The 57671-nt window shown below is 61.6% G+C and carries 46 protein-coding genes (1 of these 46 running past the window's edge); 24 read left to right on the top strand and 22 right to left on the bottom strand.

Annotation, left to right across the window (positions count from 1 at the left end; all coding sequences use genetic code 11):
• Positions 1–814, bottom strand: partial view of a metalloprotease PmbA gene (pmbA, locus tag QIW53_RS23480; protein ID WP_371051959.1) — the 5' portion only. It extends 533 nt beyond the left edge of the window; 814 of the gene's 1347 nt are visible here — the first part of the coding sequence; it begins with the start codon at positions 812–814; its stop codon lies off the left edge, out of view.
• 108 nt (positions 815–922) lie between these two features.
• Between pmbA and yjgA the strand changes: the two genes are divergently transcribed.
• Positions 923–1447, top strand: a complete 525-nt coding sequence (gene yjgA / locus QIW53_RS23475) for a ribosome biogenesis factor YjgA (RefSeq protein WP_192309650.1) — start codon at positions 923–925, stop codon at positions 1445–1447.
• Between the two features lie 44 nt (positions 1448–1491).
• Here yjgA and tldD read toward each other — a convergent pair whose 3' ends face one another.
• The 8 genes from tldD to mreB form a co-directional block, all read right to left on the bottom strand.
• Positions 1492–2934 (bottom strand): metalloprotease TldD, encoded by a 1443-nt coding sequence (gene tldD / locus QIW53_RS23470; RefSeq protein ID WP_371051958.1) that lies wholly within the window; start codon positions 2932–2934, stop codon positions 1492–1494.
• Positions 2935–2952: 18 nt separating this feature from the next.
• A complete protein-coding gene (locus QIW53_RS23465) occupies positions 2953–3801 on the bottom strand; it encodes a carbon-nitrogen hydrolase family protein (protein WP_371051957.1) in 849 nt (282 codons plus the stop codon).
• 131 nt (positions 3802–3932) lie between these two features.
• Entirely contained in the window at positions 3933–7736 is a 3804-nt protein-coding gene (locus QIW53_RS23460) for a YhdP family protein (RefSeq protein WP_371051956.1), read from the bottom strand.
• A gap of 75 nt (positions 7737–7811) precedes the next feature.
• The gene (gene rng, locus QIW53_RS23455) at positions 7812–9269 is read right to left on the bottom strand and encodes a ribonuclease G (RefSeq protein ID WP_371051955.1); all 1458 of its coding nucleotides are present in this window, start codon (positions 9267–9269) and stop codon (positions 7812–7814) included.
• 57 nt (positions 9270–9326) lie between these two features.
• A complete protein-coding gene (locus tag QIW53_RS23450) occupies positions 9327–9923 on the bottom strand; it encodes a Maf family protein (RefSeq protein ID WP_371051954.1) in 597 nt (198 codons plus the stop codon).
• 59 nt (positions 9924–9982) lie between these two features.
• Entirely contained in the window at positions 9983–10474 is a 492-nt protein-coding gene (gene mreD, locus QIW53_RS23445; RefSeq protein ID WP_371051953.1) for a rod shape-determining protein MreD, read from the bottom strand.
• A complete protein-coding gene (gene mreC / locus QIW53_RS23440) occupies positions 10474–11562 on the bottom strand; it encodes a rod shape-determining protein MreC (RefSeq protein ID WP_371051985.1) in 1089 nt (362 codons plus the stop codon). The genes mreD and mreC overlap by 1 nt, the downstream gene beginning before the upstream one ends.
• A gap of 140 nt (positions 11563–11702) precedes the next feature.
• Positions 11703–12740 (bottom strand): rod shape-determining protein MreB, encoded by a 1038-nt coding sequence (mreB, locus tag QIW53_RS23435; RefSeq protein ID WP_002555108.1) that lies wholly within the window; start codon positions 12738–12740, stop codon positions 11703–11705.
• 211 nt (positions 12741–12951) lie between these two features.
• Between mreB and gatC the strand changes: the two genes are divergently transcribed.
• The 6 genes from gatC (at position 12952) to QIW53_RS23405 (ending at position 18188) form a co-directional block, all read left to right on the top strand.
• Positions 12952–13239, top strand: coding sequence for an Asp-tRNA(Asn)/Glu-tRNA(Gln) amidotransferase subunit GatC (gene gatC, locus QIW53_RS23430; RefSeq protein ID WP_371051952.1), 288 nt, complete (start codon positions 12952–12954; stop codon positions 13237–13239).
• A 16-nt stretch (positions 13240–13255) separates the two neighbouring features.
• The gene (gene gatA / locus QIW53_RS23425; RefSeq protein ID WP_371051951.1) at positions 13256–14707 is read left to right on the top strand and encodes an Asp-tRNA(Asn)/Glu-tRNA(Gln) amidotransferase subunit GatA; all 1452 of its coding nucleotides are present in this window, start codon (positions 13256–13258) and stop codon (positions 14705–14707) included.
• Positions 14708–14717: 10 nt separating this feature from the next.
• Positions 14718–16163, top strand: coding sequence for an Asp-tRNA(Asn)/Glu-tRNA(Gln) amidotransferase subunit GatB (gene gatB, locus QIW53_RS23420; RefSeq protein ID WP_371051950.1), 1446 nt, complete (start codon positions 14718–14720; stop codon positions 16161–16163).
• Between the two features lie 161 nt (positions 16164–16324).
• Positions 16325–16699 carry a septal ring lytic transglycosylase RlpA family protein gene (locus tag QIW53_RS23415; protein ID WP_371051949.1) on the top strand — a complete coding sequence of 125 codons (375 nt, stop codon included), beginning with the start codon at positions 16325–16327 and terminating at the stop codon, positions 16697–16699.
• 50 nt (positions 16700–16749) lie between these two features.
• Positions 16750–17811: a calcium/sodium antiporter gene (locus QIW53_RS23410; RefSeq protein ID WP_371051948.1), complete on the top strand. Its 1062-nt coding sequence runs from the start codon at positions 16750–16752 to the stop codon at positions 17809–17811.
• Positions 17808–18188, top strand: coding sequence for a carboxymuconolactone decarboxylase family protein (locus tag QIW53_RS23405; protein ID WP_371051947.1), 381 nt, complete (start codon positions 17808–17810; stop codon positions 18186–18188). The genes QIW53_RS23410 and QIW53_RS23405 overlap by 4 nt, the downstream gene beginning before the upstream one ends.
• Positions 18189–18275: 87 nt before the next feature.
• Here QIW53_RS23405 and QIW53_RS23400 read toward each other — a convergent pair whose 3' ends face one another.
• The 5 genes from QIW53_RS23400 to kdgD form a co-directional block, all read right to left on the bottom strand.
• Positions 18276–19217: an AEC family transporter gene (locus QIW53_RS23400; RefSeq protein WP_371051946.1), complete on the bottom strand. Its 942-nt coding sequence runs from the start codon at positions 19215–19217 to the stop codon at positions 18276–18278.
• Between the two features lie 173 nt (positions 19218–19390).
• Complete coding sequence (garD, locus tag QIW53_RS23395) at positions 19391–20944, bottom strand: galactarate dehydratase (protein WP_371051945.1); 1554 nt, start codon at positions 20942–20944, stop codon at positions 19391–19393.
• An 11-nt stretch (positions 20945–20955) separates the two neighbouring features.
• A complete protein-coding gene (locus QIW53_RS23390) occupies positions 20956–22314 on the bottom strand; it encodes an MFS transporter (RefSeq protein WP_192309625.1) in 1359 nt (452 codons plus the stop codon).
• A gap of 156 nt (positions 22315–22470) precedes the next feature.
• Positions 22471–23916 carry an aldehyde dehydrogenase family protein gene (locus QIW53_RS23385; protein WP_371051944.1) on the bottom strand — a complete coding sequence of 482 codons (1446 nt, stop codon included), beginning with the start codon at positions 23914–23916 and terminating at the stop codon, positions 22471–22473.
• A gap of 61 nt (positions 23917–23977) precedes the next feature.
• Positions 23978–24889: a 5-dehydro-4-deoxyglucarate dehydratase gene (gene kdgD / locus QIW53_RS23380; RefSeq protein ID WP_371051943.1), complete on the bottom strand. Its 912-nt coding sequence runs from the start codon at positions 24887–24889 to the stop codon at positions 23978–23980.
• 328 nt (positions 24890–25217) lie between these two features.
• On the opposite strand from kdgD, the gene QIW53_RS23375 reads away from it, so the two are divergent.
• A complete protein-coding gene (locus QIW53_RS23375; protein ID WP_371051942.1) occupies positions 25218–25595 on the top strand; it encodes a hypothetical protein in 378 nt (125 codons plus the stop codon).
• Positions 25596–25648: 53 nt separating this feature from the next.
• Here the strand turns inward: QIW53_RS23375 and QIW53_RS23370 are convergent, their stop codons facing one another.
• The 4 genes from QIW53_RS23370 to QIW53_RS23355 all read right to left on the bottom strand — a co-directional run bounded on the left by QIW53_RS23370 (position 25649) and on the right by QIW53_RS23355 (position 30138).
• Complete coding sequence (locus QIW53_RS23370) at positions 25649–26398, bottom strand: FadR/GntR family transcriptional regulator (protein ID WP_371051941.1); 750 nt, start codon at positions 26396–26398, stop codon at positions 25649–25651.
• An 88-nt stretch (positions 26399–26486) separates the two neighbouring features.
• Positions 26487–28214: an ABC transporter ATP-binding protein/permease gene (locus QIW53_RS23365; RefSeq protein ID WP_371051940.1), complete on the bottom strand. Its 1728-nt coding sequence runs from the start codon at positions 28212–28214 to the stop codon at positions 26487–26489.
• 108 nt (positions 28215–28322) lie between these two features.
• On the bottom strand, positions 28323–28883 hold the full coding sequence (locus QIW53_RS23360; RefSeq protein WP_008067292.1) for a response regulator transcription factor: 561 nt from the start codon (positions 28881–28883) through the stop codon (positions 28323–28325).
• The gene (locus QIW53_RS23355; protein ID WP_192309612.1) at positions 28876–30138 is read right to left on the bottom strand and encodes an ATP-binding protein; all 1263 of its coding nucleotides are present in this window, start codon (positions 30136–30138) and stop codon (positions 28876–28878) included. The genes QIW53_RS23360 and QIW53_RS23355 overlap by 8 nt, the downstream gene beginning before the upstream one ends.
• 253 nt (positions 30139–30391) lie before the next feature.
• On the opposite strand from QIW53_RS23355, the gene QIW53_RS23350 reads away from it, so the two are divergent.
• From QIW53_RS23350 to QIW53_RS23310, 9 genes are all read left to right on the top strand, one after another.
• Positions 30392–31108 (top strand): SIMPL domain-containing protein, encoded by a 717-nt coding sequence (locus QIW53_RS23350; protein ID WP_371051939.1) that lies wholly within the window; start codon positions 30392–30394, stop codon positions 31106–31108.
• Positions 31109–31667: 559 nt separating this feature from the next.
• Positions 31668–33293: an ABC transporter substrate-binding protein gene (locus QIW53_RS23345; protein WP_371051938.1), complete on the top strand. Its 1626-nt coding sequence runs from the start codon at positions 31668–31670 to the stop codon at positions 33291–33293.
• A gap of 302 nt (positions 33294–33595) precedes the next feature.
• Positions 33596–35197, top strand: a complete 1602-nt coding sequence (locus QIW53_RS23340; protein WP_371051937.1) for an ABC transporter substrate-binding protein — start codon at positions 33596–33598, stop codon at positions 35195–35197.
• A 175-nt stretch (positions 35198–35372) separates the two neighbouring features.
• Complete coding sequence (locus QIW53_RS23335; protein ID WP_371051936.1) at positions 35373–36806, top strand: OprD family porin; 1434 nt, start codon at positions 35373–35375, stop codon at positions 36804–36806.
• 80 nt (positions 36807–36886) lie between these two features.
• Positions 36887–38482 carry an ABC transporter substrate-binding protein gene (locus QIW53_RS23330; RefSeq protein ID WP_371051935.1) on the top strand — a complete coding sequence of 532 codons (1596 nt, stop codon included), beginning with the start codon at positions 36887–36889 and terminating at the stop codon, positions 38480–38482.
• A 74-nt stretch (positions 38483–38556) separates the two neighbouring features.
• Positions 38557–39567 carry an ABC transporter permease subunit gene (locus QIW53_RS23325; RefSeq protein ID WP_371051934.1) on the top strand — a complete coding sequence of 337 codons (1011 nt, stop codon included), beginning with the start codon at positions 38557–38559 and terminating at the stop codon, positions 39565–39567.
• Between the two features lie 11 nt (positions 39568–39578).
• A complete protein-coding gene (locus QIW53_RS23320; RefSeq protein WP_371051933.1) occupies positions 39579–40502 on the top strand; it encodes an ABC transporter permease subunit in 924 nt (307 codons plus the stop codon).
• A gap of 10 nt (positions 40503–40512) precedes the next feature.
• Positions 40513–41481: an ABC transporter ATP-binding protein gene (locus QIW53_RS23315; protein WP_371051932.1), complete on the top strand. Its 969-nt coding sequence runs from the start codon at positions 40513–40515 to the stop codon at positions 41479–41481.
• Positions 41481–42449 carry a peptide ABC transporter ATP-binding protein gene (locus QIW53_RS23310; protein WP_371051931.1) on the top strand — a complete coding sequence of 323 codons (969 nt, stop codon included), beginning with the start codon at positions 41481–41483 and terminating at the stop codon, positions 42447–42449. The genes QIW53_RS23315 and QIW53_RS23310 overlap by 1 nt, the downstream gene beginning before the upstream one ends.
• 133 nt (positions 42450–42582) lie before the next feature.
• On the opposite strand, the gene QIW53_RS23305 is transcribed toward QIW53_RS23310, so the two are convergent.
• Together QIW53_RS23305 and QIW53_RS23300 are read right to left on the bottom strand one after the other, a co-directional pair.
• Entirely contained in the window at positions 42583–42837 is a 255-nt protein-coding gene (locus tag QIW53_RS23305; RefSeq protein WP_371051930.1) for a hypothetical protein, read from the bottom strand.
• Between the two features lie 461 nt (positions 42838–43298).
• Positions 43299–44882 (bottom strand): peptide chain release factor 3, encoded by a 1584-nt coding sequence (locus QIW53_RS23300; RefSeq protein ID WP_371051929.1) that lies wholly within the window; start codon positions 44880–44882, stop codon positions 43299–43301.
• A 442-nt stretch (positions 44883–45324) separates the two neighbouring features.
• Here QIW53_RS23300 and QIW53_RS23295 point away from each other — a divergent pair, with 442 nt between their 5' ends.
• From QIW53_RS23295 to QIW53_RS23275, 5 genes are all read left to right on the top strand, one after another.
• Positions 45325–46041 (top strand): ABC transporter permease, encoded by a 717-nt coding sequence (locus tag QIW53_RS23295; RefSeq protein ID WP_371051928.1) that lies wholly within the window; start codon positions 45325–45327, stop codon positions 46039–46041.
• A 20-nt stretch (positions 46042–46061) separates the two neighbouring features.
• A complete protein-coding gene (locus QIW53_RS23290) occupies positions 46062–46955 on the top strand; it encodes a glycine betaine ABC transporter substrate-binding protein (RefSeq protein WP_371051927.1) in 894 nt (297 codons plus the stop codon).
• Between the two features lie 13 nt (positions 46956–46968).
• Positions 46969–47622: an ABC transporter permease gene (locus tag QIW53_RS23285; protein WP_371051926.1), complete on the top strand. Its 654-nt coding sequence runs from the start codon at positions 46969–46971 to the stop codon at positions 47620–47622.
• Positions 47619–48776, top strand: a complete 1158-nt coding sequence (locus QIW53_RS23280; RefSeq protein ID WP_371051925.1) for an osmoprotectant ABC transporter ATP-binding protein OsmV — start codon at positions 47619–47621, stop codon at positions 48774–48776. Before QIW53_RS23285 ends, QIW53_RS23280 begins: the two co-directional genes overlap by 4 nt.
• Before the next feature lie 612 nt (positions 48777–49388).
• Positions 49389–50552, top strand: coding sequence for a type III PLP-dependent enzyme (locus QIW53_RS23275; protein WP_371051924.1), 1164 nt, complete (start codon positions 49389–49391; stop codon positions 50550–50552).
• Positions 50553–50720: 168 nt separating this feature from the next.
• Here the strand turns inward: QIW53_RS23275 and QIW53_RS23270 are convergent, their stop codons facing one another.
• Complete coding sequence (locus QIW53_RS23270; protein ID WP_371051923.1) at positions 50721–51488, bottom strand: tetratricopeptide repeat protein; 768 nt, start codon at positions 51486–51488, stop codon at positions 50721–50723.
• Positions 51485–52165, bottom strand: a complete 681-nt coding sequence (locus QIW53_RS23265) for a Fe2+-dependent dioxygenase (RefSeq protein ID WP_371051922.1) — start codon at positions 52163–52165, stop codon at positions 51485–51487. Before QIW53_RS23265 ends, QIW53_RS23270 begins: the two co-directional genes overlap by 4 nt.
• A gap of 206 nt (positions 52166–52371) precedes the next feature.
• Here QIW53_RS23265 and QIW53_RS23260 point away from each other — a divergent pair, with 206 nt between their 5' ends.
• Positions 52372–54672: a TonB-dependent receptor gene (locus QIW53_RS23260; RefSeq protein WP_371051921.1), complete on the top strand. Its 2301-nt coding sequence runs from the start codon at positions 52372–52374 to the stop codon at positions 54670–54672.
• A gap of 266 nt (positions 54673–54938) precedes the next feature.
• Entirely contained in the window at positions 54939–57464 is a 2526-nt protein-coding gene (locus tag QIW53_RS23255) for a PepSY domain-containing protein (protein WP_371051920.1), read from the top strand.
• Positions 57465–57671: the final 207 nt, after the last annotated feature.

The raw sequence follows: 57671 nt of genomic DNA, 5'->3' as shown, positions 1-57671 counted from the left end.
AGGATTTACGGTACAGGCTGCCGCCGGAAATCGCCGACAGGAAGCTGCCGAACAAACCACCGGCCAGCTCTGCGGAAAACAGCACCGGCACTTCGCACGTCGGCACGGGGCGCGCGCCCAGGCGGCTCGCCGCCCGCTGCGCCGCCCGCTGACCGATGCTCACCGGATCGGCGAGCAGATGGCCCAGACGGTTGACGTCATACCAGTAATCGCGCTGCATCTGGCCGTCGGCCTCGGCGATCATCACGCAACTGAGGCTGTGACGGGTCGAGGCATAACCGCCGATGAACCCGTGGCTGTTGCCATACACGCGGCAGCCCTGATGAGTGCTCAACGTGGTGCCATCCGCGTTCTTGATCCGGGCATCGGCATCGAAGGCGGCGGCTTCGCAGACCAGGGCCTTTTCGATGGCCTGTTCGGGGGTGATGTCCCACTCGTGGAACAGGTCGAAATCCTGCAGATCCCTGGCCATCAGTGCGGCATCGGCCAGGCCCGAGGCTTCGTCTTCCGAGGTGTGCCTGGCAATGGCCAGTGCGGCGGCAACGGTTTCGCGAATGGCGTCCGAGCCACTGGCCGAGGTGCTGGCCGAGCCTTTGCGCTGCCCCACGTACAAGGTGATGCCAAACCCCTGGTCGCGGTTGAATTCGACCGTTTCGACTTCGCGCTGGCGCACCGAGGTCGACAGGCCCTGTTCAAGCGATACCGCCACTTCACAGGCACTGGCGCCCTGGCGTCTGGCTTCAGCGATGATCTGCTCGACCTGTTCCTGCAGTGCCGGCAACGCTTGTGGGCCGACGCTTTCAACTGCACTCATGCTGTTCTCCACTCAAATTCTGCTTTCGGTAAAGGCCTTCGAGCGACCGGGCCGGACAAGCGGCCCCCGACTGGTTATCATGGCGGCGTTTTCTTGCGGACGGCCACCATGGTTGATTCTTACGACGACTCCCTCGATACGGGAGAAAAAAGCAAATCCCAGGTCAAACGCGAGCTGCATGCTCTGGTTGATCTCGGCGAGCGCCTCACGACGCTCAAGCCTGACCTGCTGGCAAAACTGCCCCTGACCGACGCCTTGCGCCGGGCCTTGGCCGATGCGCCCAAGCACGTTGCGCACATCGCGCGTAAACGGCACCTGCAGTTCATCGGCAAACTGATGCGCGATCAGGACACTGACGCCATTCTGGTTCTGCTCGATCAACTCGATGCCTCCACGCGCCAGTACAACGAACGCTTCCATAACCTTGAACGCTGGCGCGATCGCCTGATTGCCGGTGACGATGCCGTTCTGGAAAAATTCGTCAGCGAATATCCGGACGCCGATCGCCAGCAATTGCGCTCCCTGATCCGTCAGGCCCAGCACGAGGTTGCGCAAAACAAGCCTCCTGCTTCCAGCCGTAAAATCTTCAAGTACATCCGCGAGCTGGACGAGACGCAACGCGGCCTGCGTTGAGTGTCCAGGCGAGTGAGTCGCCAAACGACTCACTCGCCGCTCCCTTATGCGCCCGTGCCACCCACGGTAATCGCATCTATCTTCAGCGTTGGCTGGCCGACACCCACCGGCACCGACTGCCCATCCTTGCCACAGGTGCCCACGCCGCTGTCCAGCGACAGGTCATTGCCAACCATCGACACCTTGCTCATGGCTTCCGGACCGTTGCCGATCAAGGTTGCACCCTTGACCGGCGCAGTAATCTTGCCATCCTCGATCAGGTAGGCCTCGCTGGTGGAGAACACGAACTTGCCGCTGGTGATGTCCACCTGACCGCCGCCGAGGTTGGCGCAGTAGATACCGCGTTTCACCGAAGCGATGATTTCCGCCGGATCGCTTTCGCCCGCCAGCATGTAGGTGTTGGTCATGCGCGGCATTGGCAGGTGCGCGTAGGACTCACGACGACCGTTGCCGGTACGGGCCACGCCCATCAGGCGGGCATTGAGCTTGTCCTGCATGTAGCCTTTGAGCACGCCGTTTTCGATCAGCGTGGTGCACTCGGTCGGCGTGCCTTCGTCATCGACACTCAGCGATCCGCGACGCCCGGCCAGCGTACCGTCGTCGACGATGGTGCAGAGCTTGGAGGCCACGCTCTCGCCCATGCGACCGCTGTAGGCCGAGCTGCCCTTGCGGTTGAAGTCACCTTCCAGGCCATGGCCGACCGCTTCGTGCAGCAGCACGCCGGACCAGCCCGAGCCCAGCACCACCGGCAAGGTACCGGCCGGTGCCGGGATGGCTTCAAGGTTGACCAGCGCCTGACGCAGCGCTTCGCGGGCATAGCCCATGGCGCGGTCTTCGGCGAGGAAATAGCGGTAGTCGGTACGCCCGCCACCGCCATGACCACCTCGCTCACGACGGCCGTTCTGCTCGACGATCACGCTGACATTGAAGCGCACCAGCGGCCGTACATCCGCTGCCAGGCTGCCATCGGTGGCCGCCACCAGGATGCGCTCCCAGACACCGGCCATGCTCACGGTCACTTGCTGGATGCGCGGGTCGAGGGCGCGGGTCGCGACGTCGATGCGCTTGAGCAATTCGACTTTCTCGGCGCGGGTCAGCACTTCCAGCGGATTGTCCGGGGCGTAGAGCTGAGCGACATCCTGGGCGGTGAACGCCTGCACCGTGCCACTCTGTCCGGCACGGGAGATGGAGCGCGCTGCACGAGCCGCCGCGCCCAGGGCTTCCAGGGTGATGGCGTTGCTGTAGGCAAATCCGGTTTTTTCACCCGATTGTGCACGCACGCCAACGCCCTGATCGAGATTGAAACTGCCTTCCTTGACGATCCCGTCTTCCAGCGCCCACGACTCGGAAATCTGGCCCTGGAAATACAGGTCGGCAGCATCGATGCCCGGGCCGGCCAGGTCGCCGAGCACCGCTTGCAGATTCTCGAGAGTGACGCCACCGGGCGCCAGCAGATGTTCACTGACTGAGGACAACAACTCGCTCATATGCTTTACGCCTTAAATTCATCGTTCTGAGGCAGGTCGCCGGGCGCCCTGCGAGAAAAAGCGCCGGTGACTGGACACCGGCATCCGCGCCCGGATGGACGCCTGTTCGCTGCTATCACGTTCGGCCAGCAGCACGGCCTCGCCTTGATCTTGTTGGGCCAGTATCCGCCCCCAGGGGTCGACAATCGCGGCATGGCCCCAGGTTTCCCGGGGGCCCGGATGCGTTCCACCCTGGGCGGCCGCGAGCACATAACACTGCTTCTCGATGGCCCGTGCGCGAATCAGTACCTCCCAATGCGCGGCGCCGGTGACGGCGGTAAAGGCCGAGGGCGCGGTGATCAGTTCCGCACCGGCGGCACGCAATTCGCTGTACAGCTCGGGGAAGCGCAAGTCGTAACACACGGTCAGCCCCACTCGGCCCACCGGCGTGTCGGCTACCACTACTCCACTTCCGAAAGCATAGTCATCGGATTCACGATAGCGCCCACGGCTGTCAGCCACATCCACGTCGAACAGGTGCAGCTTGTCGTAGCGCGCCACCGTTTCACCCTGGTCGTTGACCAGCAACGAACAGGCGTGAGACTTGGCCATCGGCTGATCCACCGGCGGCAACGGCAACGTGCCGGCCACTGTCCATAACTTGAGGTCACGGGCGGTCTGTTTCAACCATGGCAGGATCGGCCCCTCACCCAGCGCCTCGGCGCGACCGATGTCGGCAATGTCACGACGGCCCATGGCGGCGAAGTTTTCCGGCAGCACCGCCAGCTTCGCCCCCTGGGCGGCAGCCTGTTCGAGCAGGCGCCGGGCCTGGGCCAGATTGGCCAGCACATCGCTCTGGCTGACCATTTGAATCACCGCGATCGTCATGCTTTACCGCCTTGGTGTAGGAGCGAGCATGCTCGCGATGGGGGTTCGGACGCTGCGGGACATCAGGCAGCCCGCGTTATCGTTGACCTCCATCGCGAGCATGCTCGCTCCTACAGGGATGTCAATGCGCATCAGAACGGTTTGTCGAAGGTGATTTTCGGATCCTTGTAGGGACCCTTGACGGTGTATTTTACGCTGGCGAAACGCGACACGCGGTCACCGATCAGCTTGTCGATCAGGAACAGGGCGCCCCCGACGGCTGGCGCGCCAACGATCAGCGCGGCGATCGGCAGGTTGTTGGTCACCGGCAAGGTCACCAGCAGTTTCGCGTCCAGTTGCTCGTTGACCAGATCCAGCGTGCCATCGAGCTCGATGTTGCTCGACGGGCCGGTCATCACGATCGGTTTGCTGGTGACGTAGATGCCGTTCGTCGCGGTCAGCAGGCCCTTGACCCGATCGTAGCTCAGGCCCTTGCCGAACAGGTCGGAAAAATCCAGGCGCAGGCGACGGCCAATGGAGTTGAAGTTGAGCAGGCCAAATACCCGCAGAGCCTGGGCGCTGCCCTCCACTTCAACGAACTGCCCCTTGTTCAGCGAGGCATCGAGCGTGCCGGAGAAGCGCTTGGTGGCCAGCCACGCCGGTGAGCCGGGCCAGCGACCGTCGACATCCATGTGGAATTCTTCACTGGTGACACTCGGCGCAAAGCCCCAGCCCTTCAGCACATCCGCGAGGTTCTTGCCGCTGGCCCGACCCTTGAACCAGCTGGCTGAGGCGCCGGGAGGCCCTTCCCAGCCGCCATCGCCCTGCAGTAGAAGACCCTTCAGGCCCATGTCCAAAGTGTTGAGCGCGATGCCCTTGCCGGTCGGGCGCACTTTGAGCGACCAGCCACCGACCAGGTCCTGGCCCTGGAACAACTGGTTGATGGTGATATCCAGCGCCGGGATCCGGGTCGGATCGACACTGGCCAACGGGTCCGGTGAGTTTTCATCGACCAGGACCGTCGGGTCCGGTGCCGGCAACCGCACATACTGCAGATTGACCGCGATCGGCGCCGCTTTTGCGTCCGGAATGCCCACGGTGCCCTTGACTTGCTGGCTGTCGAGTTGCAGCGCCCAGGCGTTCGGCTTGCGGTTCACCTGCACCGAGGCCTGGTCCAGCGTGGTGCCGAATCCGCTGAGCTTGCCGATCTTGAAATCGGCACTGCTGAGCAACTGTTTGGCGCTGCCGCCCGGGTCCTGCCCGGCGTATTTGTCCACCAGGTCTTTCCACGGCCCGATGTCCAGTTCGGACAGCGCGCCGCGCACCCGCAGGCCCTTGGCGCCGGGCAGCACCGCGTCGCCGTTCCCCAGGAACAATTCGCCACGCCCCTCGGCAAAATTCGCCGGTGGCGCTTCGAAGGTGAAGCTCGCCAGCTCGCCATATTTGACCCAGTAGCGACGATCCTGCCCCTGCAGGGTCATGCGGAACATCGTGTCGCGCCCGACATCGCTCGCCATGCCGAACGGCGCAGGCAGGTCGACCGCCACGCCCTTGAGGCTTGAATTGATCAGCAACTGACTGTCGTCGCCCCCCAGGTTCAGTTGCAGTTGATACGGGATCAACCCTGACACCGGCAACGGCTGCGTCACCTTCAGCCAGTCGGTGAGTTTCTTGACCTCGACCTGTCCCGAAGCACTGACCCGGGTCTTGATCCGGCCCGGGCTGCCGTCGGCGAAAATCTGCGCAGTGACCGGCTTGTCGAAGGCCCGGGCGGCGATGTTCTGCCCGCTCAACCCCTTGTCACTGTCGAAGCGGAAATCACCCTTGAGCTGCGTCAGTTCGAGCTCCGGATCGGCGAGCTTCAGGCGTGCCTTGGCGGTCTTGAAGTCGACCAGAATCTTCGGCTGCTCGCCTTTGGCCAGCGGGATATCCAGCTTCAGCTTGCCCTGCAGATCCCCTTCGCCCTGCCATCCGGCGAAGGTGTCGGCGGTGCCGATCGGCGCCTCCTGAAGGATTTTCAAGCCGTCGCCCAGCCCCCCGGCGAAGCCGCCATCGAGCAACAGATGGACAGACTTCCCGGCAGGCGCATGCGGGATGTTGACGTAGATGTCGCTGACCTGGGTGTCGAGCAACTGGCCCTTGCTCGCCAGAATCCGGACACCACTGTCTTCGATGAACACATCGCCACTGACTTTGCTGACGTGCGGCCAGCCCGGCTGGAACGCCAGTTCGGCATCATGGACCTTGAAGAACAGGCTGATGCTGCGGTCGGCGTCGGCGGCGCCATGGTTCAGCGAGCCCTGGTACTGGAAGAACCCCTGATCGACCGCACCTTTGAGAATCGCGGTGCGCAGCCATTCGTCGAGTTCCGGGCTGAGCACTTCCGGCAGGTACTTGGCGGTGTATTTGCCGTCGCCGTCCACCAGGCCGACCCGCAGGTCCATGTAGTCTTCCTGGGTGTGGTCGAAATGCAGGCGAATGAGGAAGTCGCCGGCAATCTTGCCCTCCTCGCCCAGCACCTTCAGGTAGGGCGCGATCAGGGTGAAGCCTTCCTTGTCGAGCTTCCAGGTCAGGCGGGCATTGGCCTGGATGTACTGCCATGGCTTGGCGAAGATCGGGTCCAGGTGCAGCATGAAATCCTTGCTGTCCATTCGCAGCTCGCCATGGCCGAGGTCACCGCTGATGCTGCCGCTGACATTCCGCGCGGCCGGCGCACCGTGGTAGGCGTCGAAGCCCACCTGGTCGAGGTTGGCGGCAAAGCTGAGCTTGGTGTCATCGGTGGCCCCGGGCCGAAAATCGACCAGCACATTGCGCAGGCCGCCGGTGACCTTGAGCCGTTCGACCGCGGTGGCGAACCCCTCGGGGAGCGGCGCGAGGGCATTGAGCAAGGGCGTCAGCGGTGTCAGGTCGAGGCGGTCGGCCTGCAGATGCCAGAGCTCTTCGCTCTTGTCGGTCGCCAGGCTCTGGCGCAATTGCAGGCGTGACTCCCAGCGGGTTTCGCCCAGGTTCATGGCCAGGGAATCCAGGGTCACCAGGAGGCCTTCGCTGCCCCGCTGGAAGTAGCCGTTGAGCGCGAGGTTGCTGATCTGGACGGGTTTGCGCTCGGCATAGGCGCCCCTGAGTTGCGGCGCGTTCAAACGGACCGCGCCACTTTGCAACGCGCCCTTGCCCCAGTTGAACCAAAGCTCGCCACCGGCCTTGATCCGGGAAAAATTCCATTGTTGGGTGACACGCTTGGGCAGCCATTTCGACCAGTCGCTTTGCGGCAGGCTCAGATAGCCGTCCGCTTCGCCATCGCGCCACTGGCTGGCGCGAATTCGAGTGCGCAGGCTCATGGCCACCGGCTGGCCATCGGGCAGGTTCAGCCGCACATCGAGGCGCTGGCGGTAGGCACCGGTCTTGAGGTTCAGGCCCACATAGGTCAAGGTCAGCGGCGGCTGGTCCAGCGGCTGCAATGTCACCTGACTGTCCAGGACCGACAGTTGCTGGACCATCTGCATGCGATTGAGCAGTTGTTCCGGATCCAGTGGCTGGTCGTCCTGCACCGGCAGGCCTTGCAGCGCCCAATGTCCGTCCTCGCCTTCCTTGAGGCTGATCTTCAGGCCATTGAGTTCCAGATGGGCAATGCGCACTTCGCGCGCCAGCAGACTGGCCCAGATATCCGGCACTACGCGCACCTGATCCAGATGCAAGGCGTTGGCCCCCTCGCCCACCATCACGTCGCGAGCGAACAGGATCGGCGCGAAGCCGTGCCAACTGCCTTCCAGCGACCCGATGTTCAGCGGCATGCCCAGCGCTTCGCTGCCCCTGGCTTCGACCTCGGCCTGGTATTCGGCCACCAGCGGCGTCAGTTCGCGCCCCAGGCTGACGTACAGCGCCATCAGCACCAAAGCCAACGCGCACAGGCCCAGACCCCAGCGGGTCAATGCGGCCATTACGCGTGTGAGACGCTCCATGTCAGTTGGCTCCCATGGCAAAAAAACTGCAACAAGCTGAGGCCAGCCGTTCTAGTGAGGATGAAACACAGGAGTTCAGAGCAGCACCACGTCGTATTGTTCCTGGGAATACATGGTTTCCACCTGGAACCGGATGGTGCGCCCGATAAAACCTTCCAGCTCGGCAACGTTGCCCGACTCCTCATCCAGCAAGCGGTCGACGACTTTCTGGTTGGCCAATACACGATAGCCCTCCGCCTGATAAGCGCGAGCTTCGCGAAGAATCTCGCGGAAGATTTCGTAGCACACGGTTTCCGGAGTCTTGAGCTTGCCGCGCCCCTGGCAACTGTTGCAGGGCTCGCACAGCACCTGCTCGAGGCTTTCGCGGGTGCGCTTGCGCGTCATCTGCACCAGGCCCAGCTCGGTGATGCCGATGATGTTGGTCTTGGCGTGATCGCGCTCCAGTTGCTTCTCCAGCGTGCGCAGCACTTGGCGCTGGTGTTCTTCGTCTTCCATGTCGATGAAGTCGATGATGATGATTCCGCCCAGGTTGCGCAGGCGCAACTGGCGGGCGATGGCGGTCGCGGCTTCGAGGTTGGTCTTGAAGATGGTTTCCTCAAGGTTGCGATGGCCGACGAACGCCCCGGTGTTGACGTCGATGGTGCTCATGGCTTCCGCCGGGTCCACCACCAGGTAACCGCCGGATTTCAACGGGACCTTACGCTCCAGGGCTTTCTGGATTTCGTCTTCGACGCCGTAGAGGTCGAAGATCGGCCGTTCGCCCGGGTAATGCTCCAGGCGATCGGCGATTTCCGGCATCAGTTCAGCGACGAACTGCGTGGTTTTCTGGAAGGTTTCCCGGGAGTCAATCCGGATTTTCTCGATCTTCGGGCTCACCAGGTCGCGCAGGGTCCGCAGGGCCAGGCCGAGGTCTTCGTAGATCACGCTGGGCGCGCCGATGGTCTTGATCTGTTCGCTGATCTGATCCCACAGCCTGCGCAGGTAGCGGATGTCCATGAGGATCTCATCGGCGCCGGCGCCCTCGGCGGCCGTTCGCAGGATGAAGCCACCGGTTTCCTTGATCCCTTCCTTGGCCACGCAATCGGAAACCACCTGCTTGAGGCGTTCGCGCTCGGCTTCGTCTTCGATCTTCAGGGAAATGCCGACATGCGCGGTGCGCGGCATGTACACCAGGTAGCGCGAGGGAATCGACAGCTGGGTCGTCAGGCGCGCGCCCTTGGAACCGATCGGGTCCTTGGTGACTTGCACCACCAGGCTCTGGCCTTCATGGACCAGTGCACTGATGCTTTCGACGGCCGGACCTTCGCGCAGGGAAATTTCCGAGGCGTGAATGAAGGCCGCACGGTCCAGGCCAATGTCGACGAACGCCGCCTGCATGCCCGGCAATACCCGCACCACCTTGCCTTTGTAGATGTTGCCGACGATCCCGCGCTTTTGTGTGCGTTCGACGTGGACCTCTTGCAGAACACCGTTTTCAACCACCGCCACGCGCGATTCCATCGGCGTGATGTTGATCAGGATCTCTTCACTCATGGCAGGGTCTCGTTCAGGCGTGTTCACGATAATGGCCGCATCTTGTCATTACGGCGCTCAGAGCGCGTTAAGGGTTTGCCAACAGGGTATGTCGAAACGGCCCAGCAACTCTGCGGTTTCGCACAGCGGCAAGCCAACCACTGCCGAGTAACTGCCGCTCAGGCCGGCGACGAACACCGCGCCCAGCCCCTGGATACCATAACCACCGGCCTTGTCCCGAGGCTCGCCGCTCGCCCAATAGGCGGCGGCTTGCGCACGATCGACAGGCCGGAAACGCACCAGGCTGCGCACCACCCGCGACTCGCAACGCTCGCCGTCCAACACGGCGATGGCGGTCAGGACTTCGTGTTCGCGACCGGCCAACATCATAAGCATGGCGCACGCATCGACTTCGTCCACCGGTTTGCCGAGAATTTTGCCGTCGAGCACCACGGCGGTATCGGCCCCCAGCACGCAGAAGGCGCTGTCGGCGACCACAGCACGGCGGCCAGCCTGCGCCTTGCCCCGCGCAAGACGCTCGACATAGGCCGACGGCGATTCATGATTCAAGGGCGTTTCATCGATGTCCGCGCTGATCGCGGTGAACGGCACGCCAATCTGCGCGAGCAGTTCACGCCGACGCGGCGAGCCAGAGGCGAGGTACAACTGTTTCATCAAGACATCTCCCTGTTTAGTGCCCCGTGTCACCAAGTGCGGGCCAATGCCTGAGCGAATCAGCTGATTTTGTAGCGTCGACGCAACCCGCGCAAACCGAAGCTGATCCAGGGCCAGAGCAACGCGCTGACCAAGGCCGGCAGGACCAGCGCCAGTGTCGGCTGGCGGTTGCCGGTCAAGGCGCTGAGCCACAGCTGAACCAGCTGCGCGAGGCCGAAGATCACCAGGATCACCAGGCTTTGCTGCCACATCGGGAACATCCGCAGCCGCTGTTGCAACGACAGCACCAGGAACGTGATGAGTGTCAGGATCAGCGCGTTCTGACCCAGCAGTGTGCCGTAGAGCACGTCTTCAGCCAGTCCCAGGCACCAGGCCGTGACCATGCCGACCTTATGCGGCATGGCCAGGGCCCAGAATGCCAGCAGCAGGGCGAGCCACAAGGGCCGCAGGATTTCCATGAACTGCGGCAGTGGCGAAACACTGAGCAACAGGCCGATGGCGAAGGTCATCCAGACCATCCAGCCGTTTCGGGAGGCGGTTGCACCGGGCATTATTCTCTTCCCCCTGTGGTGGCCGGCGCGGAGACAGGCGGTTTGGCGGCCGGTTTCACGGCAGCAGGTGGCTTGGCGGCAGGTTTGGCGGGCGTTGCGGCCGCCGCAGGAGCCGGTGCGGACGGCATCACTGGCGCTGCGGGCGTCGCTTGAGCCTCAGGTACGGCAGCAGGCCTGGCAATGCTGGGCGGAATCATCGGGCCGCCACCGTGCTGGTCCAGCGCTTCCTGGGCCTGCGCGGCGTCGTTGGCGCGTTCTTCGGCGGTGCGGCTGTCGCTGAACACCAGCAGCAGGTAACGGCTGCGGTTCAGGGCGGCCGTGGGCACGGCGCGGACAATGGCGAATGGCTGGCCGGAATCGTGAATCACTTCCTTGACCGTGGCCACCGGGTAGCCCGCCGGGAATCGCTGGCCCAGACCCGAACTGACCAACAGGTCGCCTTCCTTGATGTCGGCGGTGTCGGCCACGTGACGCAGTTCCAGGCGCTCCGGGTTGCCGGTGCCGCTGGCAATCGCCCGCAGGCCGTTGCGGTTCACCTGAACAGGAATGCTGTGGGTGGTATCGGTCAGCAGCAACACGCGGGAGGTGTAGGGCATCAACTCGACCACCTGCCCCATCAGGCCACGGGCATCGAGCACCGGCTGACCGAGGACCACACCGTCGCGCTCACCCTTGTTGATGATGATGCGATGGGTAAAGGGGTTGGGGTCCATGCCGATCAATTCGGCCACTTCGACCTTCTCGTTGACCAGCGCGGAGGAGTTGAGCAACTCGCGCAGCCGCACGTTCTGCTCGGTGAGGGCCGCCAGCTTCTGCATGCGCCCCTGCAACAGCAGGTTTTCGGTCTTGAGTTTTTCGTTTTCGGCGACCAGCTCGGTACGGCTGCCAAACTGACTGGCCACACCTTGCCATAGCCGCTGCGGCAGGTCGGTGATCCAGTAGGACTGCATCAGCACCAACGACATTTGGCTACGCACTGGCTTGAGCAGCGAGAAGCGGGCGTCGACCACCATCAGCGCGACCGATAGCACGGCCAGCACCAACAAGCGCACGCCCAGTGAAGGCCCTTTGGTGAAAAGCGGTTTAATAAGCCGCTCCTCCCAGGCAAATGTTCCGTTTATTCATACGCCAGACCGGCCTGGATACAGATTGACAGAAGATAAACGCCAACAGGCGGCACTGCAAAGTGCCGCCTGCGCGCGCAACAGCATAGAGGCAATCCGGCGACTTATTCGCTGGAAAGCAGGTCCATGGTGTGTTTATCCATCATTTCCAATGCACGGCCACCGCCGCGAGCAACGCAGGTCAGCGGATCTTCGGCAACGATCACCGGCAGACCGGTTTCCTGGGCCAGCAACTTGTCGAGGTCGCGCAACAGGGCGCCACCACCGGTCAGCACCAGGCCACGCTCGGCGATGTCGGAAGCCAGTTCCGGAGGCGATTGCTCCAGTGCACTTTTGACTGCCTGAACGATGGTCGCCAGGGACTCCTGCAGCGCCTCGAGCACTTCATTGGAGTTCAGGGTGAACGCGCGTGGAACGCCTTCGGCCAGGTTACGGCCACGGACGTCGACTTCACGCACTTCGCCGCCCGGGTAAGCGGTACCGATTTCCTGCTTGATGCGCTCGGCGGTGGACTCGCCGATCAGGCTGCCGTAGTTGCGACGCACGTAGGTGATGATCGCTTCGTCGAAGCGGTCGCCGCCGACCCGTACGGATTCGGCGTACACCACACCGTTCAGGGAAATCAGTGCAATTTCAGTGGTACCGCCGCCGATATCGACGACCATCGAACCACGTGCTTCCTCAACCGGCAGGCCGGCACCGATCGCAGCGGCCATTGGCTCTTCGATCAGGAACACTTCACGTGCACCGGCACCGAGGGCCGATTCACGGATGGCGCGGCGCTCAACCTGGGTGGATTTGCACGGAACGCAGATCAGCACACGCGGGCTGGGCTGCAGGAAGCTGTTCTCGTGAACCTTGTTGATGAAATATTGCAGCATCTTTTCGCAGACGCTGAAGTCGGCGATGACGCCGTCCTTCATCGGACGAATGGCCGCGATATTGCCCGGCGTACGGCCAAGCATGCGTTTGGCTTCGGTGCCGACAGCAACGACACTTTTCTGGTTACCGTGTGTCCGAATAGCCACAACCGATGGCTCATTCAGGACGATACCGCGCTCGCGCACGTAAATAAGGGTGTTGGCAGTGCCCAGGTCAATGGAAAGATCGCTGGAAAACATGCCACGCAGTTTCTTGAACATGGGAAAGGGACCCTAGGCAACGCGTGGGTAAAAAAGTGCGGCAAACTCTAACAACGACAGGGATTTTGGGCAAGGCGCCAATATGTTAAATTGGCCGCTTTTCTGTGCACCAAGCCCCGCAATCGCGGCCTTATTGACCGTAGAAGTGCGATAGTGTTCCGACAATCTAACACACGGACGCCTTCCGTCCTGTTTTCCACTGGAGATTCCCATGGCGCTTGAACGCTCCGACGTGGAAAAAATCGCTCATCTGGCCTGCCTTGGCCTGAATGAAGACGATCTTCCACCTATTACCTCGGCCCTGAACAGCATTCTGGGTCTGGTCGACGAAATGCAGGCGGTCAATACCGACGGTATCGAGCCCCTAGCCCACCCATTGGAAGCCAGCCAGCGCCTGCGTGCAGACGTCGTGACCGAATCCAATCATCGCGAGGCCTATCAGTCCATCGCACCAGCGGTCGAAAACGGCCTGTACCTGGTTCCGAAAGTCATCGACTAAAGGGAAAGAGCCTGCAATGCATCAAATGACTCTGGCCGAGATCGCCCGCGGCCTCGCCGAAAAAAAGTTTTCTTCCGAAGAGCTGACCAAGACCCTGCTGGCGCGCATCACCCAGCTCGACCCACAGCTCAACAGTTTCATCAGCCTCACCGAAGAGCTCGCGCTGCAGCAGGCCAAAGCCGCTGACGCCCGCCGGGCCAATGGTGAGAGCGGCGCCCTGCTCGGCGCGCCGATCGCCCACAAGGACCTGTTCTGCACCCAGGGCATTCGCACCAGCTGCGGCTCAAAGATGCTCGACAACTTCAAGGCGCCGTACGACGCCACCGTGGTCGCCAAACTGGCTGCTGCCGGTGCGGTGACACTGGGCAAGACCAACATGGACGAATTCGCCATGGGTTCGGCCAACGAGTCGAGCTACTACGGCGCGGTGAAAAACCCGTGGAACCTGGAACACGTTCCGGGCGGCTCGTCCGGCGGTTCGGCGGCAGCCGTTGCCGCGCGCCTGCTGCCGGCAGCCACCGGCACCGACACCGGCGGCTCGATTCGCCAGCCTGCTGCGCTGACCAACCTCACCGGCTTGAAACCGACCTACGGTCGCGTCTCGCGCTGGGGCATGATCGCCTACGCCTCCAGTCTCGACCAGGGTGGCCCTCTGGCGCGCACGGCCGAAGACTGCGCCCTGCTGCTGCAAGGCATGGCCGGCTTCGACCCGAACGACTCCACCAGCATCGACGAGCCCGTGCCTGACTACAGCGCCGGCCTCAACGGTTCGCTGCAGGGCCTGCGCATCGGCGTTCCGAAGGAATATTTCGGCGCCGGTCTCGACCCGCGCATCGCCGAGCTGATCCACAACAGCGTCAAGGAACTTGAAAAGCTGGGTGCGGTGATCAAGGAAATCAGCCTGCCGAACATGCAGCACGCGATTCCGGCGTACTACGTGATCGCCCCGGCGGAAGCCTCCTCCAACCTGTCGCGTTTCGATGGCGTGCGTTTCGGCTACCGCTGCGAAGACCCGAAAAACCTGATCGACCTGTACAAGCGTTCCCGTGGCGAAGGTTTCGGCCCGGAAGTGCAGCGCCGGATCATGGTCGGTGCCTACGCGCTGTCGGCCGGCTACTACGACGCCTACTACCTGAAGGCGCAGAAGATCCGTCGCCTGATCAAGAACGACTTCATGACCGCCTTCAACGAGGTCGACATCATCCTCGGCCCCACCACGCCGAACCCGGCCTGGAAGCTGGGCGCCAAGAACAGCGACCCGGTCGCGGCGTACCTGGAAGACGTCTACACCATCACCGCCAACCTCGCGGGCCTGCCGGGCCTGTCGATGCCGGCCGGTTTTGTCGACGGTCTGCCGGTCGGCGTGCAACTGCTCGCCCCGTATTTCCAGGAAAGCCGCCTGCTCAACGTTGCCCATCAGTATCAGCTGAACACCGACTGGCACACCCGCACCCCAACCGGCTTCTGAGGAGACACACATGCAATGGGAAGTCGTGATCGGGCTGGAGATTCACACCCAGCTCACCACCCGGTCGAAAATCTTTTCCGGCAGTTCCACCACCTTTGGTTCCGAGCCCAACACCCAGGCCAGCCTGGTTGACCTGGGCATGCCCGGTGTACTGCCGGTGCTGAACCAGGAAGCGGTGCGCATGGCGGTGATGTTCGGCCTGGCGATTGACGCCGAAATCGGCCAGCACAACGTGTTCGCCCGGAAAAACTATTTCTACCCGGATCTGCCCAAGGGCTACCAGATCAGCCAGATGGAGTTGCCGATCGTCGGCAAGGGCCACCTGGACATCGCCCTGGAAGACGGCACGGTCAAACGCGTCGGCATCACCCGCGCGCACCTCGAAGAAGACGCCGGCAAAAGCCTGCACGAAGAGTTCAACGGCGCCAGCGGCATCGACCTGAACCGTGCCGGCACGCCGCTGCTGGAAATCGTCTCCGAGCCGGACATGCGCAGCGCCAAGGAAGCCGTGGCCTACGTCAAGGCGATCCACGCGCTGGTGCGCTACCTGGGCATCTGCGACGGCAACATGGCCGAAGGTTCGCTGCGTTGCGACTGCAACGTGTCGATCCGTCCGAAAGGCCAGGTCGAGTTCGGCACCCGCTGCGAGATCAAGAACGTCAACTCGTTCCGCTTCATCGAGAAGGCGATCAACAGCGAAATCCAGCGTCAGATCGAACTGATCGAAGACGGTGGCAAGGTCATCCAGCAGACCCGCCTGTACGACCCGAACAAGGACGAAACCCGTCCGATGCGCAGCAAGGAAGAAGCCAACGACTACCGTTACTTCCCCGATCCGGACCTGCTGCCGGTGGTCATCGAAAACGCCTACCTCGACGAGGTGCGCGGCACCTTGCCGGAACTGCCACCGCAGAAGCGCGAGCGCTTCCAGGAACAGTTCGGCCTGTCGGTCTATGACGCCAGCGTCCTGGCCACCAGCCGCGAGCAAGCCGATTACTTCGAGCAGGTCGCCCGCATCAGCGGCGATGCGAAGCTGGCAGCGAACTGGGTGATGGTGGAGCTGGGCAGCCTGTTGAACAAGCAGGGCCTGGACATCGACCAGTCACCGGTCTCGGCCGAGCAACTGGGTGGCATGCTGCTGCGCATCAAGGACAACACCATCTCCGGCAAGATCGCCAAGGTGGTGTTCGAGGCCATGGCTGGCGGCGAAGGCAGCGCGGACGAGATCATCGACAAGCGCGGCCTCAAGCAAGTGACCGACAGTGGCGCGATTTCGGCGGTACTGGACGAGATGCTCGCAGCCAATGCCGAGCAGGTCGAGCAATACCGCGCGGCAGACGAAGCCAAACGCGGCAAGATGTTCGGCTTCTTCGTCGGCCAGGCCATGAAAGCCTCCAAAGGCAAGGCCAACCCGCAACAGGTCAACGAACTGCTGAAAAGCAAGCTCGAAGGCTGATGAGCATGGAGCCAGTCCGCAAGCCTGGCTCCGTCCCTTGTAGGAGCAGCCGGTCGACGTTCGATTGCTCGCGATTGCGGTCTGACATTCACCCTCTCGGTGCCTGGAACGGCGCAATCGCGAGCAAGCCCGCTCCCACAGTAGTTTTTGGAACCCCATGAATGAAGCGTCTGCTCGCAAGCTTCGCCCTGCTCTCCCTCCTCGCCGGTTGCGCCAGCACCGACACCGTCGATCCACACGGCTATGACCAGACCGGTGTTGCCTCCTATTACGGCGCCAGACACCAGGGCAAGCGCACCGCCAGCGGCGAGCGCTTCGACAAGAATTCCCTGACCGCCGCCCACCGCCAGTTGCCCTTCGGCACGCGGGTGAAGGTCACCAACCTGAAGAACAACCAGTCCTGCATCGTACGCATCAATGATCGCGGGCCGCACACCCGTGGTCGCCTGATCGACCTGTCACACGAGGCCGCCGAGCAACTGGGCATGATCCGCAGCGGCACCGCGCGGGTTCGCGTGCAAGCGCTCGACGACTGACCAGGGGAGCCGCGACCATTTTCGGACTAGCCGATCTCCCCCTGCTCAGCGTGCTCGAATTGCTGAGCGGCCTGGTCCTGCTGATCGCCGGTGCAGAACTGATGGTGCGCGCCGCCGTGCGCGTGGCCGCACGCCTGCACGTCCGCCCGTTGATCATCGGCCTGACCATCGTCGCCCTCGGCAGCAGTGCGCCGCAAATGGCCGTCAGCCTGCAAGCCACCCTCGCGCAGAACGTCGACATCGCCGTCAGCAGCGTGATCGGCAGCAGTATCTTCAACATCCTCGTCACCCTCGGCCTGTCGGCACTGATCATCCCGCTGCGGGTTTCACGGCAGTTGGTGCGTCTGGACATCCCGCTGATGATCGGCGCCAGCCTGCTGGTGTTCGTGCTGGCGTGGAATGAAGAACTGACCCGTATCGATGGCGTGGTGCTCCTGACGGCGCTGGCGTTGTACCTGGGGTTGCTGCTGCGCCAGTCACGGCATTCGGCGCGCCCGCAACCCCATCCCCACGAAGGGCCGCAAGTGCGATGGCTGAGCAGCCTGCTGATGATCGCCGCCGGGCTCGCCATGCTGGTGTATGCCGGGCACCTGCTGTTGGGAGCCGCCGTGACGGTAGCCACCGACCTCGGGCTGTCGGAACGGATCATCGGCCTTACCATAGTCGCGGTCAGCACTTCCCTGCCGGAACTGGCGACCTCATTGATTGCCGCACTGCGTGGCCAACGTGACATTGCCGTGGGCAACGTGATCGGCAGCAACCTGTTCAATCTGTTGGGCGTGCTGGGCGTCACGGCGCTGATTGCGCCATCGCCGCTGTCGGTCTCACCCAACGCCCTGGATTTCGACTTGCCGGTGATGCTGGGCGTCGCCTTGTTGTGCCTGCCGATGTTCTATACCGGTTACCGGGTGACCCGTGCCGAGGGCTTGCTGTTTCTGGGTCTGTACCTGGCGTATGGCCTGCACGTGGTGTCGTTCACCACCGGCATGCCCCTGGCGGGCAAGCTTGAACATTTGATGCTGTTTTTCGTCCTGCCGGCGCTGGTGGCGTTTCTGCTGTTCACGTCGCTGCGCGCCTGGCGCCGCCAACATCACAAGAGGGAAGGGCCATGACCGACCAAAAAAAACCCGGCGTTGAAGTGCGCCGTCAGGTAATGGGCGATGCGTTTGTCGACCGAGCACTGGGCAACGCCACCGAGTTCACCCAGCCGCTGCAGGACTTCGTCAATGAACACGCCTGGGGCAGCGTGTGGAACCGCGACGGCCTGCCGCTCAAGACCCGCAGCCTGATCACCCTCGCCGCCCTGACCGCACTCAAGTGCCCGCAGGAATTGAAAGGCCACGTGCGCGGCGCGCTGAACAACGGTTGTACCGTGGAAGAGATTCGCGAGGCGCTGCTGCACTGCGCGGTGTATGCAGGCGTGCCGGCGGCGATCGATGCGTTTCGGGCGGCGCAGGAAGTGATCGATACCTATCAGAAGCCTGACTGATCCGCTGACCCTGCGGTGATTGATCCACCGCTATCGCGAGCAGGCTCGCTCCCACAGGGGCCCTGAAAAGCTCTGAAATTGCCGGACCTAGATCCACCCGCCCCACTGCAACAGGAAGATCCCGATGTTGGTGGTCACCGCCGCCATCAGGGTGGTGATCACGATGATGGCGGCCGCCAGTTCATGATTGCCGTTGGCCTGACGGGCCATGACGAAACTGGCGGCAGCGGTCGGGCTGCCGAAGTACAGGAACAGAATCCCCAGTTCCGCCCCGCGAAAGCCCCAGAGCCACGCGCCCAGTGTGGCCAGCACCGGCAACCCGACCATCTTCACCAGGCTCGAACTCAAGGCCATCGAGCCACTTTTGCGCATGGCCGCCAGTGACAGCGTGCCGCCAATGCAGATCAAGGCCAGGGGCAAGGTGGTTTGCGCCAGGTATTGGCCCGACATTTCCAGCCAGCCCGGCAAACCGATCTTGAAGTAGGCAAAAGGCGCTGCCGCCAACACGCTGATGATCAGCGGATTGTTCATCACGCTCTTGCAGATGCTCCACGGATCGGACTTGATCACCGGGCTGTAGACCGCCAGCACGATGGTCGACAAGGTGTTGTAGAACAGGATCACCAGGGCCGCGAGGATGGCGCCCAGGGAAATCCCGTAGTCGCCGTACATGCTGGCCGCCAGCGCGAGACCAATGACGCCGTTGTTCCCGCGAAAGGCGCCCTGGGTGTAGATACCGCGGTCTTCACGCGGACACTTGAAGATCGCCCAGCCCCAGGCAACCGCGAAGCTCACCAGCGTGGCAATGGCGAAATAGATCAGCAGCGCCGGTTGCAGCGCGGCGTGCAGGTCGGCATGCAGGATGCCCAGAAACAGCAACGCCGGCATGGTGACGTTGAACACCAGGGCCGACGCGGTGTGAATGAAATTGTCGTTGATCCAGTTGACGCGCTTGAGCACCACCCCCAGAAACAGCATGGCAAACACCGGAGCGGTGATGTTCAGGGTTTCGAGGAAAATTGCCAGCATGCCGAGTAACCTTGGTTGAGCGTCGTTAGGAGGCTAATGATAAGCCACTGAAGACCTCGACGTCTGGGAGAAAGCTGTCGCGAGCAAGCCCGCTCCCACATCAGACAATGTTCGACATTGGAACTCGGTCAAAATGTGGGAGCGGGCTTGCTCGCGAAGCAGGCGACGCGGTCCTACGTAATCGGCGCCGGGTTGAACAACGTAATGTCGTTATGCAGCTTGTGCTGCTCCGACCACGTCTGCTTCTTGCCGCTGGCCACGTCCAGGTAGTAGTGGAACAACTCCCAGCCGAGGTCTTCGATGGAAGCACGCCCGGTGGCAATCCGCCCGGCGTCGATGTCGATCAGGTCCGGCCAGCGCTGCGCCAGCTCGGTGCGGGTCGACACCTTCACCACCGGTGCCATCGCCAGACCGTACGGCGTACCACGGCCGGTGGTGAACACGTGCAGGTTCATGCCGGCGGCCAACTGCAAGGTGCCGCAGACGAAATCGCTGGCCGGGGTGGCGCAGAAGATCAGGCCCTTGCCCTTGAAACGCTCGCCAGGGCCAAGCACGCCGTTGATCGCGCTGCTGCCGGACTTGACGATCGAGCCCAGGGACTTCTCGACAATGTTCGACAACCCGCCCTTCTTGTTGCCCGGCGTCGTGTTGGCGCTGCGGTCCGCTTCGCCCTTGGCCAGGTAACGGTCGTACCAGTCCATTTCCCGCACCAGTTCCTGAGCGACTTCCTCGGTTTGCGCGCGGGAAGTCAGCAGGTAAATGGCGTCGCGCACTTCGGTGACTTCGGAAAACATCACCGTCGCACCCGCGCGCAGCAGCAGGTCCGAGGCGTAACCCAGCGCCGGGTTGGCGGTGATGCCGGAAAACGCATCGCTGCCACCGCACTGCATGCCCAGGATCAGCTCGGACGCCGGCACGGTTTCCCGGCGACGTTGATCGAGCTTCTTCAGGCGAACCTCGGCCAGCGCCATGATCTGCTCGATCATTTCGGTGAAACCGTGACTCGAATCCTGCAGGCGATACAGCCACTCATCGCTGAGGTCCACCGAGCTGTCGTTCTCGTGCATCACCTGCCCGGCCTGCAATTTCTCGCAGCCCAGGCTGATCACCAGGGCTTCGCCACCCAGGTTCGGGTTGCGCGCCAAGTTACGCACGGTGCGGATCGGGATGTACGCGTCCGTCGCGGTGATGGCCACGCCACAGCCGTAGCTGTGGGTCAGGGCCACCACGTCATCGACGTGCGGGTACTTGGGCAGCAACTCGTCCTTGATGCGCTTGACCGCATGGTCCAGCACACCCGTCACGCACTGCACGGTGGTGGTGATCCCCAAAATGTTGCGCGTGCCGACGGTGCCGTCGGCGTTGCGGTAACCCTCGAAGGTGTAGCCTTCCAGCGGTGCCTGGGCGGCCGGCACGTCGGTGGACAGCGGCAGGCTGTCCAGCGGTGGCGCGGTCGGCATGCGCAGTTGATCTTCCTTGACCCAGCTGCCGCGTGGAATCGGCTGTAAGGCGTAACCAATGGTCTGGCCGTAACGAATCACCTGGCCGCCTTCCGGAATGTCTTCCAGGGTGACCTTGTGACTCTGCGGCACGAAGTCCAGGGTGACCAGGCCATCGGCGAACTCGGTGCCGGCCGGAACGCCCTGATCGTTGACCACGATCACCACGTTGTCGCGCTCGTGCAGACGGATGTAGCGCGGCGAGTCGGAATGTTCAATCAACTGCATGACGCCGCTCCTCAGGAATGCGCTTGGGACAATTTAGTGGCTTCAGGACCGCTGACCGGTGGCTCTTTGAGCACCACACGTTTGATCGGACCTACGATCACCAGATAGCTGAACACCGCAACCAGCGCGTTGCAACCGACAAATACCAGCGCCCACTTGAACGAACCGGTGGAGCTGATGATGTAACCGATGACGATCGGGGTGGTGATCGACGCGAGGTTGCCGAAGGTGTTGAACAGGCCACCGCTCAAACCGGCGATCTGTTTCGGCGAGGTATCGGATACCACCGCCCAACCCAGTGCGCCCACGCCTTTGCCGAAGAATGCCAGGGCCATGAAGCCCACGACCATCCATTCAACTTCCACGTAGTTGCACGCCACGATGCTGCTGGAAACCAGCAGGCCGGCAATGATCGGCGCCTTGCGCGCGAAGGTCAGCGAGTGGCCTTTGCGCAGCAGGTAGTCGGAGATCACGCCGCCGAGGACACCACCGATGAAGCCGCAGATGGCCGGCAACGAGGCGATGAAACCGGCCTTGAGGATGGTCATGCCGCGCTCCTGCACCAGGTACACCGGGAACCAGGTCAGGAAGAAGTAGGTGATGCCGTTGATGCAGTATTGGCCCAGGTACACGCCGAGCATCATGCGGTTGGTCAGCAACTGACGGATGTAATCCCACTTCGGACCGTCGGACTTCTTGCCCTTCTGGTCCATGTCGACCATGCCGCCGTTCTCGGAAATGTGCTTGAACTCGGCATCGTTGATGCGTGGGTGTTCACGCGGGCTGTAGATCACTTTCAGCCAGACCAGCGAGAAGATGATGCCCAGGATGCCCATGACGATGAACACGTGCTCCCAGCCGAAGGAGTAGACGATCCAGCCCATCAGCGGCGCGAACAGCACGGTCGCGAAGTACTGCGCCGAGTTGAAGATCGCCGAGGCCGTACCGCGTTCAGCGGTCGGGAACCACGCCGCCACGATGCGCGCGTTGCCAGGGAAGGACGGCGCTTCGGCCAGGCCCACCAGGAAGCGCAGCATGAACAGCGCAACCACTGCCGTGGACATGCCGAATTCACCGACGAAGCCTTGCAGCACGGTGAACAGCGACCAGGTGAAGATGCTCAATGCATAGATTTTTTTCGAGCCGAAACGGTCCAGCAACCAGCCGCCGGGAATTTGCCCGGCCACGTAGGCCCAACCGAAAGCGGAGAAGATGTAACCGAGGGTGACCGCGTCAATGCCGAGGTCTTTTTGCAGGCTCGAGCCGGCGATTGCGATGGTAGCCCGGTCGGCGTAGTTGATCGTGGTCACCAAAAAAAGCATGAGCAGGATCAAATAGCGGACGTGAGTCGGCTTTTGGGTGGCTTGCATGTAGATGTACTCCCACTGATTATTTTTATGCGGGTAATAACGATGTTGTTTTGCGGGACGGAACCCGCTCGCGATGACGGTTGACGATGCGCAGGGCGGTTACACAGCGCATCCGGAACATCGCAAGCAGGCTCGCTACCACGTGTCTTGCGGGTATCAGGAACCGATGTAGCTGGTTTTCACCACGGTGTAGAACTCTTGCGCATAGCGGCCCTGCTCGCGCGAACCGTAGGACGAACCTTTGCGCCCGCCGAACGGCACGTGGTAATCCACACCGGCGGTTGGCAGGTTGACCATGACCATCCCGGCCTGGGAGTGACGCTTGAAGTGGTTGGCGTACTTCAGGGACGTGGTGGCGATGCCCGCCGACAGACCGAACTCGGTGTCATTGGACATGGCCAGCGCGGCCTCGTAGTCAGCTACGCGAACGATGTTGGCCACCGGGCCAAAGATTTCTTCACGGCTGATGCGCATCGACGCTTCGCTGTCGGCAAACAGGGTAGGCGCGAGGAAGTAACCTTCGGTATCGCAAGTCACCAGACCGCCGCCACTCACCAGGCGAGCGCCTTCGGACTGGCCGATGTCGATGTACTTCATGTCCTGCTCGAGTTGCGCTTGCGAAACCACCGGACCGATGTCGGTGCCGGCCTTCAGTGCGTGACCGACCTTGATCGACTTCATGCGCTCGGCCATGGCTTCGACGAACTTGTCGTGAATACCGGCGGTGACGATCAGGCGGCTCGACGCGGTGCAGCGCTGGCCGGTGGAGTAGAACGCGCTCTGTACCGACAGCTCGACCGCTTGCTTGAGGTCGGCATCGTCGAGAATGATCTGCGGGTTCTTGCCGCCCATTTCCAGCTGGACCTTGGCCTGGCGCGAAACGCAGCTGACGGCGATCTGGCGACCGACGCCCACGGAACCGGTGAAGCTGATGCCGTCGACTTTCGGGCTGTTGACCAGTGCATCGCCAACCACGCGACCGCTGCCCATGACCAGGTTGAACACGCCGGCCGGGAAGCCTGCGCGGGAAATGATTTCCGCCAGGGCCCAGGCACAGCCCGGCACCAGGTCGGCAGGCTTGAGTACGACGCAGTTGCCGTAGGCCAGGGCCGGGGCGATTTTCCACGAAGGGATGGCGATCGGGAAGTTCCAAGGGGTGATCAGACCGACCACACCCAGGGCTTCACGGGTCACTTCAACGTTGACGCCCGGACGCACCGACGGCACGTAGTCGCCGGACAGGCGCAGGCATTCACCGGCGAAAAACTTGAAGATGTTACCGGCACGGGTCACTTCGCCGATGGCTTCAGGCAGGGTCTTGCCCTCTTCCCGGGCCAACAGGGTGCCGAGCTCTTCGCGGCGGGCGAGGATCTCGGTACCGACTTTGTCCAGGGAATCGTGACGCGCCTGGATACCGGAGGTGGACCATGCCGGGAAAGCGGCACGGGCGGCGTCGATAGCGGCGTTGACCTGGGCCAGGTCAGCCTTGGCATAGTCGCCGATGGTGTCGGTCAGCTCGGACGGGTTGATGTTGGCCGAGTAATCGGCACCGGCAACCCATTCGCCGTTGATGTAGTTGTCGTAACGCTTTGCAGTTGCCACGAGATCATCTCCTCACGCAAAAGGCCGCTGATCACTCAGCGGCCTTGTTTAATCGTATGTGTTACTGCGCACCTTGCTTGTCGATCAGCGCGGCGAGCATTTCGTACTCTTCGCCGGTCAGGTCGGTCAGTGGTGCACGCACAGGACCTGCGTCATAGCCGGCAATTTTTGCGCCCGCCTTGACGATGCTCACCGCGTAGCCGGATTTACGGTTACGGATGTCCAGGTATGGCAGGAAGAAGTCGTCGATGATCTTGCCAACGGTGGCGTGATCTTCGCGGGCAATGGCGTGGTAGAAATCCATCGCGGTTTTCGGGATGAAGTTGAACACGGCCGAGGAGTAGACCGGCACGCCCAGCGCCTTGTAGGCAGCGGCGTAGACTTCGGCGGTCGGCAGGCCTCCCAGGTAGCTGAAACGGTCGCCGAGGCGACGACGGATCGACACCATCAGTTCGATGTCGCCCAGGCCGTCCTTGTAACCGATCAGGTTCGGGCAGCGCTCGGCCAGGCGCTCGAGCAGCGGAGCGGTCAGGCGGCAAACGTTACGGTTGTAGACCACGACGCCGATCTTGACCGATTTGCACACGGCTTCAACGTGGGCGGCAACACCGTCCTGGCTGGCTTCGGTCAGGTAGTGCGGCAGCAGCAGCAGGCCCTTGGCGCCCAGACGCTCGGCTTCCTGTGCGTACTCGATGGCTTGACGGGTCGAACCGCCAACGCCGGCCAGGATTGGCACGCTGGTGGCGCAGGTGTCGACGGCAGTCTTGATGATTTCCGAGTATTCGCTGGCCGCCAGGGAGAAGAACTCACCGGTGCCGCCTGCGGCGAACAGGGCCGAGGCGCCGTATGGGGCCAGCCACTCCAGACGCTTGATGTAGCCAGCGCGGTTGAAATCGCCCTGGGCATTGAAATCGGTAACCGGGAAGGACAACAGACCGGCGGAGAGGATGGACTTCAGTTCTTGTGGATTCATTATTCGAACACCCTGGGATAGCTACGTTTTTGTGTGAGGTAATCGTTCAGCCAGCGCTGAAGTTGTAGGTCATCGTACAACTTAAAAAACAACCGTCAACTGCATTTCATCGTCAGCGGTAAAATTTCTGCCACAAATCGGGTCGTCCGCCTCGATTCGCACCACCTTGGAGCCTTGCCCACAGGGCTTTTGCGCTGTTCAGCGCGGCAATGAATGCCCGGCGAAATTTTCCGAAAAACATCGTGAACGGCAGATCCGCAGACCCTCACCTAGAGTCAAAAGACGTCACGAATGGATCGTGGCGCCCAATGAGATGGAGTACTCGAAGATGTGTTTTCCTTCACCCGTGTTGCCCCAGTTTCCCACCGACCCTCGTGATCAGGTCGCTACCGTGACGTTGTCGAGCCTGACGGATGCATTGATCGTGCGCGTGCGCGATCCGCACGATATTCCGCCGAACTGGGAGCTGTACCCGATCCTCGGCCCGGACCCGGATGAGCCGGAGTGGCACGGCGAGGACGAGCCGGCCGGTGTCTGGGACGAGACGACTGACGAGATGGTCGAACTGACGGGGATAGAACTGCAGATCCCGAAGACCGACCTGGAGCCGTATCTCGGCACTCAGGTCGCGCTGCGCTACAAGTTCCGGGACGAGTCGAGCCTGGAGTTGTCCTCGGACGCGCTGCTGATGCGTATTGAACCCTGAAACCGGGGCCCTGCGCGGATCGTTCCCGGTTCCAGGGAACGATCCTCTGACACTCAGCCGCGCTGTGCTTCCGCCTCTTCGTGCGCATGACGCAAGCGCTCGCGGCTGTTGGTCAGGTGCAGGCGCATGGCGGCCCGCGCCGCATCGGAATCCTGGCGCGCGATCGCATCGTAGATTTCTTCGTGCTCACGGCTCAGCCGGCTCATGTAGTGCTGCTGGTCATCATGGGCCAGGCGCGCCGAATTGAGGCGCGTACGCGGAATGATGCTGGCACCCAGGTGCGTCATGATGTCGGTGAAATAGCGGTTGCCGGTGGACAGTGCGATCTGCAGGTGGAACTGGAAGTCCGAGGACACCGCATCGCTGGCATGCGCCGCGCTTTCGTTCAGGGCATCCAGCGCCGCCCTCATCAGCGCAAGCTGTTCGGGGTTGCGACGTTGCGCGGCAAGGCCGGCGGACTCGACTTCCAGGCTGATACGCAACTCCAGGATCGCCAGCACATCACGCAGCGTGACCACGGTTGCCGGGTCGATACGGAAACCACTTGGGCTCGGCGTATCGAGCACGAAGGTGCCAATGCCGTGACGGGTTTCCACCTGCCCGGCCGCCTGCAAGCGGGAAATCGCCTCGCGCACCACGGTGCGGCTGACGCCATGGGCGTCCATGATCGCCGACTCGGTGGGCAACTTGTCACCCCGCTTGAGGTGACCGTCGCGGATCTGCTCGGACAGCACCGTCACCAATTCCTGTGCGAGGCTGCGGCGCTTGCGCGGGAGGCGTGGAGCTTCGATCGGGTTTTCCATGGTGAACGTCTGTCTCGAAAGTTCGGCTGAAACTGCATCATAGCGCAACACGGTTGTACGATCACCCCGCCCTGCGGGGCGGGGATGTTCAGGCGGTCACGGTCTGTTCCACAAGGTGTCCATTATCGATACGAACATGCCGCGGATGGAAGCGTTTCAGGCTGCTGCGATGCCCGACGCTGACGATGCTCAACCCCGGAATCTCATCGATCAATGCTTGGTACAGCGACGCTTCATCCTCTTCGTCCATCGCCGACGTGGCTTCGTCCATGTACAGCCATTGCGGCGCGTACAGCAAGGCACGGGCGAAGGCCAGCCGTTGCTGTTCACCCGGCGAGAGCATGCGCTGCCAGTGGTTGGCCTCATCCAGGCGGGCAATCAAGTGCGGCAAGCGACAGGTTTCCAGCACCTGTGCATAACGTTCCTGCGGGTAGGTTTCTCCCGCCTGTGGATAACTCAAGGCTTCACGCAACGTGCCAATCGGCAGATAGGGTTTTTGCGGCAGGAACAGGTAGCGCGCCGCCGGCAGGCGAATGCTGCCATGGCCGGCCGGCCACAAATGCCCCATCGCCCGCAGCAGTGTCGACTTGCCGCTGCCGGAGCGGCCACTGAGCATGACGCGCTCACCCTGCGCCACAGTCATGTCGGCACTGGCCAGCAAATGACGACCGTCGGCAAGGTCGAGCCCCAGGTCGCTCACCTGCAAGGTCGTCCCCGTGTTCTGCACATCGATGGCAGGCGCACGCTCTTCGTTGTCGGTCATGGCCTGACGGAAACTCAGCAGACGATCACAGGTGGCGCGCCATGAGGCGAGGCTCTGGTACGCACTGATGAACCAGCTGAAACTCTCCTGCACGTTGCCGAACGCCGAGCTGATCTGCATCAGCTCACCCAGTTCGATCTTGCCGGCAAAGTAGCGCGGGGCGGCAACCATGAACGGGAAGATGATGGCCGCCTGACTGTAACCGGCGGTAAAGAACGTCAGGCGCTTGGACACTTTCATGATGTCCCAGAAGTTGTGCCAGACCAGTCCGAAACGGTTGCTCAAACGCCGGTTCTCGTTGGGCTCGCCGTTGTACAGCGCAATGCTTTCGGCATTCTCGCGAATGCGCACCATGGAGAAACGCAGGTCGGCCTCGAAACGTTGTTGCTGGTTGTTCAGGCCGATCAGCCGGCGACCGATCACGTGCGTCAGCCAACTGCCCACGACCGCGTAGACCAGCACGCACCAGAACATGTAGCCGGGCACGGTGAAACCGAACACCTCGATACTGCCCGACACGCCCCACAGGATGATCGAGAACGACACCAGGCTGACGATGTTGCGCAGCAGGCCAATGCCCAGTTCCAGGGTATTGGAGGTGAAGTTGTTGAGGTCTTCGGAGATCCGCTGGTCCGGGTTGTCGGTGTAACCGCCCTGCTCCATCTGGTAATAATTCTTGTGGCTGAGCCAGCGAGCGAAGTGCCGCTCCGTGAGCCAGGCCCGCCAGCGAATCGTCAGCATCTGGGTCAGGTACAGGCGGTAGACGGCGCCGATGATCGCCACCGCAGCGATCCCGCAGAAATACAGGATCAACCGCCAGAAGGCCGCCTCGTCCTTTTGTTGCAGGGCGTTGTAGAAATCCTTGTACCAGGTGTTGAACCACACCGAGATCCCCACGCTGAGCAGCGACAATGCGATCACCGCGATCAGCAGGGTCCAGGCCTTGGCTTTTTCCTCACTGCGCCAGTAGGGGGTGATCATCGCCCACACTTTGCGAAAGAATTGCCCGCGCACAGCGTCGTTGACCGCAGAATACTCAGCGTTCTGATTCATGGAAAAGGCTCGATATAGAAAAGAACACGCACGAACCGATCATAGATGATCGGTTCAGGTTGTCGCGAGATGTGTACTTCACCTATTCAGCGGCGGTTCAGCGCAGGTTCAGCGGCGAACGGGGCGCTTCTGCAATTTGCGCTGCAAGGTGCGGCGGTGCATGCCCAGGGCCCGGGCAGTGGCGGAGATGTTGCCTTCGTGCTCGGTCAACACGCGCTGGATGTGCTCCCATTGCAGGCGGTCCACCGACATCGGATTTTCCGGCACCAGGGTGTCGAGGTCCGCGTGCTCGGACAGCAACGCGGCCAGCACGTCATCGGCGTCCGCCGGTTTGCACAGGTAGTTGCAGGCGCCGCGCTTGATTGCTTCGACCGCCGTGGCGATGCTCGAATAGCCGGTGAGGATCACCACGCGCATCTCGGGGTCGAGCTCGAGCAGTTTCGGCAACAGCACCAGGCCCGAGTCGCCGTCCATTTTCAGGTCCAGCGCGGCGTAGTCCGGGATGTCGGCCTGGGCGATGGTCAGGCCTTCTTCGGCGGAACCGGCGGTGGTGACTCGGAAACCACGGCGGGCCATGGCGCGAGCCATCACGCGGGTGAACGTGGCGTCGTCATCTACCAGCAGCAAATGCGGCAGTTCTTCGCCTTCGACTTGGATCTCGTCACTCATGCTCATCTCCTCGGGCAACACGGGGCAGGCGCAGCTCGGTGAGCGTGCCGCCTTCCTCATGACTGTAGAGTTTCACCGAGCCGCCGGCGCGTGTCACGCTGGCCTTGCTCAAAAACAGGCCGAGGCCGAAGCCTTTGCCCTTGGTGGTAAAAAACGGTTTGCCGATCTGCTCGGCAATGGCCAACGGCACGCCGGCGCCATGGTCGCGAATGCTGATGGTCAGGTCTTCTTCATTCCAGTCCAGCGTCACTTGCAGCCCTTCAGGGCAGGCATCGGCGGCGTTGTTCAGCAAATTCAGCAGCGCTTGCGTCAGGTCTGGCGGCGGTGCGACGCGCGGTACGAGCCCCTGGCCCAGGCGCTGGAAACGGTAACTGGCTTCAGGGCGCATCAGGTGCCAGCGATTGAGTGCTTCGTCGAGCCAGTCGGTGACGTATTGCGTCTCGACCGCCATCCGGCGATTGGCCTCGGCGGCGCGCACCAGTTGTTGCAGGGTCTGCTTGCACAGCATGACCTGGTCCTGCAGCACGCTCAGGTCCTCCTGCAACATCGGGTCGTGATGGTCCCGGCGCATTTCCTTGAGCAGCACACTCATGGTCGCCAGCGGCGTGCCCAGTTCGTGAGCCGCACCGGCCGCCTGGGTCGCGACCGCCAGCAGTTGCTGATCGCGCAGCCCTTCTTCACGGCGAATGGCCCGCAGCTCTTCCTGGCGGCGCAGCTCCTCAGCCATGCGCGCGGCGAAAAAAGTGATCACCGCAGCGGCCAGGGCGAAACTCAGCCACATCCCGTAGACCTGCAGGTTTTCCCGGGCAATCGGGAAGGTCTGCAGCGGATAGAAGCGCGCCAGCAGCAGGGTGTACATCGCCAGCGCGATGCCCGACAGGATCAGCGAATAGCGCCATGGCAGCGTGACGGCGGCGATGGTCAGCGGCACCAGGTAATAGGAGACGAAGGGGTTGGTCGAGCCGCCGGAGAAGTACAGCAGGGCACTGTGGATGAACAGGTCACAGGCCAGTTGCACGGCGTACTCGAGTTCCGTCACCGGCCAGGTGGTGCGCAGGCGAATGGCGGTGAAGGCACACAGCAGCATCGAGCAGATGAGGGTCGCCGCCAGTTGGAACCAGGGCAGTGGCAACAGGTCGAGCCAGTAGGCCAGGCCCACGGAACCGGCCTGGGCGGCCAGTACCAGAATGCGGATGAAGGTCAGCCGCCAAAGGTTCTGGCGCGTCGCAGAGGTGATTTGAAAAGGGACGAGCATGAGCTCTCCTGATGAGCGCTCCAGGCGAATCGTACGGAGTATAACCAACCACGGTGGCTGGCAGGCGAAAGTGCGGCAAACAGCCACATGGCAGGAATTGCCCTGACGTCTATAAGGCGGGCCACGCTGACGTGCCTGGGATGCTGGCATCTGTATAGAAGTTGTAACTGGGCGAACCGGATCAATAAAGCTAGAGTCTGATGATTTCACGCAGGCTCGGACTCAACCCCTGCACATTGCCCAAGGAGCTTTCATGCATACTTTCCGCCGCAGCGCCGCCCTTCTCGCCCTCAGTGCCGGCACCGTTGCCAGCCTGCCGGCACTGGCCGCCGACGAACTTCATTACAACCAGATCTCCCTGCGCGCCGAAGTCAGCCAGGAAGTGGCCCGCGACCTGATGATCGTGACCCTTTACACCGAAGAGCAAAACACCGACCCGGCCAAACTGGCCGCGACCGTCAGTACCACCATGAACAAGGCGCTGGATCAGGCCAAACAGGTCAAGGACATCACCCTGCGCCAGGGCAGCCGCAACAGCTACCCGATCTACGACGCCAAGGGCCAGAAAATCACCGGTTGGCGCGAGCGCGCCGAATTGCGCCTGGAAAGCACCGACTTCGCTGCGCTGTCGAAATTGACCGGTGAACTGCTGACCGACCTGAAAATGGGCGGCATGGACTTCGCCATCGCCACCCCCACCCGCAAGACCAGCGAGGACGCACTGCTCAAGGAAGCCGTGAACGCCTTCAAGGCACGCGCGCAACTGGCCACCGACGCACTGGGGGGCAAGGGCTACAAGATCGTCAACCTGAACCTCAACAGCAATGGCTACCCGCAACGCTACATGCGCGGCCCGATGATGATGAAAGCCGCGAGCATGGATGCTGCGGCAGTCACGCCGGAAGTTGAAGCCGGCACCAGCCAGGTCAGCATGACGGCTGATGGTTCGATCGAGGTGTTGCTGCCGTAACCCGCACGGGCGCCGGTACGAACACGTGGAGTTCAGACCGGCCCGGTAATTCCAAGCCTCGGTAGGAGCGAGGGGGACGCCCAGTCCATGCTCGCGATGGATAACGGGACACCGCGGGGTATCAGGCCGCCCGCGTTTTCGTTGACGACCATCGCGAGCCTGCTCGCTCCTATAGTTGATAGGGTTGAACCTCTGGAAACGACATCAGTTGCACCTGGTACTACCCGCCAGGTAAGAACACTTTCGGTGCAACGATAACCACTCCCATTTAGCCCCGCAGTGCGGGGTTTAAATCGGTAACACCCCCGCCCCAGCCATGGGCAACCGCACGCTTTTACGCACCACAAAAGTGCACAGGAACTCGCTGAAAACTTCCGCGCAAACGTTTAAATGGCTCAAAATTATACAAATGCGACATTAAGGTACGTTCGTGCCACCGTTTCATGCTTGCAGTGGTTCAAGTTATTGCATTGGGTACAGCCCCTGCATAAGTATCCGCAGGCACGACTCACAAGGTCGTCCTCAAATTCAAAAAATGACAACAAATCATGAGGCCACCATGCTCAAACACGCGGTCATTCCGTTTTTAGTCGGCGCCAGCCTGCTGGCTAGCGCACCCTTCGCTCAAGCTGCGACTAACCTGGTGTTCTGCTCCGAAGGGAGCCCGGCCGGTTTCGATCCAGGTCAATACACCACCGGAACCGACTTCGACGCCTCTGCAGAAACCATGTTCAACCGCCTGACCCAGTTCGAGCGCGGTGGCACCGCCGTTATTCCTGGCCTGGCGACCAGCTGGGACGTCTCCCCGGACGGCCTGACCTACACCTTCCATCTGCGTGATGGCGTCAAGTTCCACACCACCCCGTACTTCAAGCCGACTCGCGATTTCAACGCCGACGACGTGCTGTTCACCTTCAATCGCATGATCAACAAGGATGATCCGTTCCGTAAGGCGTACCCGACCGAATTCCCGTACTTCACCGACATGGGGATGGACACCAACATCACCAAGATCGACAAAGTCGACGAGCACACCGTCAGGTTCACCCTGAAGGACGTCGACGCTGCGTTCATCCAGAACATGGCCATGAGCTTCGCCTCGATCCAGTCCGCCGAATACGCCGCCCAACTGCTCAAGCAGGGCAAGGCCGCGGACATTAACCAGAAGCCGGTCGGCACTGGCCCGTTCGTGTTCAAGAGCTACCAGAAAGACTCCAACATCCGCTACACCGGCAACAAGGACTACTGGAAGCCTGACGACGTGAAGATCGACAACCTGATCTTCGCCATCACCACCGACCCGTCGGTGCGTATCCAGAAGCTGAAGAAGAACGAGTGCCAGGTCACCCTGTTCCCGCGCCCGGCCGACCTGAAGGCGCTGAAGGAAGACAAGGACCTGAAGATGCCTGACCAGGCAGGCTTCAACCTTGGCTACATCGCCTACAACGTGATGGACAAGATCAAGGGCGACGACAAGCCGAACCCGATGTCCCAGCTGAAAGTGCGCCAGGCCATGGACATGGCGGTGAACAAGCAGCAGATCATCGATTCCGTGTATCAGGGCGCCGGCCAACTGGCGGTCAACGCCATGCCGCCGACCCAGTGGTCCTACGACACCACCATCAAGGATGCCAAGTACGACCCTGAGAAAGCCAAGGAGCTGCTCAAGGAAGCGGGCGTCAAGGAAGGCACCGAGATCGTTCTGTGGGCCATGCCGGTACAGCGTCCGTACAACCCGAACGCCAAGCTGATGGCAGAAATGCTGCAGTCTGACTGGGCCAAGATCGGTCTGAAGGTCAAGATCCAGAGCTACGAGTGGGGCGAGTACATCAAGCGCTCCAAAGGTGGCGAAAACGGCGCGATGCTGATTGGCTGGAGCGGTGACAACGGTGACCCGGACAACTGGCTCAACGTGCTGTTCGGCTGCGACTCGCTGGAAGGCAACAACTTCTCCAAGTGGTGCGACAAGAAGTTCGACGACACCGTGAAAGAAGCCAAGCGCACGTCCGACCAGGCCAAGCGCACCGAACTCTACAAGCAGGCGCAACACATCCTCAAGGATGCTGTGCCAATGACACCTATCGCTCACTCGACGGTGTTCCAACCCATGCGCGCCAACGTGCAGGACTTCAAGATCAGCCCATTTGGCTTGAACTCCTTCTACGGCGTCAGCGTCAGCAAGTAAGGTCCTGAGGCGGCGACGTTCCTGACGTCGCCGCCTTTTATCTGCCGGTACTTTAGGAAATTGCCTACAACCTAATCCGCCGAGTATTACGGCGGCGGTTTCGGACGTGTTGCCATTTCCTACAAGCTCTGAGGCTTTTTCGCATTTACTGCCGGACCCACGGCTTCTACCGTCGGGATCTGACCAGCTCACGCGTGGGCTACCGGTTATTGCTGTCGTCAGGGATTGAACGCACAGAAGCCACCTGTCCCTGGACAGGTCGGTTTCCTGTTGAAAACACTGAGTGAGAAAAAGGAAGCGTCATGCGCCATACCTTGGTTTTATCCGCATTGCTGGGCACCGGCCTGCTGGCCGCCAGCTCCATCAGCCAGGCCGCCAACGGCAGCCTGGTGTTCTGCTCCGAAGGCAGCCCGGCGGGCTTCGACACGGCGCAGTACACCACTGCAACCGATAACGATGCTGCCGAGCCGCTGTACAACCGCCTGGCCGAGTTCGAAAAGGGCGCCACCAATGTGGTCCCGGGGCTGGCGAAGAGTTGGGATATCTCCGAAGACGGCCTGACCTACACCTTCCACCTGCGCGAAGGGGTGAAGTTCCACACCACCAAGTACTTCACGCCGACCCGTGACTTCAACGCCGACGACGTGCTGTTCACCTTCAACCGCATGCTCGATCCGCAGCAGCCTTTCCGTAAGGCTTACCCGACCGAATTCCCGTATTTCAACGGGATGAGCCTGAACAAGAACATCGCCAAGGTCGAGAAGACCGGGCCGCTGACCGTGGTCATGACGCTCAACAGCGTGGACGCCGCGTTCATCCAGAATATCGCCATGAGCTTCGCCTCCATCCTGTCCGCCGAATACGCCGACCAGTTGCTGGCATCGGGCAAACCGAGCGAAATCAACCAGAAGCCGATCGGCACCGGGCCGTTCGTGTTCAAGAGTTACCAGAAAGATTCCAACATCCGCTACACCGGCAACAAGCATTACTGGGACCAGAGCCGGGTCAAACTCGACAACCTGATTTTCTCCATCAACACCGACGCCTCGGTACGGGTGCAGAAACTCAAGGCCAACGAGTGCCAGGTCACCCTGCACCCTCGCCCGGCTGATGTCGACGCCCTGAAGAACGACCCGAAACTCACGCTCATCGAGAAGCCTGGTTTCAACCTCGGCTACATCTCCTACAACGTGCGCCACAAACCGTTCGACCAGCTCGAAGTGCGCCAGGCGCTGGACATGGCGGTGAACAAGCAGGGTATTCTCAACGCCGTTTACCAGGGCGCCGGCCAACTGGCGGTCAACGCCATGCCGCCGACCCAATGGTCCTACGACGACACCATCAAGGACGCCGCCTACAACCCGGAAAAAGCCAAGGAGCTGCTCAAGGCCGCCGGCGTCAAGGAAGGCACTGAAATCACCCTGTGGGCGATGCCGGTCCAGCGCCCCTACAACCCGAACGCCAAGCTGATGGCCGAAATGCTCCAGGCCGACTGGGCGAAGATCGGCCTCAAGGTGAAGATCGTCAGCTACGAATGGGGCGAGTACATCAAGCGCACCAAGAATGGCGAACACGACATCAGCCTGATCGGCTGGACCGGCGACAACGGGGACCCGGACAACTGGCTCGGCACGCTCTACAGCTGCGATGCCATCGGCGGCAACAACTACTCCCAATGGTGTGACCCGGCTTACGACAAGCTGATCAAGCAGGCCAAGATCGTCACCGATCGCGACCAGCGCACCGTGCTCTACAAACAGGCCCAGCAACTGCTCAAGCAACAGGTGCCGATCACACCTATCGCCCATTCGACGGTCAACCAGCCGTTGAGCGCCAAAGTCGAAGGCTTCAAATCAAGCCCGTTCGGCCGCAACGTGTTCTCGGGTGTCAGCATCGAAAAATAACCAACCGTGTAGCTGAAAACGCTTGGGGGTGCACTGCACCCTCACGCAAGCGCATTGCCGTAAATCGCCCATTTGGGGCTGAGCAAACGTTTGCTTTGCGTGAATGAGTTCCAACCAAGTAGCCGGACCACAAAAAAAACCGGCATAAAAAAAAGAAAGTTAAGGAGCTTCACCCATGAAACTGAGCAGCACCGCGATACTGGCCCTGGCCATCAGCAGCATCACCGCCACGGCTTACGCGGAAACCCAGAGCCAGGCGTTCACACCGGTCACCGTGAAAGAGAAAAGTGCACAGAGCGAAGCGACCGGCTTCATCGATGGCCAGTCCCTCGGTGGTACCACCCGTAACTGGTATGCCAACGAGCAATTGAAGCGTGACGGCAAATTTAAGTACAACAAGAATGGCGCGCTGCTCGACACAGACCGCCGTATCAACTGGGTGCAGGGTACGATTCTCAAGTACAACTCTGGCTTCACCGAGGGCACAATCGGTTTCAGTACCGAAATCGCTGCGTACAACGCCATTGCCCTGGACCGCGACCGCGAAGATCTGGCCGCAGGCAACGGTGGCGCTCCCAAAACCGGCCCTTCCTCGGGGAACAACCGTACGCTGACCGAGAAAGGCGGTGACGCGGTAGGCCAATGGAGCAAACTCGGACTGGCCAACGTCAAGGCACGCTTCTCCAACAGCACGCTGACAGCCGGTCGCCAGAGCTATAGCAGCCCGCAAGTCGACAGCATCGGCAACCGCGCGCTGCCTTCGAGCTTCGAAGGTGTGAGCCTGAACGTTGCCGAACTGGAAAATCTGACTTTCGATTTCGCGACCTTCGACCGTGCGTCCCCACGTATGGAGCAGAGCCTGCAGAAATTCCGCGCCGAATACGCCAATGGCCGCGCAGAAGCTGACCACGTTTACACTGGCGGCATCACCTACACCCCGTTCGCCAGTCTGACCACCAGCCTCTGGGCCACTCAGGCCGAAGACTTGTGGAACCAGTACTACTTCGGCGCAACCCACGTGCTGGGTGACAGCCAAGTACTCAGCCTGACCACCGGCCTGAACTACTACAAAACTCAGGAAGATGGTAAGGCTCTGATCGGCGACATCGACAACGATACCTACTCGCTGTCGTTCGGACTGACCCACCAGGCCCACAGCCTGACCTTCTCGTACCAGGAAATTAACGGTAACGAGTACTTCGACTACCTGCACGAAACCAACGGCATCTACCTGGCCAACTCCCTGCTGTCTGACTTCAACGGCCCGAACGAAAAATCGTTCCAGATCGCCTATGGTCTGAACATGGCCGAGTACGGCGTACCAGGCCTGAAGTTCAACATCTACCAGGCTCGCGGCTGGGGTATCGACGGTACTCACTACAACGGCAACAAAGGCGTCGCCGACAAAGGCTACGACGGCATCCAAATCCAGGACGGCGAACACCATTACGAGTACGGCATTGGTGCTTCCTACGCAGTACAAAGCGGCCCGCTGAAAGCCACCGCCATCCGCGCGACCTACACGACTCACCGCGCCAGTGAAAACCAATCCGATGGCAGCATCAACGAGTTCCGCCTCGTGACCACCATCCCGTTCAACATTTTGTAATGCACCCGGCCGAACGGCTGATTCAGCGATGAATCGGCCGTTCGGCTTTTGTCCTCTTAACCGATTGCAGAGGGTTCTTGATGAAAATGCTTCCCCTACGTGCGGCCATCGCGGCCGCCTTGCTGAGTGTTGCGGTTGGCGCAGCGGCCAAGCCCCTGGTGGTTTGCACCGAAGCCAGTCCGGAAGGCTTCGACATGGTTCAATACACGACTGCAGTCACAGCCGACGCGGTGGCCGAAACCATCTTCAATCGCCTGGCAGATTTCAAGCCCGGCACCACCGATGTCGTGCCGGCACTGGCCGAGTCCTGGGACATCAGCGAAGACGGCCTGAGCTACACCTTCCATCTGCGCAAGGGCGTCAAGTTCCACACCACTGAATACTTCAAGCCGACCCGCGACATGAACGCCGACGATGTGGTCTGGAGCTTCCAGCGCCAGCTGGACCCGAAACATCCGTGGCACGACAAGTCCAGCGTGGGCTTCCCCTACTTTGAAAGCATGGGCTTCAAGGAACTGCTCAAAAGCGTCGAGAAAGTCGACGACAACACGGTCAAATTCACCCTGACCCGCCGCGAAGCGCCATTCCTGGCCGACATCGCCATGGCGTTCTCCTCGATCTACCCTGCCGAATACGCCGACCAGTTGCTCAAGGCCGGCAAGACCGGCGACCTGAACAGCAAGCCAATCGGCACCGGGCCGTTCATCTTCCAGCGCTACAACAAGGACGCCCAGGTTCGCTTCAAGGCCAACCCGGAGTACTTCCGTGGCAAGGCCCCGGCCGACTCGCTGATCCTGGCGATCGCCACCGACAACAACGTGCGTCTGCAGAAGCTCAAGGCCAACGAGTGCCAGATCGCCCTGTATCCCAAGCCCGATGACATTCCGAGCATCAAGAACGATCCGAAGCTGAAAGTCGATGAACTCAACGCAATGACCGTTGCCTACATCGCCATGAATACTTCGCACAAATACTTGAGCGACGTGCGCGTGCGCAAAGCCATCGACATCGCGTTCGACAAGGAAGCGGCGGTCAACGCGCTGTTTGGCAAGGGTAACGCCACCGTGGCTGTCAACCCGTACCCCGACACCCTGCTAGGCTACAACCACACGCTGAAAAACCCGACCCGCGACCTCGACAAGGCCCGTGCCCTGCTCAAGGAAGCCGGCGTACCGGAAGGCACCACCTTCACCCTGTTCACCCGCAACGGTGGCGGTCCGACCAACCCCAACCCGATGCTCGGCGCGCAGATGATGCAGGCTGACCTGGCCAAGGTCGGGATCAAGATCGACATTCGCGTGATGGAATGGGGCGAAATGCTCAAGCGCGCGAAAAACGGCGAGCACGACCTGGTTTCAGCCGGATGGGCCGGTGATAACGGCGACCCGGATAACTTCCTCACGCCTCTTCTGAGTTGCGAGGCGGCCAAAAACGGCGAAAACTACGCCCGCTGGTGTAACGACAAGTTTCAAACCCTGCTCGATCAGGCCCGGGAAAAAACCGACCCGGCCGAGCGTGCAGCCTTGTATGAACAGGCCCAGGTGCTTTTTAACCAGGATCAGCCATGGATCAGCATCGCGCACACTAGAATGTTCACCGCAATGCGCAACAACGTAGAGGGCTATCACATTAGCCCCCTCACCACGAATAACTTCGCCACCACCCAGGTGAAGTAAATAAGAAAACTCCCGGTGTCCCTGACCCCAGGGACACCAGGCACGCCTAACCGGCTGATGAGGTACACCACACGATGTTTAGTTTTATTGCCCGCCGACTGGGGTTACTGATCCCCACGTTCTTCGGCATCACGTTGCTGACTTTTGCGTTGATTCGCATGATCCCTGGCGATCCTGTGGAAGTCATGATGGGAGAACGTCGGGTCGATCCCGAAATGCACGCTCAGGCAATGGAACGCCTTGGTCTGAACAAACCCCTTTACGCCCAGTACCTGGATTACATCGGCAAACTGGCCCACGGCGACCTCGGGGAATCCCTGCGTACCCGTGAAAGCGTATGGACCGAGTTCACCTCCCTCTTCCCCGCGACTCTGGAACTGTCCATGGCCGCGCTGCTGTTCGCCGGCATCCTGGGCCTCCTGGCCGGGGTGATCGCGGCCCTCAAGCGAGGATCCTTGTTCGACCACGGGGTGATGGGCATCTCCCTGACCGGGTATTCAATGCCGATCTTCTGGTGGGGCCTGATCCTGATCATGTTCTTCTCGGTGTCCCTGGGCTGGACCCCGGTGTCCGGGCGCATCGACCTGCTGTACGACATCGAGCCGCGCACCGGCTTCATGCTGATCGACACGCTGCTGGCCGACGAGGAAGGCGCCTTCCTCGATGCCCTGCATCACCTGATCCTGCCGGCCATCGTGCTGGGCACCATCCCGCTGGCGGTGATCGCGCGCATGACCCGTTCGTCGATGCTCGAAGTGCTGCGCGAAGACTACATCCGTACCGCCCGGGCCAAAGGCCTGTCGCCGGCGCGCGTAGTATTCGTGCACGGCCTGCGCAACGCGCTGATTCCGGTGCTGACAGTGGTCGGCCTGCAAGTCGGCACCCTGCTGGCCGGTGCGGTCCTGACCGAAACCATCTTCTCCTGGCCGGGCATCGGCAAATGGCTGATCGAAGCCATCGGCGCCCGTGACTACCCGGTTGTACAAAACGGCATCCTGTTAATCGCCTGCCTGGTGATTCTGGTCAACTTCGTGGTGGACATCCTCTACGGCTTTGCCAACCCACGCATCCGTCATCAGCGCTGAGGTCAATATTCATGAGCACTCCAACTTCCTCAGTAGCCACCGCCACCTCGGCGGATCAAAGCCTGCTGTATCCGTCGCCGTACAAAGAGTTCTGGCAAGCGTTCGCCAGGAACAAAGGGGCCGTCGCCGGCCTGATGTTCATGTTGCTGGTGATCTTCTGCGCGATCTTCGCGCCGTGGGTCGCGCCGCATAACCCGAGCGAGCAATACCGTGACTTCCTGCTGACTCCACCGGCCTGGCTCGAAGGCGGGCAACTGCAATTCCTGCTCGGCACCGACGAGCTGGGACGTGACCTGCTGTCGCGCCTGATCCAGGGTTCGCGCCTGTCGCTGCTGATCGGCCTGTCGTCGGTGGTGATGTCGCTGATCCCGGGCATCCTGCTCGGCCTGTTCGCCGGCTTCTTCCCGAAGTTGCTCGGCCCGACCATCATGCGCCTGATGGACATCATGCTGGCCCTGCCTTCGCTGCTGCTGGCCGTGGCGATCGTCGCCATCCTCGGCCCAGGCCTGATCAACACCGTGATCGCCATCGCCGTGGTTTCGCTGCCGTCCTACGTTCGCCTGACCCGCGCCGCCGTCATGGGCGAGCTGAACCGCGACTACGTGACCGCTGCACGCCTGGCCGGTGCCGGCCTGCCGCGCCTGATGTTCATCACCGTGCTGCCCAACTGCATGGCGCCGCTGATCGTTCAGGCGACCCTGAGTTTCTCCTCGGCGATTCTCGACGCCGCTGCCCTGGGCTTCCTCGGCCTTGGCGTACAACCGCCAACGCCTGAGTGGGGCACCATGCTGGCTTCGGCCCGTGACTACATCGAACGCGCCTGGTGGGTCGTGAGCCTGCCGGGTCTGACCATTTTGCTCAGCGTGCTGGCAATCAACTTGATGGGCGACGGCCTGCGCGATGCGCTGGACCCGAAACTCAAGAACGCCGCCTGAGGAGATTCCCATGTCACTGCTAGAAATCAAGAATCTCAACGTTCGCTTCGGCGACAAGAACGCCACACCCGTGGTCGATGGCCTCGACCTCAAGGTGGACAAGGGCGAAGTGCTGGCCATCGTTGGCGAGTCCGGTTCCGGCAAGTCCGTGACCATGATGGCGCTGATGGGCCTGATCGAGCACCCGGGAATCGTCACCGCCGATTCCCTGAGCTTCGACGGCCAGAACATGCTCAAGCTCAGCAGCCGCCAGCGCCGCCAGATCGTCGGCAAGGACCTGGCGATGGTCTTCCAGGACCCGATGACCGCGCTGAACCCGAGCTACACCGTCGGTTTCCAGATCGAAGAAGTCCTGCGCCTGCACCTGAACATGTCCGGCAAGGCCGCGCGCAAGCGGGCCATCGAACTGCTGGAAAAAGTTGAAATCCCGGGCGCGGCCAGCCGTATGGACGCCTACCCGCATCAATTGTCCGGCGGCATGAGCCAGCGTGTTGCAATCGCCATGGCGATTGCCGGCGAGCCAAAGTTGCTGATCGCCGACGAACCGACCACCGCCCTCGACGTGACCATCCAGGCGCAGATCATGGAGCTGCTGCTGGCGTTGCAGAAAGAGCAGAACATGGGCCTGGTGCTGATCACCCACGACCTCGCAGTCGTGGCTGAAACCGCCCAGCGCGTCTGTGTGATGTACGCAGGTCAAGCCGTCGAAGTTGGCCATGTGCCGCAACTGTTCGACATCCCGGCGCACCCGTACAGCGAAGCGCTGCTCAAGGCGATTCCGGAGCACAGCCTCGGGGCCTCGCGCCTGTCGACCCTGCCGGGCATCGTGCCGGGCCGCTACGACCGTCCGCAAGGCTGCCTGCTGTCGCCGCGCTGCCCGTACGTGCAGGACAACTGCCGCGCGCAGCGTCCGGCCCTTGACCCGAAAAGCAACAGCCTCGCCCGCTGCTTCTACCCGCTGAACCAGGAGGTGGCGTAATGGCCGTCGTACTTACCGCCCGCGACCTCACCCGTCACTACGAAGTGTCCCGTGGCCTGTTCAAGGGCCACGCCACCGTGCGCGCCCTTAACGGCGTGTCGTTCGAACTGGAAGCCGGCAAGACCCTGGCCGTCGTGGGTGAATCCGGGTGCGGCAAATCCACCCTGGCCCGCGCGCTGACGCTGATCGAAGAACCGTCCTCGGGCTCGCTGAAAATCGCCGGCCAGGAAGTGGCCGGCGCCGACAAGGCCCAGCGCAAGCAACTGCGCAAAGACGTGCAGATGGTGTTCCAGAGCCCGTACGCCTCGCTCAACCCCCGGCAGAAGATCGGTGATCAACTGGCCGAGCCGCTGCTGATCAACACCAACCTGAGCGCCGCCGAACGTCGTGAGAAAGTCCAGGCGATGATGAAGCAGGTCGGCTTGCGTCCCGAGCACTACCAGCGTTATCCGCACATGTTCTCCGGCGGTCAGCGCCAGCGGATCGCCCTGGCCCGCGCGATGATGCTGCAACCCAAGGTGCTGGTGGCGGACGAACCGACCTCGGCGCTGGACGTGTCGATTCAGGCGCAGGTGCTGAACCTGTTCATGGACATGCAGCAGGAGTTCAACACCGGCTACGTGTTCATCTCCCACAACCTGGCCGTGGTCCAGCACGTGGCCGATGACGTGATGGTGATGTACCTCGGTCGCCCGGTGGAAATCGGTCCCAAGGAAGACATCTACGCCCGTCCGCTGCACCCCTACACCCAGGCGCTGCTGTCGGCGACCCCGACCATCCACCCGGACCCGTCGAAGCCGAAAATCAAGATCGTCGGCGAGCTGCCCAACCCGCTGAACCCGCCGCCGGGCTGCGCCTTCCACAAGCGCTGCCCGTACGCGACCGAGCGCTGCAGCACTGAAGAGCCGCTGCTGCGTCCATTGGACAGCCGTCAGGTGGCTTGCCACTACGCGGAGCAGTTTTTGTAACTAAAACTTGATGCAATAACCTGTGGGAGCGGGCTTGCTCGCGATGGCGGTGTGTCAGTCTATATCTATGTTGACTGACACACCGCCATCGCGAGCAAGCCCGCTCCCACAAGGTTGCGTCGTTTGCAGCCGGTCAAGTCTGACTATCATCCTCATCCGCGTCATCAGCACCCGGATCGTCCATCGAATCATCATCGCCCGAACTGCCACCCTGCCCCTGATCACCCGGTTCCGATTCGGACTTGGCAATCATCATCTGTGCATGCCCCACCTGCCCGCTCGACGCCTGCGTGTCATGCTCCTCGCACTCGGCCCAGGCCATCGACGTGCCGAAAGACAGCATCACCAACACCTTCAACATCAATAAAATGCGAAACAACCTGTTCATAACCGATTCCCTCCTGCCCATAGTGCCCATCCGGGTACTGCACTCGCACGCGAACAACCCGGGTCTCCAGATAGGACAGCCAGCGCATCACGGAAATGCAAGCAATCGACAGACTTGTTCTGACTTACCCTTATTCCAAAACCGCACTCCCCCTGTAGGAGCGAGCACGCTCGCGATGGTCGTCAACGATGACGTGGGCTGTCTGGATGCCAGCGGTGTCTGCGCGTTCTTCGCGAGCATGCTCGCTCCTACAGAGGTTGCGTTCGCAATAACCGGGACCATGGCAGAACTTGTAGGAGCGAGCACGCTCGCGATGGTCGTCAACGATGACGTGGGCTGTCTGGATGCCTGCGGTGTCTGGGCGTTCTTCGCGAGCATGCTCGCTCCTACAGGGGATGGTGATGACAATAAAAAACCCCGGCGCTTTGGCGACCGGGGTTTTGGGTGTTTCAGCTCAGCGTTTAGTGATGTTCACGCGTTGCGCGGAATTTCACGTCTGGCCAGCGCTCTTCCATCAGGGCCAGGTTGACCCGGGTCGGGGCGAGGTAGGTCAGGTGACCGCCGCCGTCGAGTGCCAGGTTTTCCACGGCCTTGTTGGAGAATTCCTCGAGCTTCTTCTTGTCGGCGCATTCGATCCAGCGCGCAGAGTAGACGGTGATCGGCTCGTAGGAGCATTCCACCTTGTATTCCTCTTTCAGGCGGCTGGCCACCACATCGAACTGCAGCACACCGACAGCGCCGAGGATGATGTCGTTGCTGCGTTCGGGGAAGAACACCTGGGTCGCGCCTTCCTCGGCCAGTTGCTGGAGGCCCTGGCGCAGTTGCTTGGATTTCAGCGGGTCACGCAGGCGCACGCGGCGGAACAGTTCCGGGGCAAAGTGCGGGATGCCGGTGAAGCCCAGGGTTTCGCCTTCGCTGAAGGTGTCGCCGATCTGGATCGTGCCGTGGTTGTGCAGGCCGATGATGTCGCCGGCGTAAGCCTCTTCCAGTTGCTCACGCTCGGAGGAGAAGAAGGTCAGGGCGTCGCCGATGCGCACGTCCTTGCCGGTGCGCACGTGGCGCATCTTCATGCCTTTTTCGTACTTGCCGGAGCAGATGCGCATGAAGGCGATACGGTCGCGGTGCTTGGGGTCCATGTTCGCCTGGATCTTGAAGATGAAGCCCGAGAACTTCTCCTCCACCGGCTCCACGGTGCGCTCGTTGGCCACGCGCGGCAGCGGGCGCGGCGCCCAGTCGACCACGGCATCGAGGACGTGATCGACACCGAAGTTGCCCAGCGCGGTACCGAAGAACACCGGGGTCAGTTGGCCGTCGATGAACTCCTGCTGGTTGAACTCGTGGCAGGCGCCCTGCACCAGTTCGAGCTGCTCGAGGAAGCGTTCGTACTCGTCACCCAGGTGCGCGCGCGCCTCGTCGGAGTCGAGCTTCTCGATGATCCGGGTCTCGGTGCGTTCATGGCCATGGCCGGGGGTGTAGACGATGATGTAGTCGTCGGCCAGGTGATACACGCCTTTGAAATCGCGATAGCAACCGATCGGCCAGGTGATCGGCGCGGCCTTGATCTTGAGGACCGCTTCGATCTCGTCGAGCAGTTCGATCGGGTCGCGGATGTCACGGTCGAGTTTGTTGATGAAGCTGACAATCGGCGTGTCGCGCAGTCGGCAGACGTCCATCAGCGCGATGGTCCGTGGCTCTACGCCCTTACCGCCGTCGAGCACCATCAACGCCGAGTCCACCGCCGTCAGGGTGCGATAGGTATCTTCGGAGAAGTCTTCGTGGCCCGGGGTGTCGAGCAGGTTGATCATGTGCTCGCGATACGGGAACTGCATGACCGACGTGGTAATCGAGATACCCCGCTGCTTTTCCATTTCCATCCAGTCGGAGGTGGCATGGCGGTCGGACTTGCGGGATTTCACCGTGCCGGCCACCGCAATCGCCTTGCCCATCAGCAGGAGCTTCTCGGTGATGGTGGTTTTACCGGCATCGGGGTGGGAAATGATGGCAAAAGTGCGGCGTTTCGCGACTTCGGCGGCCTGTTTGGTCATGGGAAATCGCCTGGCAGGTGATTCAAAAAAGGGCGCAGATTATAGCCCAAGTTGATCGAAGAACCGAACCGTTGAGCACATTAGGGGTGGCCAAATGCTTCTGCAGATGGGAACCTTTTAAAGCACGGAGACGTCCACTCCCCCGTAACGACCACTCGTCAGGGGACTGAAACACCTGCAAAAGCAGCCTGACGAGGCTGTGCTCATGGCTCAAAAGCCGTACGTACTCCCTGTAGCAGCGAGCATGCTCGCGATGGACGTCAACGATAACGTTGGCTGCCAGACACCCCGCGGTGAATGTGCCTCCATCGCGAGCATGCTCGCTCCTACATGACTGTGTGCATTCGGCATGAGCTGCTTTTCGCGTACGACTTTTCCGGCAGCCAGGCATGGCATGCCACACGGAAGGGCGTGCGCCGACTGAAATAAAAGGAGTCCGCCTGTGGCTATTCGCTATGGCAAAGGGCTGATAGGAGGCGCGCTGGTAATCGTCCTCCTGGCCCTGCTGATCCACTGGATCGGTATCAATACGATCGAACATTACCGCGACGATTTACTGTTCTACCTGCAAGCCCACCTGGTGCTTGTCCTCGCCTCCATGCTGGCCGCCCTTGTGGTGGGCATCCCTGCCGGGATTTTTCTCAGCCGCCCGTCGATGGTCGGCCGCGCTGAGCGCTTCATGCAGATCTTCAACATCGGCAACACCGTGCCGCCGCTCGCCGTACTCGCCATCGCCCTGGGCATTCTGGGCATCGGCAGTGGCCCCGCCATCTTCGCCCTGTTCCTCGCCTCGTTGCTGCCCATCGTGCGCAACACCTACGAAGGCCTGAAAAACGTCCAGGGCTCCCTCAAGGAAGCCGCCGTCGGCATCGGCATGACGCCGCGCCAGGTGCTGTGGAAAGTCGAGCTGCCGAACGCCGTGCCGATCATCATCGGTGGCGTGCGCGTGGCGTTGGCGATCAACGTCGGGACAGCGCCACTGGCGTTCCTGATTGGAGCCAACAGCCTGGGCAGCCTGATTTTCCCTGGCATCGCCCTGAACAATCAGCCGCAACTGGTGCTCGGCGCGGCGTGCACCGCCCTGCTGGCCTTGCTGCTCGACGGTCTGGTGACACTGGCCAGCCGACTCTGGCTCGAACGCGGCCTGCGCCCGTCTTAAGCCTCGGCCAAGGAATTCTCATGAAAAGATTTAGCTTGTTGTTAGGCTGCGTTCTGCTGTTCGCAGGATTTGCCCAAGCCGCTGAAAAACCGCTGCTGCGCATCGGCGCCCGGGTGTTCACCGAACAGACCCTGCTGGCGGAAATCACTTCGCAATACCTGCGCACCAAGGGCTACAACGTGCAGGTCACTGGCGGGCTGGGCAGCAACCTGGCGCGCAGCGCCCACGAAAGTGGCCAACTGGACATGCTCTGGGAATACACCGGTGTATCGCTGGTGGCCTACAACCACGTCACCGAAAAACTCGACAGCGCGCAGTCCTACGCCCGGGTGAAAGAACTCGACGCGAAAAAAGGCCTGGTCTGGCTGACGCCGTCGAAATTCAGTAACACCTACGCCTTGGCACTGCCGAAAAACGTCGCGGACGAATACCCGCAGATCAACACCATCAGCCAGCTCAACGAAGTGCTGCAAGCCGAGGCCAAGACCAACCACCTCGTGGCTCTGGACACCGAGTTCGCCAACCGCTCCGACGGTCTGGCCGGCATGGTCGAGCTGTACGGCATGAACCTCACGCGCAAGAACATCCGCCAGATGGACGCTGGCCTGGTCTACACCGCGCTGCGCAACGGGCAGGTATTCGCCGGACTGGTCTACACCACCGACGGTCGCTTGAACGCCTTCAACCTGAAACTGCTCGAAGACGACAAGCACTACTTCCCGGACTACACCGCTGCACCGGTGGTGCGTCAGGCGTTTCTCGATGCGCATCCGAAACTGGCCGAAGAGCTCAAGCCGCTGGCCGAACTGTTCGACGACGAAACCATGCGCCAGCTCAACGCGCGGGTGGACGTCGATCACCAAAGCCCTTCCGCCGTTGCCGCCGATTTCCTGCGCCAACATCCCTTGAACTGATAAAGGAAAAGACATGGAATTTATCAACGCCTTTTCCCACCTCGATTGGCAGCAAGTGCTGCACCTGACCTGGCAGCACATCACCCTGGTCGGCATCGCGGTGACCCTGGCGATTGTGATCGGCGTGCCGCTGGGCATCCTGATGACGCGCTTCCCCAGCCTTGCCGGCCCTCTGCAAGCCAGCGCCACCGTGCTGCTGACCGTGCCGTCGATCGCGCTGTTCGGCCTGCTGCTGCCGTTCTACTCCAAGTTCGGCCAGGGCCTGGGACCGATGCCGGCGATCACCGCCGTGTTCCTTTATTCACTGTTGCCGATCATGCGCAACACCTACCTGGCGCTGACCGGCGTCGAACCGGGCATTCGCGAAGCCGCACGCGGCATCGGCATGACCTTCGGCCAGCGCCTGCGCATGGTCGAGCTGCCGATCGCGGTGCCGGTGATCCTCGCCGGCGTGCGCACCGCCGTGGTGATGAACATCGGCGTCATGACCATCGCCGCCACCATCGGCGCCGGCGGCCTCGGCGTACTCATCCTGGCCTCCATCAGCCGCAGCGACATGTCGATGCTGATCGTCGGCGCCGTGCTGGTCAGCCTGCTGGCCATCGCCGCCGACCTCGCCCTGCAACTGCTGCAACGCTCGTTGACTCCAAAAGGACTCCTGAAATGATCGAACTTCAAAACCTCAGCAAGACCTTCCAAAGCAACGGCAAAGACGTGAAGGCCGTGGACTCTGTGAGCCTGACCGTCAACGAAGGCGAGATCTGCGTGTTCCTCGGGCCATCGGGTTGCGGCAAAAGCACCACGCTGAAAATGATCAACCGCCTGATCAAGCCGACCTCGGGCAAGATCCTCATCAACGGCGAAGACACCACCGACCTCGACGAAGTGACCCTGCGGCGCAACATCGGCTATGTGATCCAGCAGATCGGTCTGTTCCCGAACATGACCATCGAGGAGAACATCGTGGTCGTGCCGAAACTGCTCGGCTGGGACAAACAGAGATGCCACGAGCGCGCTCGCGAACTGATGAGCATGATCAAGCTCGAACCCAAGCAGTATCTGCATCGCTACCCGCGTGAGTTGTCCGGTGGTCAGCAGCAACGCATCGGCGTAATTCGCGCACTGGCCGCCGACGCCCCGCTGCTGCTGATGGACGAACCGTTCGGCGCGGTCGACCCGATCAACCGCGAGATGATCCAGAACGAATTCTTCGAGATGCAGCGCGCGTTGAACAAGACCGTGATCATGGTCAGCCACGACATCGACGAGGCGATCAAGCTCGGCGACAAGATCGCGATTTTCCGCTCCGGCAAGCTGTTGCAGATCGACCATCCGGACACGCTGCTCGCGCACCCGGCGGACGAGTTCGTCAGCAACTTCGTAGGCCAGGACAGCACCCTCAAGCGCCTGCTGCTGGTGAAGGCCGAGGACGCGGCGGACAACGCCCCATCGGTGAGCCCGGAAACCCCGGTGGCCGAGGCGCTGGAGTTGATGGATGAACATGACCGTCGGTATGTCGTGGTCACGGATGGCGAGAACAAGGCGATGGGGTATGTACGACGCCGCGACCTGCACCGTCAGACCGGTACCTGCGCGCAGTACCTGCGTGAGTTCAATGCCACGGCGGCGTACGACGAACACCTGCGCATCCTGCTGTCGCGCATGTACGAGTTCAACCGCTCGTGGTTGCCGGTGATGGATGCCGAGCGCGTGTTCCTCGGGGAAGTGACCCAAGAATCGATTGCCGAATACCTGAGCTCCGGTAAATCCCGTGGCGGCAAGACCAGCATCGTTTCGCCAGCGGAGGCTGCGGCCGTCTGATCGGACGCCATCGTCGGAGTGCCGCCCAGAGCAAGCCCGCTCCCACTCGAACCCTGTGGGAGCGGGCTTGCCCGCGATGAGGGCGGGACATCCTGAAAATCAGCTTGCTGGAGCAGCCGGCAAGAAATATCAACACTCACTGACGTGAGCAGCCCTTCGCAACACTCCATTAGACAACCAAATCCTATCTCTCGCCGCCAACGTCGCCGATGTTGACGCCATCATAGTTATCCATGATCTGGCGCACATAAGCGTCGAACGTGCAGGTATTTTTAACACCTTCAAAGTGTTCGGGAACATCTGCCCGTCATCTCTGTCCGCTACAAAGAGTGATGTCGGTCACGCACGTCAGAAGAGTGCAAAAACGCGACATTTTTAGTTGATCTCAGGCCCCTCACGCCCTAAAGTTCGCGCCGAACGTCCATGCTGGAAACGATCCATCCGGCTCAAGTACTGACGACGAGACAGCAAGGCCAAGGGAACGCTGCACATCCCGTGGCCTTTTTGCTTTCGGCGGCAATGCCTTGGGAAGTAGGCGAACCAAAGTGGGGATACGGAGGGCGTTCATTTGCACCCATTGATTTTTTCAGTTTGCCAGTAGGAGTTCCCAGCATGTCGATCCAGGTCGAAGACTATTTCGCGCGCGAAACCTTTCAGAAAATGAAGGCGTTCGCCGACAAGCAAGAAACCCCGTTCGTGGTGATCGACACCGCGATGATCGCCCAGGCCTACGATGACCTGCGCGCCGGTTTCGAATTCGCCAAGGTCTACTACGCGGTCAAGGCCAACCCGGCCGTGGAAATCATCGACCTGCTCAAAGAGAAAGGCTCGAGCTTCGACATCGCCTCGATCTACGAGCTGGACAAGGTGCTGGATCGCGGCGTCAGTCCCGATCGCATCAGCTACGGCAACACCATCAAGAAATCCAAGGATATCCGGTACTTCTACGAGAAGGGTGTGCGCCTGTTCTCCACCGACTCCGAAGCCGACCTGCGCAACATCGCCAAGGCTGCACCGGGCTCGAAAGTCTATGTGCGTATTCTCACCGAAGGTTCGACCACGGCTGACTGGCCGCTGTCGCGCAAATTCGGCTGCCAGACCGACATGGCCATGGACCTGTTGATCCTCGCCCGCGACCTGGGGCTGGTGCCTTACGGCATCTCGTTCCACGTTGGCTCGCAACAGCGCGACATCAGCGTCTGGGACGCGGCGATCGCCAAGGTCAAGGTGATCTTCGAACGCCTGAAGGAAGAAGACGGCATCCACCTCAAGCTGATCAACATGGGCGGCGGCTTCCCGGCCAACTACATTACCCGCACCAACAGCCTGGAAACCTATGCCGAGGAAATCATCCGCTTCCTCAAGGAAGACTTCGGTGACGACCTGCCGGAAATCATTCTGGAGCCAGGCCGTTCGCTGATCGCCAACGCCGGCATCCTGGTCAGCGAAGTGGTGCTGGTCGCGCGTAAATCCCGTACCGCCGTCGAGCGTTGGGTGTACACGGATGTGGGCAAGTTCTCCGGCCTGATCGAAACCATGGACGAAGCGATCAAGTTCCCGATCTGGACCGAGAAGAAAGGCGAGATGGAAGAAGTGGTCATCGCCGGTCCTACCTGCGACAGCGCCGACATCATGTACGAAAACTACAAATATGGCCTGCCGCTGAACCTGGCCATCGGCGATCGCCTGTACTGGCTGTCGACCGGCGCCTACACCACCAGCTACAGCGCCGTTGAATTCAATGGCTTCCCGCCGCTGAAATCGTTCTACGTGTAAACGCTGCAGGCATTGAAAAGCCCATGACATGACCTGTCATGGGCTTTTTTGTGCACCTGTAGATCGTACCCCCTGTAGGAGCGAGCATGCTCGCGATGGACTCAAGGGCGCCGCGGGGTATCAGGCACCCAGCGTCATCGTTCAAGACCATCGCGAGCGTGCTCGCTCCTACAAGGGGGTTAGCGTCTGCTCGAGTTCAGCGCAGCGTTCGGCGTAGTCGGCTGCCAGGGCACGGATCTGTGGATCGGTGGCGCCCAGCAACGACTGGCTCGCCACCCGCAGGAAATTCAGATTGCCGCCGACCAGCGCCTTGCGTAACCAATCCAGCGCCTCATCGAGGTTGCCTTCACTCGCCAACACCGCCGCATAACTGAACTGCCCACGGAAATCGCCGCCGAGGGCCGAACGTCGGTACCAGTGCACAGCGCCCGCCGGGTCCGCTGGACAGAACCGCCCCTCCTCCAGGTATCGCCCCAGCAAGTTCATCGACTTCGCGTGGCCCAACTGCGCGGCACGTCGATAAAGGCTCAGCGCCTGCACCTGATCCTCGACTCCACCCCGTCCGGTCGCCAGCAGGTTGGCGTAGTTGTACATCGCCCAATCCAGCCCGGCATCGGCAGCAACGCCATAGTGCCGGGCGGCGACGGCGGCATCGGCCACGCAACCCCAGCCATGCTCATGGCAACGACCGAGCATGTTGCGGGCCATCAGGTGCCCGCCCTGTGCCGCGATCTCGAACCAGCGCAGCGCCAGCCTTTGGTCCAGTTCGATGCCCTGCCCGTCCAGCAGGATTTGTCCGAGCAACGCTTGAGCGTCGAGCACACCTGCGCGCGCGGCGATCAGGATGGCCTGGGCGGCGCTGGCAGGACTTTCCTCAAGCATCGCCTTGAGCTGGTCGCCGTCGAGCACTTCCTCGCGGCGCAGTTGAAAATTCATACCTCGACCCAACGACGCAGCAGGTTGTGATAGGTGCCGGTCAGGCGAACCAGTGATGGATGGTCAGGCAGGTCCTGGGTCAATTGCTGGATCGCCCCGTCCATTTCGAACAGCAATGCGCGCTGGCTGTCTTCGCGGACCAGGCTTTGCGTCCAGAAGAACGAAGCGAACCGCGTGCCTCGGGTCACGGCGTTGACCTTGTGCAGGCTGGTGCCCGGGTACAGGACCATATCGCCCGCCGGCAACTTCACCCGCTGTACGCCGTAAGTGTCCTGGATTTCCAGCTCACCGCCGTCGTAATCCTCGGGCTCGCTGAAAAACAGCGTCGAGGACAGGTCGGTACGCACCCGCTCGACGCTGCCCTTGGGCTGGCGCACGGCGTTGTCGATGTGGAAATCGAAACTGCCGCCTGCCGTGTAACAGTTCACCAACGGTGGGAAGACCTTGTGCGGTAACGCCGCCGACATGAACAGCGGGTTTTTCCACAGCCGCTCGATCATCGCCGCGCCGATCTCCTTGGCCAGCGGATGACCTTCGGGCAATTGCAGATTGTGCTTGGCCTTGGCCGACTGATACCCGGCCGTGATCTTGCCGTCGGCCCAATCGGCTTGTTCCAGAGCCTCGCGAATGCGCTGCACCTCTTCTTTGGTGAACAAGCCCTTGATGTGCAGCAGCATGGAAAGTACCTGGAGGCAAAAGGATGGCGATGGTATTGATTCTTATTGCCAGTGTAAAACCCACCGGACGAATGAATCATCAAAAACCGTAAGGGCAAATTGTAAAGAATGTAAATTCAGTGCGAATAGTAACGTTTCGCAATTGATACAAAGACGCGTCTACCCTATATTCCGCGGCCTCGAATCCTTGGGGAAGGAAAATTCAGATGTCGCGCCAACCAGCACAATTACCTGTCAGTTCACCGCGTTTGCTCGCCTCGGCGATTGGCGTGGCACTCACCGCCGGCTCCGCAGGCCACTTGGTGTTCGCCGCCGAGAAGACTGACGAAAAGGCACCCAACGGCGCGATCGCCCTGGATGCCACGGCCATCACCGGCGAGGCCCAGGACGCGACCAGCTACAACGTCGAGAAAGCGTCTTCGCCCAAGTACACTGCACCGCTGGTCGACACGCCGCGCTCGGTCACCGTCATTCCGCAACAAGTGCTCAAGGACACCGGCGCGCTGAACATGCAGGACGCCCTGCGCACGGTTCCCGGCATCACCTTCGGCGCCGGTGAAGGCGGTAACCCACAGGGCGACCGTCCATTCATTCGCGGTTTCGATGCCCAGGGTGATACCTACCTGGACGGCGTGCGCGACACCGGTTCGCAGAGCCGCGAGATCTTCGCCGTGGAATCGATCGAAGTCAGCAAGGGCCCGAATTCGGCGATTGGCGGCCGTGGCGCGGCCGGCGGCACGATCAACCTGGTGAGCAAGAAAGCCCACCTGGGCAACTCCCTCGACGGTGGCTTCACCTGGGGTTCGGACCAGACCCAGCGTTACACCTTCGATGGCAACTACCAGTTCACCGACACTGCGGCAGGCCGCCTGAACCTGATGAGCCACGAAAGCAATGTCGCCGGTCGCGACAGCGTCGATTTCGATCGTTGGGGCATCGCGCCGTCCCTGGTGTTCGGCCTGGGCACCGACACCCGCGTGAATCTCGATTACTACCACCTGGAAAGCAACGACACACCGGATTCGGGCATTCCGTATTCGTTCTCGTCACCGCGCACCAAGGCCAACCCGGACAAGCCAGACGACGGTGGCGACAGCAGCAACTTCTACGGTTTGAACGACCGCGACTTCCGCAAGGGCCGCACCGACACCGCGACCTTCGCCATCGAACATGACCTGACCGACGCGCTGACGATCAAGAACACCCTGCGCCACGGCACCAGCATGCAGGATTACATTTTGACCCAGCCGGATGACAGCCAGGGCAACGTCAACCGGGGCACGGTCTGGCGGCGTGCCAACAGCCGCGTCAGCAACACCGAGACGACCACCAACCAGACCGACCTGTTCGGTGACGTCTACATCGCCGGCTTCAAGAACAGCTTCTCCACCGGCATCGAACTGTCGAACGAAACCTCGGAGAGAAGCAGCTACAACGTCGCGACCGCGACCGGTTTCAGGACTGGCAACACCACGGTCTGCCCGGTTGGCGCATCGACCGGTTACAACTGCACCTCGCTGTCGAACCCGAACCCGAACGATCCATGGAACGGCGCGATTTCGCGCAACTACGCTGGCACGGACACCGAAGCCAACACCTATGCGCTTTATGTGTTCGACACCCTGGAACTGTCCGAGCAATGGCTGGTGAACATGGGCCTGCGTTACGACCATTTCGACACCGAATACAAAAGCTACACCGCAGCCGGCGCGACAACCTACAAGGGCGATGACGTCAGTGAATTCGTCACCGGTCAGTTCGGCGTGGTCTACAAGCCGGCACCGAACGGCAGCGTCTACGCCTCTTATGCGACGTCGGCGACACCACCGGGCGCCACGCTGGGTGAAGGTCAGGACGGTAACCCGCTGAGCGGCACCCCGGATCGCAGCGGCAATCTCTTGAGCAGCGACATGGAGCCGGAAACCACCAAGAACTACGAAATCGGCACCAAATGGGACTTCTTCAACGATCGCCTGTCGCTGACGGCCGACGTGTTCCGCACCGAGAAGGAAAACGCCCGCGTCCAGGTCAACACCACGACGTACGAAAACGCCGGCAAGACCCGCGTGCAGGGTATCGAGCTGTCGGCCAGCGGCAAGCTGACCGACAAATGGCAAGTGTTCGCCGGTTACGCCTACATGGACAGTGAACAGGTCGATGGCGGTGATATGCCTGCCAACAGGGCCAACAACGGCAATCAACTGCCGAACACCCCGAAAAACAGCGCCAGCCTGTGGACGACTTATCAAGTCACTCCGAAGCTGACCATCGGCGGCGGAGCGTTCTACGTGGATGACGTCTTTGGCAACACGGCGAACACCACCATGGTCGACTCCTACGTTCGCTACGATGCGATGGCCGCCTACAAGCTGACCAGGAACATCGACCTGCAACTGAACGTGCAGAACCTGACCGACGAAACCTATTACGACAAAGCCTTCTCGACCCACTTCGCCAACCAGGCGGCCGGTCGTACGGCGTTGCTGAGTACCAATTTCCACTTCTAAAAGCACCACCCCGAACCTGTAGGAGCGAGCATGCTCGCGATGAACTCGAGAACGCTGCGGGGTGTCAGGCATCCAGCGTCATCGTTGACGTCCATCGCGAGCATGGACTAGGCGTCCCCCTCGCTCCTACAGAATCGGGAAAAGCGGACAGCCCTGTTCATCCACATGAACAGGGCTTTTGCGTGTGAAAAACAATGTTTCTCGACAACCCACGGCATCATAATGCGCGCCGTGATGACCACTTTAGAACGAACAAGGCGAGCGACGTGTTGAAGAAAACCCTGTTCCAGTTGCACTGGTTTTTTGGCATCAGTGCCGGGCTGGTCCTGGCCCTGATGGGCATCACCGGGGCAATGGTCTCGTTTCAGGATGAAATCCTGTACGCGGTGAACCCTTCTGTCCTGCAGGTGCAGAAGCAGGTCGCCGGTGTGCTGCCGCCCGCCGAACTGGTGGCGAAAGTCGAAGCGGCCACCGGCCTGAAGGTCTCGATGCTCTCGGTCGACATCGACAGCGACATCGCCGCCCGGGCCTTCTTCACTCCGCCGCCGGGTGAACGTCGCGGCCCCATGCGTTTCTTCGATCCGTACACCGGCGAACTGCTGGGCGAAGCGAGCGGCCAGCAATTCTTCGGCCTGATGCTGCAGTTGCACCGATTCCTCGCCATGGGCGACAGCGGGCGCCAGATCACCGGTGCCTGCACACTGATCCTGGTGTTCTTCTGTCTGTCCGGCCTCTACCTGCGCTGGCCCCGCCAGTGGAAAAGCTGGCGCGCCTGGCTGACCCTGGACTGGAAGAAAAAAGGCCGCAGCTTCAACTGGGACCTGCATTCCGTTGCGGGCACCTGGTGCCTGGTGTTTTACCTCTTCTCTGCGCTGACCGGGCTATTCTGGTCCTACGAGTGGTACAGCAAGGGCCTGACCCGATTGCTCTCCGACGCACCGCAGAACGAACGCGTGCGCAATCGCGGTCCGGCGCCGGTCGGCCCGGCGCCGGTCGCCGATTACTCGGCCATGTGGAGCAGCATCTACAGCGCGGCGGGTCCCGACCTGAGTTTCTACAACACCCGCATGCCGCCCGTGGCCGGACAACCGGCGACCGTGTTCTACCTGTTGAAAGACTCGCCCCATGACCGGGCGCTGAACCAGATCACCCTGGACCCGGCCACCGGCGAGATCAAACGGCACGACCGCTACAGCGACAAGAGCTTCAAGGCGCAACTGCTGACCAGCATTTATGCCCTGCACACCGGCAGCTTCTTCGGGATTGGCGGGCGCATCATCCTGACGCTCACCGCGCTGACCATGCCGCTGTTTTTCATCACCGGCTGGATGCTCTACCTCGATCGCCGCCGCAAGAAGCGCCAGATCAGGCAAGCCCGCCAGGGCCTGACGCAGCCGGGCGGCAACACCCCGGCGTGGCTGATCGGCTTCGCCAGCCAGAGCGGATTTGCCGAGCAACTGGCCTGGCAGACCGCCGGCCAGTTGCAGGCCGCCGGGTTGCCGGTGAAGGTGCAGCCGCTGGCGAGCCTGAGCGAACAGGATCTGCGGGAATCGAACAACGCGCTGTTCGTGGTCAGCACCTTCGGCGACGGCGACGCGCCGGACAGCGCTCGCGGATTCGAACGCAAGGTGCTGGGCCGGGCGTTGAGCCTGGAGCGGCTGAACTACGCAGTGCTGGGCCTGGGCGATCGTCAGTATCAGCACTTCTGCGGATTCGCCCGGCGTCTGCACAACTGGTTGGGCGAGCACGGCGGCAAGAGCCTGTTCACCCCGGTGGAAGTGGACAGCGGCGACCCCTACGCCTTGCGTCACTGGCAGCAACAGCTGGGCCTGCTGACCGGACAGGCACCCGTGGACACCTGGCAGGCACCGAGCTACGAACCCTGGACGCTGGTGCGTCGCGACCTGATGAACCCCGACAGCAGCGGCGCGCCGGTCTACCTGCTCGGCCTGCGCGCCCCGACCACCAGCAGTTGGCTGGCCGGTGACCTGGTGGAAGTGCTGCCGCGCAACTGCCCATGGGCCATCGAACATTTCCTGGACGGCCTGGGGCTCGAAGGACGGGCAACGGTGCTGCTCGACGGCTTGTCGCAGCCACTGGAACAGGCGCTCGCCAGTCGCCAACTGCCGGAAAACCGCGCCCACCTGGTCGGCCTGCATGCCCAGGCCCTGGTCGATGCGCTGGTGCCTCTGGCCATGCGCGAATACTCCATCGCCTCGATTGCCGCCGATGGCGTGCTGGAACTGATCGTGCGCCAACAACTGCACGCGGATGGCAGCCTGGGCATTGGCTCCGGCTGGCTGACCGAACACGCGCCAGTGGGCAGCAGCATCAGCCTGCGGGTGCGACGCAACAGCGGTTTCCATCTGCCGGTCGAGCCGGTGCCGATGATACTGGTCGGCAACGGCACCGGCCTGGCGGGCCTTCGCAGCTTGCTCAAGGCGCGGATTGCCGACGGGCAACAGCGCCATTGGCTGCTGTTCGGCGAGCGCAATCGCGAGCACGACTTCCTGTGCCGCGATGAACTGCAGGAGTGGTTGATTTCAGGGGATATCGAGCGCCTGGACCTGGCCTTCTCCCGGGACCAGGCCGAGAAGATCTACGTTCAGGATCGCCTGCGCGAATCTGCCGATGAACTGAAGCAATGGCTGGCCGACGGCGCGATGCTCTACGTCTGCGGCAGCCTGGAAGGCATGGCCAGCGGCGTGGACCAGGTACTCAACGACGTCCTCGGCGCCGCAGAAGTCGAGCAACTGATCGAACAGGGCCGCTACCGCCGAGACGTCTACTGACAAACCGCCATCGCGAGCAAGCCCGCTCCCACAGTGAATCGGGTAGTTCCTGGACAGAGTGAACACCCCAAAAACCTGTGGGAGCGGGCTTGCCCGCGATGAGGCCCTCACTGCCAACATCCATGGCGCCTGACACTCCGCCATCGCGAGCAAGCCCGCTCCCACAGTGAATCGGGTAGTTCCTGGACAGAGTGAACACCCCAAAAA

It is taken from the genome of Pseudomonas fluorescens, from assembly GCF_041354075.1.
In the GTDB taxonomy this organism is placed as follows: domain Bacteria; phylum Pseudomonadota; class Gammaproteobacteria; order Pseudomonadales; family Pseudomonadaceae; genus Aquipseudomonas; species Aquipseudomonas fluorescens_CE.
This window is presented reverse-complemented; position numbering and strand designations above follow the sequence as displayed.

Excerpts from the sequence above, each read along its gene's own strand:
- yjgA (WP_192309650.1), top strand. The coding sequence starts at position 923 with ATGGTTGATTCTTACGACGACTCCCTCGATACGGGAGAAAAAAGCAAA.
- tldD (WP_371051958.1), bottom strand. The coding sequence starts at position 2,934 with ATGAGCGAGTTGTTGTCCTCAGTCAGTGAACATCTGCTGGCGCCCGGT.
- QIW53_RS23465 (WP_371051957.1), bottom strand. The coding sequence starts at position 3,801 with ATGACGATCGCGGTGATTCAAATGGTCAGCCAGAGCGATGTGCTGGCC.
- QIW53_RS23460 (WP_371051956.1), bottom strand. The coding sequence starts at position 7,736 with ATGGAGCGTCTCACACGCGTAATGGCCGCATTGACCCGCTGGGGTCTG.
- rng (WP_371051955.1), bottom strand. The coding sequence starts at position 9,269 with ATGAGTGAAGAGATCCTGATCAACATCACGCCGATGGAATCGCGCGTG.
- QIW53_RS23450 (WP_371051954.1), bottom strand. The coding sequence starts at position 9,923 with ATGAAACAGTTGTACCTCGCCTCTGGCTCGCCGCGTCGGCGTGAACTG.
- mreD (WP_371051953.1), bottom strand. The coding sequence starts at position 10,474 with ATGCCCGGTGCAACCGCCTCCCGAAACGGCTGGATGGTCTGGATGACC.
- mreB (WP_002555108.1), bottom strand. The coding sequence starts at position 12,740 with ATGTTCAAGAAACTGCGTGGCATGTTTTCCAGCGATCTTTCCATTGAC.
- gatC (WP_371051952.1), top strand. The coding sequence starts at position 12,952 with ATGGCGCTTGAACGCTCCGACGTGGAAAAAATCGCTCATCTGGCCTGC.
- gatA (WP_371051951.1), top strand. The coding sequence starts at position 13,256 with ATGCATCAAATGACTCTGGCCGAGATCGCCCGCGGCCTCGCCGAAAAA.
- gatB (WP_371051950.1), top strand. The coding sequence starts at position 14,718 with ATGCAATGGGAAGTCGTGATCGGGCTGGAGATTCACACCCAGCTCACC.
- QIW53_RS23415 (WP_371051949.1), top strand. The coding sequence starts at position 16,325 with ATGAAGCGTCTGCTCGCAAGCTTCGCCCTGCTCTCCCTCCTCGCCGGT.
- QIW53_RS23405 (WP_371051947.1), top strand. The coding sequence starts at position 17,808 with ATGACCGACCAAAAAAAACCCGGCGTTGAAGTGCGCCGTCAGGTAATG.
- QIW53_RS23400 (WP_371051946.1), bottom strand. The coding sequence starts at position 19,217 with ATGCTGGCAATTTTCCTCGAAACCCTGAACATCACCGCTCCGGTGTTT.
- garD (WP_371051945.1), bottom strand. The coding sequence starts at position 20,944 with ATGCAGTTGATTGAACATTCCGACTCGCCGCGCTACATCCGTCTGCAC.
- QIW53_RS23390 (WP_192309625.1), bottom strand. The coding sequence starts at position 22,314 with ATGCAAGCCACCCAAAAGCCGACTCACGTCCGCTATTTGATCCTGCTC.
- kdgD (WP_371051943.1), bottom strand. The coding sequence starts at position 24,889 with ATGAATCCACAAGAACTGAAGTCCATCCTCTCCGCCGGTCTGTTGTCC.
- QIW53_RS23375 (WP_371051942.1), top strand. The coding sequence starts at position 25,218 with ATGTGTTTTCCTTCACCCGTGTTGCCCCAGTTTCCCACCGACCCTCGT.
- QIW53_RS23370 (WP_371051941.1), bottom strand. The coding sequence starts at position 26,398 with ATGGAAAACCCGATCGAAGCTCCACGCCTCCCGCGCAAGCGCCGCAGC.
- QIW53_RS23365 (WP_371051940.1), bottom strand. The coding sequence starts at position 28,214 with ATGAATCAGAACGCTGAGTATTCTGCGGTCAACGACGCTGTGCGCGGG.
- QIW53_RS23360 (WP_008067292.1), bottom strand. The coding sequence starts at position 28,883 with ATGAGTGACGAGATCCAAGTCGAAGGCGAAGAACTGCCGCATTTGCTG.
- QIW53_RS23355 (WP_192309612.1), bottom strand. The coding sequence starts at position 30,138 with ATGCTCGTCCCTTTTCAAATCACCTCTGCGACGCGCCAGAACCTTTGG.
- QIW53_RS23350 (WP_371051939.1), top strand. The coding sequence starts at position 30,392 with ATGCATACTTTCCGCCGCAGCGCCGCCCTTCTCGCCCTCAGTGCCGGC.
- QIW53_RS23345 (WP_371051938.1), top strand. The coding sequence starts at position 31,668 with ATGCTCAAACACGCGGTCATTCCGTTTTTAGTCGGCGCCAGCCTGCTG.
- QIW53_RS23340 (WP_371051937.1), top strand. The coding sequence starts at position 33,596 with ATGCGCCATACCTTGGTTTTATCCGCATTGCTGGGCACCGGCCTGCTG.
- QIW53_RS23335 (WP_371051936.1), top strand. The coding sequence starts at position 35,373 with ATGAAACTGAGCAGCACCGCGATACTGGCCCTGGCCATCAGCAGCATC.
- QIW53_RS23330 (WP_371051935.1), top strand. The coding sequence starts at position 36,887 with ATGAAAATGCTTCCCCTACGTGCGGCCATCGCGGCCGCCTTGCTGAGT.
- QIW53_RS23325 (WP_371051934.1), top strand. The coding sequence starts at position 38,557 with ATGTTTAGTTTTATTGCCCGCCGACTGGGGTTACTGATCCCCACGTTC.
- QIW53_RS23320 (WP_371051933.1), top strand. The coding sequence starts at position 39,579 with ATGAGCACTCCAACTTCCTCAGTAGCCACCGCCACCTCGGCGGATCAA.
- QIW53_RS23315 (WP_371051932.1), top strand. The coding sequence starts at position 40,513 with ATGTCACTGCTAGAAATCAAGAATCTCAACGTTCGCTTCGGCGACAAG.
- QIW53_RS23310 (WP_371051931.1), top strand. The coding sequence starts at position 41,481 with ATGGCCGTCGTACTTACCGCCCGCGACCTCACCCGTCACTACGAAGTG.
- QIW53_RS23305 (WP_371051930.1), bottom strand. The coding sequence starts at position 42,837 with ATGAACAGGTTGTTTCGCATTTTATTGATGTTGAAGGTGTTGGTGATG.
- QIW53_RS23300 (WP_371051929.1), bottom strand. The coding sequence starts at position 44,882 with ATGACCAAACAGGCCGCCGAAGTCGCGAAACGCCGCACTTTTGCCATC.
- QIW53_RS23290 (WP_371051927.1), top strand. The coding sequence starts at position 46,062 with ATGAAAAGATTTAGCTTGTTGTTAGGCTGCGTTCTGCTGTTCGCAGGA.
- QIW53_RS23285 (WP_371051926.1), top strand. The coding sequence starts at position 46,969 with ATGGAATTTATCAACGCCTTTTCCCACCTCGATTGGCAGCAAGTGCTG.
- QIW53_RS23280 (WP_371051925.1), top strand. The coding sequence starts at position 47,619 with ATGATCGAACTTCAAAACCTCAGCAAGACCTTCCAAAGCAACGGCAAA.
- QIW53_RS23275 (WP_371051924.1), top strand. The coding sequence starts at position 49,389 with ATGTCGATCCAGGTCGAAGACTATTTCGCGCGCGAAACCTTTCAGAAA.
- QIW53_RS23270 (WP_371051923.1), bottom strand. The coding sequence starts at position 51,488 with ATGAATTTTCAACTGCGCCGCGAGGAAGTGCTCGACGGCGACCAGCTC.
- QIW53_RS23265 (WP_371051922.1), bottom strand. The coding sequence starts at position 52,165 with ATGCTGCTGCACATCAAGGGCTTGTTCACCAAAGAAGAGGTGCAGCGC.
- QIW53_RS23260 (WP_371051921.1), top strand. The coding sequence starts at position 52,372 with ATGTCGCGCCAACCAGCACAATTACCTGTCAGTTCACCGCGTTTGCTC.